General features: G+C 48.5%; 37 protein-coding genes and 1 pseudogene. 33 read left to right on the plus strand and 5 right to left on the minus strand.

All coding sequences use genetic code 11. From position 1 onward, the window contains the following. The first annotated feature begins 120 nt into the window (after window positions 1-120). From VM802_RS26300 to rpiA, 4 genes are all read left to right on the plus strand, one after another. Window positions 121-3,276: a glycoside hydrolase family 2 TIM barrel-domain containing protein gene (locus VM802_RS26300; protein WP_325536332.1), complete on the plus strand. Its 3,156-nt coding sequence runs from the start codon at window positions 121-123 to the stop codon at window positions 3,274-3,276. Beyond that, window positions 3,269-5,215 carry an MGH1-like glycoside hydrolase domain-containing protein gene (locus tag VM802_RS26305; RefSeq protein WP_325536335.1) on the plus strand — a complete coding sequence of 649 codons (1,947 nt, stop codon included), beginning with the start codon at window positions 3,269-3,271 and terminating at the stop codon, window positions 5,213-5,215. The genes VM802_RS26300 and VM802_RS26305 overlap by 8 nt, the downstream gene beginning before the upstream one ends. Window positions 5,216-5,225: 10 nt before the next feature. Then, window positions 5,226-7,529 (plus strand): aminotransferase class III-fold pyridoxal phosphate-dependent enzyme, encoded by a 2,304-nt coding sequence (locus tag VM802_RS26310; RefSeq protein WP_325536337.1) that lies wholly within the window; start codon window positions 5,226-5,228, stop codon window positions 7,527-7,529. A 182-nt stretch (window positions 7,530-7,711) separates the two neighbouring features. Continuing rightward, the gene (gene rpiA, locus VM802_RS26315; RefSeq protein ID WP_325536339.1) at window positions 7,712-8,389 is read left to right on the plus strand and encodes a ribose-5-phosphate isomerase RpiA; all 678 of its coding nucleotides are present in this window, start codon (window positions 7,712-7,714) and stop codon (window positions 8,387-8,389) included. Here the strand turns inward: rpiA and VM802_RS26320 are convergent. Next, window positions 8,353-9,651: an MFS transporter gene (locus VM802_RS26320; protein ID WP_325536341.1), complete on the minus strand. Its 1,299-nt coding sequence runs from the start codon at window positions 9,649-9,651 to the stop codon at window positions 8,353-8,355. The two genes, rpiA and VM802_RS26320, sit on opposite strands and share 37 nt — an antisense overlap. Window positions 9,652-9,912: 261 nt before the next feature. On the opposite strand from VM802_RS26320, the gene VM802_RS26325 reads away from it, so the two are divergent. The 26 genes and pseudogenes from VM802_RS26325 (at window position 9,913) to VM802_RS26450 (ending at window position 41,489) form a co-directional block, all read left to right on the plus strand. After that, window positions 9,913-10,104: a cold-shock protein gene (locus tag VM802_RS26325; RefSeq protein WP_079472790.1), complete on the plus strand. Its 192-nt coding sequence runs from the start codon at window positions 9,913-9,915 to the stop codon at window positions 10,102-10,104. Window positions 10,105-10,324: 220 nt separating this feature from the next. Further along, window positions 10,325-12,550: a helix-turn-helix domain-containing protein gene (locus VM802_RS26330; RefSeq protein ID WP_325536348.1), complete on the plus strand. Its 2,226-nt coding sequence runs from the start codon at window positions 10,325-10,327 to the stop codon at window positions 12,548-12,550. 25 nt (window positions 12,551-12,575) lie between these two features. Beyond that, window positions 12,576-13,577, plus strand: a complete 1,002-nt coding sequence (locus tag VM802_RS26335; protein ID WP_325536350.1) for an LLM class flavin-dependent oxidoreductase — start codon at window positions 12,576-12,578, stop codon at window positions 13,575-13,577. A gap of 219 nt (window positions 13,578-13,796) precedes the next feature. Further along, window positions 13,797-14,537: a (Fe-S)-binding protein gene (locus tag VM802_RS26340; protein ID WP_325536352.1), complete on the plus strand. Its 741-nt coding sequence runs from the start codon at window positions 13,797-13,799 to the stop codon at window positions 14,535-14,537. Next, window positions 14,534-15,922 carry a lactate utilization protein B gene (locus VM802_RS26345; RefSeq protein WP_325536354.1) on the plus strand — a complete coding sequence of 463 codons (1,389 nt, stop codon included), beginning with the start codon at window positions 14,534-14,536 and terminating at the stop codon, window positions 15,920-15,922. Before VM802_RS26340 ends, VM802_RS26345 begins: the two co-directional genes overlap by 4 nt. Beyond that, a complete protein-coding gene (locus tag VM802_RS26350) occupies window positions 15,919-16,491 on the plus strand; it encodes a LutC/YkgG family protein (RefSeq protein WP_325536356.1) in 573 nt (190 codons plus the stop codon). Before VM802_RS26345 ends, VM802_RS26350 begins: the two co-directional genes overlap by 4 nt. Window positions 16,492-17,195: 704 nt before the next feature. Beyond that, window positions 17,196-19,133: a polysaccharide biosynthesis protein gene (locus VM802_RS26355; RefSeq protein ID WP_325536358.1), complete on the plus strand. Its 1,938-nt coding sequence runs from the start codon at window positions 17,196-17,198 to the stop codon at window positions 19,131-19,133. Window positions 19,134-19,214: 81 nt separating this feature from the next. Continuing rightward, on the plus strand, window positions 19,215-20,066 hold the full coding sequence (locus VM802_RS26360) for a polysaccharide biosynthesis/export family protein (RefSeq protein WP_325536360.1): 852 nt from the start codon (window positions 19,215-19,217) through the stop codon (window positions 20,064-20,066). Window positions 20,067-20,083: 17 nt separating this feature from the next. Further along, complete coding sequence (locus VM802_RS26365; RefSeq protein WP_325536362.1) at window positions 20,084-22,474, plus strand: GumC family protein; 2,391 nt, start codon at window positions 20,084-20,086, stop codon at window positions 22,472-22,474. 41 nt (window positions 22,475-22,515) lie between these two features. Next, window positions 22,516-23,805 carry a nucleotide sugar dehydrogenase gene (locus VM802_RS26370; protein WP_325536364.1) on the plus strand — a complete coding sequence of 430 codons (1,290 nt, stop codon included), beginning with the start codon at window positions 22,516-22,518 and terminating at the stop codon, window positions 23,803-23,805. A 31-nt stretch (window positions 23,806-23,836) separates the two neighbouring features. Further along, entirely contained in the window at window positions 23,837-24,823 is a 987-nt protein-coding gene (locus VM802_RS26375; RefSeq protein ID WP_325536366.1) for an SDR family oxidoreductase, read from the plus strand. Between the two features lie 17 nt (window positions 24,824-24,840). Further along, window positions 24,841-26,046, plus strand: a complete 1,206-nt coding sequence (gene wecB, locus VM802_RS26380) for a non-hydrolyzing UDP-N-acetylglucosamine 2-epimerase (RefSeq protein WP_325536368.1) — start codon at window positions 24,841-24,843, stop codon at window positions 26,044-26,046. A gap of 383 nt (window positions 26,047-26,429) precedes the next feature. Then, a pseudogene (locus VM802_RS32440) lies at window positions 26,430-26,585 on the plus strand (DapH/DapD/GlmU-related protein); the annotation flags it as partial. Between the two features lie 132 nt (window positions 26,586-26,717). Then, window positions 26,718-27,968, plus strand: coding sequence for a polysaccharide pyruvyl transferase family protein (locus tag VM802_RS26390; protein ID WP_325536372.1), 1,251 nt, complete (start codon window positions 26,718-26,720; stop codon window positions 27,966-27,968). A 6-nt stretch (window positions 27,969-27,974) separates the two neighbouring features. Then, window positions 27,975-29,132, plus strand: a complete 1,158-nt coding sequence (locus tag VM802_RS26395) for a glycosyltransferase family 4 protein (protein ID WP_325536374.1) — start codon at window positions 27,975-27,977, stop codon at window positions 29,130-29,132. Between the two features lie 2 nt (window positions 29,133-29,134). Then, window positions 29,135-30,427 (plus strand): MATE family efflux transporter, encoded by a 1,293-nt coding sequence (locus tag VM802_RS26400; protein ID WP_325536376.1) that lies wholly within the window; start codon window positions 29,135-29,137, stop codon window positions 30,425-30,427. A 45-nt stretch (window positions 30,428-30,472) separates the two neighbouring features. Beyond that, the gene (locus VM802_RS26405) at window positions 30,473-31,678 is read left to right on the plus strand and encodes a glycosyltransferase family 4 protein (protein ID WP_325536378.1); all 1,206 of its coding nucleotides are present in this window, start codon (window positions 30,473-30,475) and stop codon (window positions 31,676-31,678) included. 52 nt (window positions 31,679-31,730) lie between these two features. Continuing rightward, window positions 31,731-33,047 (plus strand): O-antigen ligase family protein, encoded by a 1,317-nt coding sequence (locus VM802_RS26410; RefSeq protein WP_325536380.1) that lies wholly within the window; start codon window positions 31,731-31,733, stop codon window positions 33,045-33,047. A 25-nt stretch (window positions 33,048-33,072) separates the two neighbouring features. Next, window positions 33,073-34,224 carry a glycosyltransferase family 4 protein gene (locus VM802_RS26415; protein ID WP_325536382.1) on the plus strand — a complete coding sequence of 384 codons (1,152 nt, stop codon included), beginning with the start codon at window positions 33,073-33,075 and terminating at the stop codon, window positions 34,222-34,224. Then, window positions 34,214-34,723: an acyltransferase gene (locus tag VM802_RS26420; protein WP_325536384.1), complete on the plus strand. Its 510-nt coding sequence runs from the start codon at window positions 34,214-34,216 to the stop codon at window positions 34,721-34,723. The genes VM802_RS26415 and VM802_RS26420 overlap by 11 nt, the downstream gene beginning before the upstream one ends. Further along, window positions 34,720-35,946, plus strand: coding sequence for a glycosyltransferase family 4 protein (locus VM802_RS26425; RefSeq protein ID WP_325536386.1), 1,227 nt, complete (start codon window positions 34,720-34,722; stop codon window positions 35,944-35,946). Before VM802_RS26420 ends, VM802_RS26425 begins: the two co-directional genes overlap by 4 nt. Beyond that, a complete protein-coding gene (locus tag VM802_RS26430; protein ID WP_325536388.1) occupies window positions 35,930-36,541 on the plus strand; it encodes a sugar transferase in 612 nt (203 codons plus the stop codon). The genes VM802_RS26425 and VM802_RS26430 overlap by 17 nt, the downstream gene beginning before the upstream one ends. A 22-nt stretch (window positions 36,542-36,563) precedes the next feature. Continuing rightward, entirely contained in the window at window positions 36,564-37,190 is a 627-nt protein-coding gene (locus tag VM802_RS26435; RefSeq protein WP_325536390.1) for an acetyltransferase, read from the plus strand. 12 nt (window positions 37,191-37,202) lie between these two features. Next, a complete protein-coding gene (locus VM802_RS26440) occupies window positions 37,203-38,381 on the plus strand; it encodes a DegT/DnrJ/EryC1/StrS family aminotransferase (protein WP_325536392.1) in 1,179 nt (392 codons plus the stop codon). Next, window positions 38,324-39,520, plus strand: coding sequence for a right-handed parallel beta-helix repeat-containing protein (locus VM802_RS26445; RefSeq protein WP_325536394.1), 1,197 nt, complete (start codon window positions 38,324-38,326; stop codon window positions 39,518-39,520). Before VM802_RS26440 ends, VM802_RS26445 begins: the two co-directional genes overlap by 58 nt. 472 nt (window positions 39,521-39,992) lie before the next feature. Further along, on the plus strand, window positions 39,993-41,489 hold the full coding sequence (locus tag VM802_RS26450) for a T9SS type B sorting domain-containing protein (RefSeq protein ID WP_325536396.1): 1,497 nt from the start codon (window positions 39,993-39,995) through the stop codon (window positions 41,487-41,489). Window position 41,490: 1 nt separating this feature from the next. Here VM802_RS26450 and VM802_RS26455 read toward each other — a convergent pair whose 3' ends face one another. Both VM802_RS26455 and msrC read right to left on the minus strand, forming a co-directional pair. Further along, on the minus strand, window positions 41,491-42,237 hold the full coding sequence (locus tag VM802_RS26455) for a tyrosine-protein phosphatase (protein WP_325536398.1): 747 nt from the start codon (window positions 42,235-42,237) through the stop codon (window positions 41,491-41,493). 74 nt (window positions 42,238-42,311) lie between these two features. Next, window positions 42,312-42,785 (minus strand): free L-methionine (R)-S-oxide reductase MsrC, encoded by a 474-nt coding sequence (gene msrC / locus VM802_RS26460; RefSeq protein ID WP_325536400.1) that lies wholly within the window; start codon window positions 42,783-42,785, stop codon window positions 42,312-42,314. A gap of 181 nt (window positions 42,786-42,966) precedes the next feature. Here msrC and idi point away from each other — a divergent pair, with 181 nt between their 5' ends. Then, window positions 42,967-43,506 (plus strand): isopentenyl-diphosphate Delta-isomerase, encoded by a 540-nt coding sequence (idi, locus tag VM802_RS26465; RefSeq protein WP_325536402.1) that lies wholly within the window; start codon window positions 42,967-42,969, stop codon window positions 43,504-43,506. A gap of 197 nt (window positions 43,507-43,703) precedes the next feature. Next, window positions 43,704-44,678 carry a terpene synthase family protein gene (locus VM802_RS26470; protein ID WP_325536404.1) on the plus strand — a complete coding sequence of 325 codons (975 nt, stop codon included), beginning with the start codon at window positions 43,704-43,706 and terminating at the stop codon, window positions 44,676-44,678. A 139-nt stretch (window positions 44,679-44,817) separates the two neighbouring features. Here VM802_RS26470 and VM802_RS26475 read toward each other — a convergent pair whose 3' ends face one another. Together VM802_RS26475 and VM802_RS26480 are read right to left on the minus strand one after the other, a co-directional pair. After that, entirely contained in the window at window positions 44,818-45,858 is a 1,041-nt protein-coding gene (locus tag VM802_RS26475; RefSeq protein WP_325536406.1) for a hypothetical protein, read from the minus strand. Between the two features lie 69 nt (window positions 45,859-45,927). Then, on the minus strand, window positions 45,928-46,629 hold the full coding sequence (locus VM802_RS26480; RefSeq protein ID WP_325536408.1) for a TMEM175 family protein: 702 nt from the start codon (window positions 46,627-46,629) through the stop codon (window positions 45,928-45,930). Between the two features lie 73 nt (window positions 46,630-46,702). Here VM802_RS26480 and VM802_RS26485 point away from each other — a divergent pair. After that, window positions 46,703-47,179 (plus strand): hypothetical protein (locus VM802_RS26485; protein WP_325536410.1); only part of this gene is annotated, 477 nt, incomplete at its 3' end.

The following is a 47,179-nucleotide window of genomic DNA, read 5'->3' on the forward strand; positions in this document are numbered from 1 at the left end:
TATGCAGGCGGCAGGAAGACAGTTCTCCGCGGATAAAGGCTATTATCCGCTGCCGCTGAAGGAAACACTCAATAACCCGCTCGCCAAATAGTCCTGTTTCGTTTATCATAAACCACACTAATGCCGGTGGCTATAGGCCACCGGCTCTATGTTCCGGTAACCATGAAGAGAAAAGCATTGTTATATCTGTTGTTGCTGCCCGCTGCGCTCCGTGCGCAAATTCGCAACGACTGGGAGAATCCGCAGCTGGTTTCCCTGCATACCCTGCGCCCGCACGCGCATTTCACTCCTTATCCTGATGCGCTGAAAGCGCTGAAAGCGACTGCTTCGTCACTGGTGCTCTCCCTCGATGGTACGTGGCAGTTCCACCTGGCCGCCAACCCGGATTCCCGCCCGGCCGACTTCTTTAAGCCAACCTATAATGTAAGCAAATGGAAAACCATCCAGGTGCCTGCCAACTGGCAGACTGCCGGTTACGCCCCTTATATTTTTACGGATGTGGAGTACCCGTTTCCTCCCAATCCGCCATTTGTGCCAAAAGACAATAACCCTGTAGGCTCCTACAGACGCAACTTTCAATTACCTGCTGCGTGGAAGGGCAAACAGGTGTTGCTGCATCTGGGCGCAGTAAATTCATTCTTCTATGCCTGGGTTAACGGGCATTACCTCGGCTTCAGCAAAGACAGTAAAACGCCTGCTGAGTTTGACGTGACGCCTTTCCTGAAAGCGGGGGACAACACTATTGCTGTGCAGGTTTTCCGCTTCAGCGATGGTTCTTACCTGGAAGGTCAGGATATGTGGAAGCTCACCGGTATTGAACGCAGCGTGTTTCTCACCGCCCGCGAGCCGCTCAGTATCTACGATTTCTTTGCAAAACCACAGCTGGAAAACAACTATAAAGATGGCCGGCTTGATCTCGATCTCTCATTAAATAAATTACCCGCTATAACGGACAAGGCTAAACGTATCCGGGTACAATTACTGGATAAGGAAACTGCCTTGTTCACCGAAAGCCTGCAGATAGGAGCGGACAGCAATTTCCATATGACCCGCCGTTTGCCTGGTATCCGTACCTGGAATGCCGAACATCCTCATCTCTACCGCCTGCAGGTAACCTTGCAGGATCAGCAGGGCAGGGATCTGGAGAGCTTTGTGCAACAGATCGGCTTCCGTAATGTGGAGATCCGTCACGGGCAGCTGCTCGTGAATGGTGTGCCTGTGAAGATTAAGGGCGTGAACCGCCATGAACATGACATGCACACCGCTAAGGTGATCAACAGGGAGGGCATGCTGCGTGATATTCGTGTGATGAAAGAGTATAACATCAATGCGGTGCGTAACAGTCACTATCCTAATCGGGAGGAATGGTATGAGCTGTGCGATCAATATGGTATTTATGTGGTGGATGAAGCTAATATAGAATGTGATGGTATGAGCCTGCACCCGCTGCAAACCTTGTCCGACAAACCGGAATGGAAGGACGCGTACCTGGACCGTACCTGCCGTATGATAGAGCGCGACAAGAACCATTGCAGTATTATTACCTGGTCGCTGGGCAATGAGAGTGCCTTCGGAGACAACTTCATTGCTACTTACCAGTGGGCAAAGATGCGTGATAAAACCAGACCTGTTCAGTATGAGCCGGCCCGCAATACACCGTATACGGATATTGTCTGTCCTATGTACAAATCAATCGGCTACATGCAGGAATATGTACGTGAGTATCGTGACAGGCCCATGATCCAGTGCGAATATGCGCATATGATGGGCAACAGTGGCGGCAACCTGGCGGATGACTGGGCGCTGATGTATAAATACGATCAGTTACAGGGCGGTTTCATCTGGGATTTCTCTGATCAGACTTTCCTGCAACATGATTCCCTGGGAAGGGCTATCTGGGCTTATGGTGCAGATATGGGCACCGTGGGCGCTACCAGTGATACGAGCTTTTGCGCGGATGGTATGCTGGCGGCAGACAGGTCGCCGCATCCGCAGGCATTTGAAGTGAAGAAAGTTTACCAGCCCATACATATTTCCCCTGTTGATATGTCGGCCGATTTAGTGCGGATTGATAACCGTTATGATTTTAGCGATTTGGGTAATGTGGTAATAGGATGGGAGTTAAAGGGAGACGGAAAGACGATTGCAACAGGTGTTTTACCGGATACGAAGGTCCTGCCGCATCAGTCGGAGACTATTCGTGTATCCCTTCCTGCTATAACGCCTCAACCGGGTGTGCATTATTTCCTGCATCTGCATGCCAGGCTCAAAAACGCCGTGGAGCTGCTTGCTGCCGGGCATATACTGGCTACGGAGCAATGGGCGTTGCCTTACTTCCAGCCGGTATCCCCGGCTAGTGTTACCGGACAGCCGCTGAATGTGCAGAAAGGAAAAGATGGTTATCTCATCGCCAATGATCGTTTTACCGTAAAATTCACTGGCGGCTGGCTCAGTCAGTTCTCGTCCAACGGGAGTGACTATATGCAATCTCCCTTACAGCCCAGCTTCTGGCGCGCTGCTACAGACAATGACATCGGCAACAGCCAGCAGCTCCGTTGCGCTGTATGGCAGCATGCAGGAGATCATGCCCGGCTCTTATCGTGTGACGTAACCCAGCGGGATGAGCAGCATGTGGAGGTTGTATCAAGGCATTACCTGCCGGATGTGATGGCACACTATAACACGTATTATACGATACTTTCCAACGGCGACATCCGTGTCACCGCTCAGTTCCTTGCCGGAGATACGGTGATGCCTGAGTTGCCGCGTATGGGCATGCGTATGGAACTGGTTCCTGCATTAAACCAGGTGAGCTGGCTTGGTCGTGGCCCGTTTGATAATTACCAGGACCGTAAGTATGCTGCGGATGTGGATTTGTATGCACTTCCGGCTGACTCGCTGTTTCATCCCTATCCACGGGCGCAGGAGAGCGGCTACCGCTCCGATGTGCATTGGATGGCGCTGCATGATGCCACAGGCAAAGGATGGATGGCCCGCACCGATTCACTGTTCAATACAGGCGTATTGCATTTTGATATGTCGCGCCTGGATTTCAACCGCAAGGAGAACAGGCACGGAGGCTCTATGTACAACGAGCCGCTGATCTGGTGGAATATCGACTACCAGCAGGCCGGCCTCGGCGGCGACAACAGCTGGGGCGCTAAACCACACGCACCCTATACGTTGGTGTATAAAAATTACCAGTACAGTTTTACATTAAGACCACTCCATACCGGCGATAGGGCTACCGAAAAGGCGAAAGAAAGATATGAATAGATTTAAATGGATAGTATGCGCGCTGCTGCTACAGCAGGGCGTGTCGGCCCAGCGGCGGGAACAGTTTCCCGATGTGCTGGACCTGCGTTACACCGTAAAGGATACCGGTAACGTTACCGCTTCCTTCTTTTCAGATAATGGTGCATGGCACGCCTATGCGCTGCCGGAGAACGGACAGGATGCAGGCTTTACCGGGCCGCTGCTGATGGATATGAAAGGAGAGTGGCTGTCTGACCGTATTGCACGGTTAGGCATATACGAACATGATAACCGTATCACCTGGCAGGAAACAACAGCGCATTATTATCCGGGTATGTTGCGGCTCACTTGCAAAGGAGAGGGGCTGGTAATGACACAGGAGCTGATTTTCTCCGGTAACCGGGAGGCGCTGCTGTATACGAAGCTGACCAACACCACCGGGCGTGAACGGAAAATACGCGTACAGTATGATGGTAATATAGCACTGCAAAGAGGAGCACTGACCACCGGAGAGAACAGTATTCGTGTAGCGATAACTGGTACTGAGCAGGTGTTTACCATCCGCTATCTGTCTGCCGAACCGTGGAGTATCAGGACCACGCCTCACCATTACGAAGCGACGCGCAGCATTGTAATATCCGCTAATGATACCTGGAAGGGTACGCAGTTGCAGGCATATCATCTGGAACCGCATACCACTCCGGATACCAGTGATGCTGATTTCGGTGCAGCCATGCGTGCGAATGAAGAGCGCTGGAACGGGTATATGAAAACATTGTTCAGTCGTATGCCCTTCGCCGTTAGCGATAAGATGCGCAGCCGCCTGGCGGTGAAGAGCATGATTACCCTGCTCACCAACTGGCGCAGCGCTGCCCGTAGTATCCATCACGATGGGTTGTTTCCTTCTGCATCCTACCAGGGTTTTTATGGTATCTGGTCGTGGGATAGCTGGAAGCAGGCAGTAGGTCTGACTTATATTGATCCTGCATTAGCTAAGTCGAACATCCAGGCACTATTTGACTGGCAGTTGCCAGATGGCATGATACCGGATTGTATCTACACTGACAGTACTGAGAACAATCTGCGCGATACCAAGCCGCCGCTGGCTGCATGGGCTGTGTGGAAGGTGTTTGAGGCTTCACATGATACTGCGTTTCTGCGTAGCATGGATGAACCATTGCGTCGCTATCATGAATGGTGGTATACCGCGCGGGATCACGACAGGAATGGGTTGTGTGAATATGGCTCTGCTGACGGTACGCGTATCGCGGCTGCGTGGGAAAGCGGAATGGATAACGCCGTACGCTTTGATCATGCTACTATGTTGGATAATGGCAACGGCGCCTGGTCACTGAATCAGGAGTCGGTGGATCTCAATAGTTATCTCTTTAAAGAGAAAAGGATACTCGCACAAATAGCGGAAGTATTGGAGGACAGGGCAAGGGCAAAGTGGCTGCAACAAGAAGCAGATCAGCTGAAAGCGCTGATAAATGCCGCGTTCTATGATAAAGCTTCCGGGTTTTATTATGACCGCCATCTCAGCGGAGCGTTGATCCGCATAAAGGGTGCGGAAGGCTGGATTCCAATGTGGGCTGGTATTACAGGACAGGAGCAGGCGAAGTCCCTGATAAAACACCTGCAGGATACGGCGGTTTTTAATACTTTAGTGCCTTTGCCGGTACTGGACGCAAGCGAGAAAGCGTTTGATCCCAGAAAGGGCTACTGGCGCGGACCGGTGTGGATGGACCAATTTGAATTCGCTATAAGTGGTATGGATAGTTCCGGCTACCATCAGCAGGCAACTGCGCTGACGAAGAAACTGTGGCAGCATGCAGCAGGAATGAATGATAACAAACCGCTGCATGAAAATTATCACCCGCGCAGCGGTCAGGGATTAAACGCACCTAATTTCAGCTGGACAGCCGCTCACGTACTGATGCTGCTGGCTGCCAAACATTAAAAGGTTATTTATGCTATATACTTTCACATCCGCAGGCATTGAGAATCTGATGCAGCGGCACTTCGGCCTTACAGCGACCGTCAAGGAACTGGAAGGTTATGACGAAGCCAATTTCCTGGTACGGGATGCTAACGGTAACGCCTATATCTGCAAGGTAGCCAATGCTTCCCATTCCCCGCTTTTCCTGGATGCCCAGGTAAAGATCCTCGATCATCTGGCGAAAAGCCCGGTGGCCGGACGGCTACAACAGGTGGTGAAGAGCGTGGCTGGCGACGCCATCACGGTAATTTCCCTGCCGGAAGAAGTATATTATCTGCGCCTTTACACCTGGCTGGAAGGACAACCTGCAGCAACGGTAACAAATACACAGGAGCTGAATACTGCCCTGGGCAGGTTCCTCGGAGAGATGGACAGCTCCCTGGCCAACTTTGCGCATGCTGCTATGCACCGCCATATCAGCTGGGATATTGCCAATACGCTGGAAGCGCGCGACCGCCTGCATCATATTACGGATCATGAAAGAAGAAGGCTGGCGGCTTACTTCCTCCTGCAATTTGAGATGGAAGTGCAGCCGCAGTTGCACCGCCTGCGCAAAGCATACATTCATAACGATGCCAACGATTATAATGTACTGGTGAATAATGGCACTATCAGCGGGTTGATAGATTTCGGCGATATGGTACACACGGCGCTGATCAACAATGTGGCGATTGCCTGTACGTATATGATGCTGCTGAGTGAAGAGCCGCTGCAAGCCGCTGCCGCAGTGGTATCCGGCTATCATAGCGCTTATCAGCTCACCAAAGAGGAGACGGACCTGTTGTACTATCTTATTGCCGGACGTCTGTGCATCAGCGTTACCAACTCTGCGGCACATGCTGCAGCGGGCAGCAATAATGAATTCCACTTCATTACGGAGAATGCCGCCTGGAAATTACTGACGCACCTGATCACGGTGAATCCGCTGGCAGCGCAGCAGGCTTTCCGTGAGGCATGCGGGTTTGAAGACATTATTCATAAAGGTGAAGATTATAAAGAACTGCTGGACGAGCGCAAGGATCGCATCGGTCGTAATCTCAGTATCAGTTACAAGCAACCGCTGAAGATTATAAGAGGTGCGTTGCAGTACCTGTATGATGATAAAGGCCGCACATTCATTGACTGTGTGAATAACCCCAGTCATGCCGGTCATTGCCACCCTACTGTGGTGAAAGCTATACAGCGGCAGGCAGCACAGCTGAATACCAATACGCGCTATCTGCATGACCACCTGGTGAATTATGCGGAGATACTGACCGCAACCTTGCCGCCTTCACTGGAAGTATGCTATTTCACCAACTCCGGCAGCGAGGCCAATGACCTGGCTATCCGTATGAGCCGGCATTATACGCAGCAGAAGGATGTGATTGTACTGGATCATGCCTACCACGGTACATCCACTGTAGCGATGGAATTAAGTCCGTATAAATTTGATGGGAAGGGAGGCTTCGGGAAGCCTGCTACCACGCATAAAGCGCTGAATCCGGATATTTACCGCGGTCCTTATCAGGCTAATGATCCGGAGGCTGGGAGCAAGTATGCTGCTGATGTAGCTGGTATTATTGCGAGGCTGCAACAGGAAGGCAAAGGTGTAGCCGCTTTTATCTGCGAAACCCTGCTGGGGGTAGGCGGACAAATACCTTTACCGGATGGTTATTTGCAGGAAGTATATAAAATTGTGAAAGCAGCAGGCGGGGTGTGTATCGCGGATGAGGTACAGGTCGGCTTCGGCAGGGTAGGAGACGCATTCTGGGGATTTGAATTACAACATGTGACACCCGATATTGTGGTGATGGGTAAACCTATTGGCAACGGGCATCCGCTTGCGGCGGTGGTTACCACGCGGGCTATTGCTGATTCATTTAACAACGGAATGGAGTACTTCAATACCTTCGGCGGCAACCCGGTATCAATGGCTACCGGTCTGGCGGTATTGCAGGTAATCCAGGAAGAAGGGTTACAGGAACATGCCCGCGTAACCGGCAACTACTTCATGGACGGATTACGCAAGCTACAACAGAAACATGCGATTATCGGGGATGTGCGCGGCCACGGATTCTTCATCGGCGCCGAGCTGGTGCGCGACCGCGAGACAAAAGAGCCGGCAGTGCCTGAGATTGATGTGATTGTGGAAGCGATGAAGAACAGGGGGTTCCTGCTTAGTACCGATGGACCGTTGCATAACGTGCTCAAGATAAAACCGCCGATGGTTTTCAATAAAGTTAACACGGATGACCTGCTTACCCATCTTGATGAGGTGCTGGCATCGTTATAGTACGCCTTTAACAGGGCTTTAACAGGGCTTTGATACCTGGTTACTCCCTACGATCATCAAAAGACAGGCGAAGGAGAAATGAACGATAGGCAGATTTGATGTTACAAGACAATTTAAGAGCAGGGGACCTGGTACCAGGTTCCCTGCTCTTATATTTTTAAAGATGCCCTTATATTTGCGGCATGCAACAGGATTTAGCCAAGAAAGCCGCCGGCGAAATGGCGGCTACATTTATACAGCCGGGTATGACAGTTGGCCTGGGTACCGGCAGCACTGCCTATTACACCATTATGCGTATAGGGGAGCTGGTTAGAGATGGTTTACAACTGCAGGCCGTCGCTACTTCAGAACAATCGGAGCAGCTGGCCAGAGAGCAGCAGATACCTATCGTGTCTTTCTCCGAAGTAAGCCGCATTGACATCGATATTGACGGCGCCGATGAAGCGGACGAGCAGCTGCGCCTGATCAAGGGTGGCGGTGGCGCTTTGCTTCGTGAGAAGATTATTGCTGCCGCCGCCAGTGAAATGATCGTGGTGATGGATGAGTCCAAGCTGGTAAAACAGCTGGGAAAGTTTCCGTTGCCGGTAGAGGTCGTGCCTTTTGCCTGGGAGCTTACCTTCAAAAAGCTCACTGAGCTGGGCGCAGCACCCGTTATGAGAAAGAAAGATAACAAGGTCTTCATTACCGATAACGGCAATTATATCCTCGATTGCCATTATGAAAAAATCAGTGATCCGGCCGTCCTTCATCAACAATTGAACAGCACGCCTGGTGTAGTAGACAATGGTCTGTTCCTGTCTTATGCCAATAAGCTGATCATTGGCTATGCCGATGGCTCCGTGCGGTCCTTATCCAGGTAAGAAGTGTACTTGGTGTCTTTGGCAGTGATATATACCAGTAAGGAAATAAATATGCATACGGTCACGTACCAGTAATACCATGGTTCGTGGCCGATTTTTTTGAAGTACAGCGCGATTGATTCAGCCGTTCCTCCGAAAAGCGCTACTGTCATGGCATACGGGAACCCTACTCCCAAAGCCCTTATCTCCGCCGGAAACATTTCCGCCTTCACTACCGCATTAATGGAGGTATAACCGCTGACGATCACCAGGGCAACCAGGATCAGCATAAAAGCTGCCGATTCGGTAGTTACGTGGCTTAGTGTGGTCAGGATAGGCACGGTCAGCAATGTGCCGAATATGCCGAAACCTATCAGCAGCGGCTTTCTCCCGTATTTATCTGACAAGAGCCCGAATAATGGTTGTATACCGGCGTAAATGAGCATCAGCAGGAAAGTGAGTACGGTAGAGCGTTCTATGCTGAGGTGCACGGTGTTCACCAGGAATTTCTGCATGTAGGTGGTGTAGGTATAGAAGGCAAGCGTACCGCCCATCGTGAGCCCCACTACGGTGATTACTGCGCGGGGATACTGGCGGAACAGCTCTTTTACAGAGCCTTTTGCGGTTTTGTTTTCTGACTTGCTGAATGATGTGGACTCCTGCATATGTGTACGCAGGTATAGGGCAAAGAACGCCAGCAGTGCGCCGATGATAAACGGAATGCGCCAGCCCCATTCGTGTAGCTGTTGGTCGGTCAGGAATACGTATTGCAGCAGCAGTTGTACGGCCAGTGCGGTAAGTTGCCCGCCTATCAGGGTTACATACTGAAAGCTGGAGTAGAAGCCGCGTCTTTCGGGGGTGGCCACTTCGCTGAGATAGGTGGCAGAAGTGCCATATTCGCCGCCTACGCTCAGCCCCTGGAGGAGTCTGGCTATCAATAGTAAAGCGGGGGCGAGGACGCCGATACTGTTATAAGAGGGAGTGAAGGCGATGAGCATGGAGCCGAAAGACATCATCAGTACGGATAGAGTCATGGAGGCCTTACGGCCGCTGCGGTCTGCAATCCGGCCAAAGAGCCAGCCGCCGATAGGCCGCATCAGGAAGCCAACGGCGAAGATGGCCGCCGTGTTCAGCAGCTGAGCGGTGTAATTCCCTTTCGGAAAGAATACGGGCGCAAAGTACAACGAGAACGTAGCATAAATGTACCAGTCGTACCATTCCACTAAATTCCCTGCGGAGCCGGTCAATATTGCTTTTATCCGCCATGCGTTTGATTGAGTCATATGTGATAAGGATATATGTGTTTGTGGGTTGACAGCTTATAGCTTACAGCTGTCAACGGTTGATAGTGAAGGGTTAAAGGTAAAAAAAATTGGTTATTGTCAGATAAACCCATATCTTCGTTGCGCTTCTTTAGAATATTGTATTGCAATTCTGTTAGTAATCTCCTTTTACATTCAGCTTTTTTTACATTTTTTCTTCAGGTGCTCAGGTTGCCGCCTGTCTAAAAAGGGCAAACAAGTTCACTATTAAATATTAAATAAATGCAAACAGGTGTAGTTAAATTTTTTAATGAAGCTAAAGGTTTTGGGTTCATTAAAATCGAAGGTTCTGGACAAGAAATTTTTGTTCACGTATCTGGTATCAAAGAAAGCATCGGCGAGAACGACCGCGTAGTATTCGACGTGGAAGAAGGTAGAAAAGGCCCGAATGCTGTTAATGTAAGACTGGCATAACTTATTGAATAATAGTTTTGTTATCAACTGCCCCCGCTTAGCGGGGGCAGTTTTATTTTATTTGGTTATTTGATTATTTAGTTATGTTGCTATTTAAAATGCGGCGGAGATCTATAGTTGTTAAAATGACTGCAGATCTCCGTCGCATTTTAAATAGCAACATAACTAAATAATTAAATAACCAAATAAACTTATCTTAGCAAATTCAATTTGAATTATTATGCCCCAACCGGATCATACAAATTACATCTTCCACCTGGCGGCAGATTTCATTAATCACACAAACCGTCATGTTTTCCTGACCGGTAAAGCCGGTACAGGGAAGACTACGTTTCTGAAACATATAAAAGAGCATACGAAAAAGAATACGGTGGTGGTAGCGCCTACAGGTGTGGCTGCTATCAACGCCGGGGGCGTTACCATGCATTCTTTTTTCCAGCTGCCTTTCGGGCCTTTTATCCCGGGATCAAAGAGAGGTTTCGGCATTGATGAGATCAGCAGTACAGATAAGCATTCCCTCTTCCGCAATATTCGTTTTACCAACGATAAGAAAGTGTTGTTGCAGGAGATGGAACTGTTGATCATTGATGAAGTGAGCATGGTGCGTGCGGATATGCTGGATGCAATAGATACGATCCTGCGGCATTTCCGTAATAAGCCGCTGCTGCCTTTCGGGGGGGTACAGGTGCTGTATATCGGCGATCTGTTTCAGTTGCCGCCGGTAGTGCCTGAAGGTGAATGGTATCTGCTGAGGGAATATTATAACAGCTCCTTTTTCTTCGACGCCAAAGTGATTGCACAGGCGCCGCCTTTATACATTGAGCTGAAGAAAATATACCGGCAGAATGAACAGGAATTTATAGACATCCTCAACAGGGTGCGTAATAATGATGTGGAAGAAGACGACCTGATGCTCCTCAACAGCCTGTACAAGCCTGGCTTTCAGGGCGATAACGGGGAATACATTGTGCTTTCCACTCACAACCGCAAGGCGGACGACATCAACGCCCAGCGACTAGCCGCCATGCCCGGAAAAATGTTCCGGCTGGAAGGTAAGATAGAAGGGGACTTCAGTGATAAGGCCCTACCCACGGAACAGGTGCTGCAACTTAAAGTAGGCGCACAGGTAATGTTCCTCAAAAATGACCTCGCACAACCACGCCGTTACTACAACGGTAAGATAGCAACCATCTCCCATATCGATGAAAACGAGATTATGCTGGTGCTTTCCGGCTCTCATGAAGAACTGAAGCTGGAAAAAGAAACCTGGCGCAACATCCGTTACACCTACAATCAGGAAGAAAATACCATTGAAGAAGAGGAAATCGGCAGTTTTACACAGTTCCCTATCAGGCTTGCCTGGGCGATCACTATTCACAAAAGCCAGGGCCTGACCTTTGAGAGAGCCATCATCGATGCCGGATATGCATTTGCCCCGGGGCAGGTATATGTGGCGCTGAGCCGCTGTACATCGCTGGACGGGCTTGTGCTGCATTCGCGTATCGGCTACGGCAGCATTAAAACAGATCAGCAGGTGATCGATTTTGCTGAAAAGGAAAACGAGGCCAATGAGCTGGTCGTGCTACTGGAGGTGGAGCGTAAGAAGTATCAGGCATCCTCGCTGCTGCAGTTGTTCGACTGGTACCGCATGCAGGCCAATGCGCGCAGCTTCGCTGTATGGATACAGGATAAGAAAGTCCCTGATATCGATGCATCGCTGACGCTGAGCAGGCATCTGTCTGCCAGGGTGGAACAACAGCAGGAAGTGGCCGCCAGATTTGGCATTCAGCTGAATCAGTTGCTGGACACGGCTGTACAGACCGGGGAAACAGACCAGTTCGAAGAACGGGTGAGCAAGGCCATCGGATATTTTACGAAGAGTATTTATGAAGACCTGATTACGCCGTTAAGAGAACACATGGTTGAAGTGAAGAAGGGTAAGTCGAAGAAGTACCTGTTACAACTGATGGTGCTGGAATCTGATTTCTGGCACAAGTTAGAGCAGGTATGGGATGCGTCTTATGCTGATCTTAACTTCACGAAGGGGCTGAAGAATTACCTGGAACTGAGAGAAGAGGCTGGCGCTTCAAAGGCCGTCACTCCTCCCACTGCAAAAGGCAAGGTGGAAAAGGGGAGCAGCCGCAGAGGCACGCTGGAGCTTTATCTCGGAGGGAAGTCCATCGCAGACATAGCCGTTGCCAGGCAGCTGGCCGTCAGCACTGTTGAGAGCCATCTGGCCCAGTGTGTGGAGGCTGGTGAAATAGAGCTGTCCCGCTTTGTGCCGGAGGCGACGGTGAAACTGATCATGTCTCATATCCGTGAGCTGGGCGCCACTGCCGCAGGGCCTATCAAAGAGCGTGTAGGGCCGGCTGTGAGCTTTGCCGAAATCCGCGCAGTACAATGGTATTTAAAGAAACAACAGGAAGAACAGATTATGAAAGATTAATTATGAATGATTAAAAGCAAAGGACGTGAAACTAAGTGTACTGGATCAGTCCCCTGTGCGCAGGGGCAGCAACGCTATGGAAGCATTGCAGGAAAGCATACAGCTGGCAAAGCTGGCTGATAAACTGGGATACACACGCTATTGGTTGTCGGAACACCACAACACAAAGACGCTGGCCGGCGCATCGCCGGAGATTCTCATTACGAGGCTTGCCAGCGAAACCAATCATATACGTATCGGATCAGGCGGGGTGATGTTACCCAACCACAGTACGCTCAAGGTAGCGGAGAATTTCCGCCTGCTGGAAGCGCTTTATCCCGGCCGTATAGATCTCGGCATCGGACGTGCACCAGGCGGCGACCGCCTTACCGCACATATCCTCAATCCTTCCAACACCTTCGATCCCAAAGAATTTGTACAGCAATTGGTGGACCTTCAGGCCTGGCTAACTGATACGGTTACGCCGGGTTCAGCACAGGAGAAAGTAAAAGCCATTCCCTTTATTCCATCGGCGCCGGATCTCTGGATACTGACGTCCAGTGGTGAAAGTGGTTTGCTGGCGGCGCATTTCGGGATGGCGTTGTCGTTTGCCCATTTCATCTACCCGATAGGCGGGCCGCAGGCAGTACGTAAATACCGCGAGCAGTTTAAGCCGTCGGCACATCTGGCAGCGCCTAAGGCGAGTGTCGGGATCTTCGTATTCTGTGCAGAAACAGAAGAGAAGGCCGGGCAGATGCAGGCTGTGATGGATCATCGCCTCCTGAGTTTTGAAAAGGGGAGGTACGATGAGCAGGTGGTTTATGAAGAGATCAAAAATATACAATACACGCCTGAAGAACTACAACGCATACACGCTAATCGCGGCCGCATGGTCGCCGGCACGCCGGAGCGTGTGAAAGCCCAGCTGGAGCAGCTTGCCGCAGCATATGAGGTAGATGAACTGGTGATTGCTACCATTGCAGAACAACATGAAGACAGGCTGCGTTCTTATGAACTGCTGGCAGAGGTGTTTGCGTTATCTATGTAGTTATTTTGTTATTTACTTATGTAGTTATTTAAAATGCAGCGGAGATCTGTTACTGTTTTAATAACTACAGGTCTCCGCTGCATTTTAAATAACTACATAAATGAATAACAAAATCAATAAATCTTAAAATTAAGCCAGTAACCGTTAAAAATAAGGAAGTATTCCTCCTGTCACCTCCGTTAAATTTGCAGAGATCATGATCATTAAATCACTGCATCCGTGAAAGTTGGATTATTTATACCATGTTATATAGACCAGTTTTATCCGCAGGTGGGCATTGCTACGCTACAGCTGCTGCAAAAACTGGGATGCGACGTGGAGTACCCGCAGGGTCAGACCTGTTGCGGACAGCCTATGGCTAATTCGGGTTATGAGCATCTCACACATGAGTGCAACAGCCTGTTCACCCGTCTCTTTGCTGAATACGACTACATTGTGGGGCCTTCGGGCAGTTGCGTACTGCATATCAAGGAACATCTTCATGACCCTGCGGCGGAGACGGCAGCTGCCGGGATACGGTCACGCATATATGAATTGACAGAATTCCTCACTGATGTGCTCAAGGTAACGTCGTTGCCTGCACGGTTTCCCTGTAAGGTGGGGTTGCATCAGAGTTGTCATGGTCAGCGGGGGCTGATGCTTGCCCAGGCCAGTGAGCTGGTGGCGGCGCCATTCTCAAAGCCGGAGCAGCTGCTTAAAATGGTAGCCGGTGTAGAGCTGGTGGAGCTGGATCAAAAGGATGAGTGCTGCGGTTTTGGGGGTACTTTTTGTGTGGCGGAAGAAGCGGTATCTGTGAAGATGGGAAAAGACCGTATAGCCGATCACGTTAGGCATGGCGCTACGGTGATTACCGGAACAGATGTGAGCTGCCTGATGCACCTGGAAGGAGTTCTGCGCCGTAACAATGAAGCTGTTAAAGTGATGCATATTGCCGAAATCCTCAATCAGACCATCCCATGAGTAATGACCACGCAACATTATCCCAACGTTTCAACGAGAATGAGCCGCGCGTAGACTGGCACAATGAAACGCTTTGGTGGGTGCGCGCCAAGCGTGACCGCCAGGCATGGAGCATTCCTGAATGGGAGCAGCTCAGGGAGGCCGCTTCAGCGATCAAACGGAATGTGCTGGGGAATCTCGACAGTTACCTCCAGGAGTTTGAAGCGCAGGCCATCAGCAACGGCGCTGTTGTGCACTGGGCTGCCGATGCTGCAGAGCATAATGATATAGTTACTGGTATTCTGAAGAAACATAACGTGCAGCGCATGGTGAAAAGTAAATCCATGCTCACGGAGGAATGCCATCTCAATCCGCACCTGGAGGCCAATGGCATTGAGGTGATTGATACGGATCTGGGCGAGCGCATTGTACAGCTGGCGAAAGAACCGCCCAGCCATATTGTGTTGCCCTGTATACATAAGAAGAAGGGAGAGATCGGAGAATTGTTTCATGAACATCTGGGTACGCCTGCGGGCAACGCAGATCCGCAGTTTCTCACAGAGGCTGCGAGGCAGCATCTCCGGAAGGAGTTCCTGCAATCGCGTGCAGCCATTACCGGTGTGAACTTTGCGGTTGCTGAAACGGGCGAGATGGTGGTATGCACCAACGAAGGCAATGCCGATATGGGCGCCCACCTGGCAGATGTACACATCGCCTGTATGGGTATCGAAAAGATTATTCCGCAGCGGAAGCACCTGGGAGTGTTTTTGCGTTTGCTGGCACGTAGCGCTACCGGGCAGCCGATTACTACTTACTCCAGTCATTTCAGGAAACCGGCAGCGGGGAAGGAGCTGCATATTGTAATTGTAGACAATGGCCGTACGCAGCAGCTGGGCCGTGAGGACTTCCGCAATTCGCTGAAGTGTATACGTTGTGCTGCCTGCATGAATACCTGCCCGGTATACAGGCGTAGTGGGGGGCATAGCTATCATACCGCGGTTGCAGGGCCTATCGGTTCAATACTGGCGCCCAACCTGGATATGAAGCATTACGCAGACCTGCCGTTTGCGTCTACGCTATGCGGCTCCTGTACGAATGTATGCCCGGTGAAGATCGATATACATCAGCAGCTGTATAAATGGAGACAGGTATTGGTGAAAGAGGGATATACTACTGCGTCAAAGACGGCGGGCATGAAGGTGATGAGCGCGGTATTGTCGAAGCCTGGTAATTATAAGCGTGCGGGTAAGATGGGCCGTTGGGTGATGCGCGCATTTCCGGGGATGGTGAACAACCGGTTTAATCCCTGGTATAAACAAAGAGAGATGCCGGTAGCTCCGAAGCAATCATTTTCGGAGTGGTATGCAGAAAATAAAAACGAGGATACAGAAAATAAAGGGTCATGAGTAGCAGGGAAAAGATATTGGCGGCAGTAAAAAAGAACCAGCCGGAGGAAACGGGGTTGCCTTCACTGGATGGGTTGTCAGGCGCTATGCCTGCAACGCTGGAGGCATTCCGTAAGGTGTTGGAGGGGTTGGGAGGAGTGTTGTGCGAGGTCGGGAATAAGTCGGAGGTATTACCATTGCTACGTGAGCGTTATCCTGATCTGAAGCGGGTTATTGTAGCGGAAGATGCGGACCAACAGGACTGGGTACACGAAGATCCGCATGCGCTTGAAGATGTGGATATGGCTGTGGTGAATGGTCAGTGGGGCATAGCAGAGAACGGATCGGTGTGGGTTACGGAGCAGGAAATAAAAATAAGGGTGCTGCCGTTTATCTGCCAGCATCTTGCCATAATTTTGTCGCGCGGGAATATTCTGGCTACTATGCATGAGGCATATGAAAGGATAGGTGCACCACAGTCCGGGTTTGGTGTGTTTATCGCCGGGCCATCGAAGACAGCGGATATCGAACAGTCGTTGGTTTTGGGGGCTCATGGGGCCAGAAGTCTCACCGTATTAATTCTTCCTTAATTGGCACACATAAATCGCGGAGTAATGCGTTTAATTGTCTATATTTGTTCGCAAGTATAAAACTGGTATGGTGTTTGCTCCAAAAGCGTCCGTTGAAAATACTTATTAAATCGGGATTAGAAGAACCATATCGAACTTTAGTTAACCAGCATAAAATTTAGTGCCATGCATCGACTTAGTATTACTTTAGAGACACCATTAAGTAGCAGTCTTTCGGGTCCAGGAAGATTGTTAAAAGAACGTGTATTTCATTCCCGGAAAGTGAATGTTTTCATTAAAACATGTTGCAGCAAGTTTTGTTGTTGAGTTCGCCGTTTGCGTATACTCGTTCCTGTTATAAGCCCGAAAAGAAGAATGGATAAAATACAGAACCAGGGCTATTCAGAGCGGTCAGGTATAGTTAGTGCTCCTTCATTTGCAGATTGTTTATTGAGGTGGTTTTGATATGTTCTTAAATTTTAATGGATTTTTTTTTTAAATGTTTACCTTTTCATAACAGAACTTATCAAAATTTAGTGTTTACTTTGCGTATCTTTAGAAACCAAAAAAAGATATACGTTAAAGTATACCATATAATGCGAACTAGTGAATAAACGATCTGATCAGAGAAGAGAAGCGCAACTATGAAAAACCTGGACACACATGCGCAGCTTTATTGATTAGACGACTGAGTATAAATTAATCATATCTTATTATTGAAACCTATGGTGCATCGATCATCATGGATTACCCCGTCATGGCTTATATTGTTACTTGACCTTGGGTGCTCCGTTCTGGCCATTAATCTGGCGTATCTGCTCAGGTTGAATTTTGATGTGGAGGCTTTGGCTCCATATCCACTATTGCAGATCTCATTGGTTACATTAGGAGTGAATCTTGTATTATCGCTCCTGTTACGTACATACCGTGGTATTGTGAGGCATACCAGCCTTTCAGATATCGGGAATATTGCGTTGCTGAATATTATCAGCTGTTGCGTGTGTATTACTATCGGCTACTCGCATATACTGAGCGCGGATGCGCTTCTCTTTCCATTGTCAGTTATCCTTATTAATTTCTTCATCAGCTCTTTCCTGCTGTTATCTTACCGTCTTGTAGTCAAATGGATTTTTAAATACTATAACAACTTTCGTTCTGTTAACAGGACACGCGCTGCTATCTTTCATACGGGTTCTAGCAGCCTTGCGCTGCGTACGGCGCTCAGCAATGCGCCTGATTCGGAGATACGTGTGGTGGGCTTCCTGGCTGATGCGCGCACGCATGCGGGTAAATCTATTGAAGGGTTGCCAGTGTTTTCTGCGCGCAGAGGGCAGCTCTTTAAAATGGTGAAGCAGGGCAAAATATCTCTTCTGCTCATTCCTGACGATTATATCGATACCAAGCGTTTCAATGAGTTGGTGGAAGAGTGTATCTCCCTCAATATCCGGGTTAAAAAAATAGTACCAGTAAGCCAATGGATAGACGGCATGAATAACAATACCATTCAGTTGAAAGACATCAACATCGAAGACCTGCTGGAAAGATCTGTGATAGATATCAAGAACCAGCAGCTCAGCCAGGAACTCAAAGGCAAAAGTATCCTGGTTACCGGTGCAGCCGGCTCTATCGGTAGTGAAATTGTAAGACAGCTGGTGAAGTATGAACCTTCGGTTATTATTCTCTGTGACAAGGCTGAATCACCGCTGCATGAACTGGAGCTGGAGATGGCTGAAAAAACCACGGACATACCGATCATACCATACATTGGTAACGTGTGCGACAGAATCCGTATGCAGCAACTGTTTGAGGTGTATGCGCCTGTTATAGTATATCATGCCGCTGCTTACAAGCATGTGCCTATGATGGAAAAGAATCCGTCTATCGCAGTGATGAACAATGTAGTGGGTACCAAAATACTTGCTGAGTTGTCAGTAGAGTTTGGGGTAGAGAAATTTGTGATGGTATCTACGGATAAGGCAGTGAATCCTACTAATGTGATGGGCGCCTCCAAACGCATCGCGGAGATTTTCACACAATCATTCAATAACCATATCAACGAACTATATAAAAAGGCGGGTCCTGTTTACAGCGCGCCGCCCACGAGATTTATCACTACCCGGTTCGGTAATGTACTGGGATCTAATGGGTCTGTTATTCCGCGATTCAAGAAACAGTTGGAGAAGGGAGGACCTATTACGGTTACGCATCCTGAGATAACCCGTTATTTCATGACTATTCCTGAAGCTTGTCAGCTGGTACTGGAAGCCGGTGCGATGGGTAAGGGCGGGGAGATATTTGTGTTCGATATGGGTAAGCCCATGAAGGTAGTGGATCTCGCGAGAAAGATGATCCGCATGGCTGGTAAAGAACCCGGAAGAGATGTACAGATTGTGTACTCTGGCTTGCGTCCCGGCGAAAAGCTATATGAAGAATTGCTTAATAATGCTGAAAATACATTGCCCACCTATCACGAAAAAATACTGATAGCTAAAGTGAGAAGCTACAGCTTTTCAGAGGTGAATCTCAAGATCAATGAGCTCATAGAGTCAGCGCAGCAGCATTACCTGACACCCACCGTGGCCCTCATGAAGGGGCTGGTGCCGGAGTTTATCAGCAAGAATTCAGCATACGAGGAACTGGATAGAGATAAAATAAAATTGTAAAAGATTAGTCCTGTATTGTATTTACCATGGCATCTTACATGCCTGGATGGGACCTTCTTATTCAAAATCGTGCATTAAATTATGAAGCTTACCGTGGGGGAGCAGTGCTCCCGTTTAGTCAACTTTTTTAAGAGTCGCCGTGTGGGCCGTCTGGCAATGGCCGCAATTATCAGTGTGTTTTTATTTTCCTGCGCTGGTCCGAAGAATGTTACTTATTTCAAGGACATTCCGGATACCGGCAGGCTTAAAAGCGTAGCTGAAGCGAGTTACAGTACACCGCGCATCCAGGTGGATGATATTCTGCAGATTACGATCCAGACACTGGATGCCGGCGCCACTTCCGTACTAAACCAGCAGAATACGGCTGCATGGCCGACAATCGGTTCATCGACTGCTTCTGCTGCTCCCGGTGGTAATATCAGCGGATACCTGGTAGATAAGGACGGCAATGTAGTGCTGCCGTTGATTGGTAAACTGCTTGTAAAAGATAAAACGACAGAAGAGGTAAGAACAGAGGTGACTGCAAAGGCTGCACAGTATTATAAAGATCCTGTGGTGAATGTCAGATACGCCAACTTTAAAATCACGGTGCTTGGCGAAGTGGCAAGGCCATCCAGCTATGTGATGCCCAATGAAAAAGTTACTCTGCTCGATGCGATAGGGATGGCGGGAGACCTGACTATCTTTGGCAAACGTGAAAACGTACTGCTGATAAGAGAGCGGGACGGTAAAAAAGAGTTTGCGAGATTCAACCTGAACGATAGCCACTTGTTCACCTCGCCCTATTACTATCTGCAACAGGGAGATGTGGTATATGTGGAACCGAACAAATCAAAAGTAGTGGCAACAGATGCTTCACGGTTAAGGAATATTACGATCATAAGTTCTGCTATCACGCTACTGGTGGTAATATTAACAAGAGTTAAGTTCTAATCCTTTAAAGCATTTGCATGTACGAGAATACTAATTCAAAGAACCCATTTTCCGCGAACGGTTCAACACCGCCTGCACAGCAACAGGACAGTGTATTCGATCTGAGAAAAGTACTGGACGGCCTCCGGTCGCACTGGTATATTTATGTACTGAGTATCATCCTTACCGGCGTATGTGCGTGGTTATATCTGCGCTATGCTACGCCCAGTTATAAGATCAATGCCAAGATACTGGTACAGGATGATCAGAAAGGAGGAAACCTTCCCGGAGAGGAGTTACTCAGTGAGCTGGAACTCTTTAACAGTAAAAGCTCGGTGGACAATGAAGTAGAGATACTCAGTTCCCGTTCCATCATGGAAAGCGTGGTGAAGGGCCTGCAGCTGAACGTTATGTATATCGCTGACGGACGTGTGAAGAAAACGGACCAGTACAGCAATCTGCCATTCACTATGGAGTGGGTGACACTGAGCGACAGTCTTCAGAAAATGATTTATACGGTTAGGCCTATCGGGGAGGATAAATTCACCCTGAGCCGTCCGGGTCTCACGAGACAGGCTAACTGGAATGATACGCTTCATTTGAGGGAGGGTATTGTCAGGATGGTGCGCCATCCGAAATTTGTGTTGGTCAACAAAGATTATGATGTAACCGTCATCTCGGTGGATCAGGCGGTGGCGAAATACAGGGGACTTGTTACCATGGAAGTGCCCAATAAGCAGGTAAGCACTGTAGCGCTCACTATCACGGACGCGATCCCTGAAAGGGGGGAAGCGATCCTCAATAAACTGGTAGAGAATTACATGAGGGCCAGTGTGGATGATAAGAACAAGATTGCTGACAGTACCATCGCGTTCATTGATAACAGGCTGGTAGCGGTGACCAGAGAGCTATCTGGTGTAGAGAAAGACATCCAGCAGTTCAAACAGTCTAATGCCGTTGCTGATTTACAGGAGCAGGCCAAGCTATTGGTGGCTGGTACCGGTGATTTCTCGAAGCAGCTGGTGGATCAGCAAGTGCGTCTTAACATCGTGGAGTCAATGCACCGCTATATGCAGGATGAGGGTAATCAGGCCCGTGTGGTGCCTTCTTCATTGGTTGTGCAGGATCCTACTTTCCTGGGTCTTGTGGAACGTTATAATACTTTGCAGCTCGAAAGGGCAAGGCAATTGTTGTCGACCACAGAGAATAACCCGATGATTAAAAATATCGATCAGCAGCTGAGCAATCTGAGGTCGGACCTTATCTCGAACCTTGGTTCACTGAAGAGAGGTATAGAAGTAAGCATTGCTGAGTTGCAGCGCAGCTCCGGCAACCTTAATAAAAAGATCCAGGAAGTGCCTGCGAAAGAGAGGCTGTTTCTCGATATTTCGCGTCAGCAGGCTATCAAACAGGAACTGTACCTGTTCCTGCTGAAGAAGCGTGAAGAGTCGGCCTTGTCCAAGTCTTCCAACCTGGCGGTGGCGAGGATCATCGATCCTGCCAAGAGTGATCCGCTGCCATTCAAACCGAAAAGGCTGCTGATATACCTACTGGCGATTGTGGCCGGTATCGCATTGCCAACCGGCGGACTGTATGTGAAAGGATTGCTCAACATCCGCATCACCAACAAGAAGGATATTACCGGGGCTACACATCTGCCTGTTATAGGTGAGATAGGCCATACTTCTACTAAAGAACTGGTTGTGGTGAAAAAGGATGCTGTAACGCCCATTGCAGAGCAGTTCAGGGCATTGCGTACTAACCTGCAGTTTGTGCTTGCCGGTGCGCAGCACAAAACCATTATGCTGACATCCAGTATGAGCGGTGAGGGTAAATCCTTCGTAGCGGCCAATCTGGCTTCGGTTTTGGCGTTGTCCGGTAAAAAGGTAGTTTTGTTGGAGATGGACCTCCGCAAGCCCAAACTGTCTGAAAAGCTGAAGGTAGACAATCGTATCGGCTTCAGTACTTACGCTATCGGCAAAAGTTCGCTGGAAGCGGTGATCAAACCCTCAGGGATACACGAGAACTGTTTTGTGATCTCGTCAGGCCCTATTCCGCCAAACCCCGCAGAACTGATGCTGCTGGAACAGACGGAAAGGATGTTTAGCGAGCTGCGTGAATTGTTCGATTATATCATTGTGGATACCGCGCCGATCGGACTGGTAACAGATGCACAGCTGCTGGCCCGCTTTGCTGATGCTACGCTTTATCTCGTACGTCAGAGTTTTACCTTCAAGCAGCAGCTGGGAATACCTAATGATCTGTCTGCACAACGGAAGATGCCGAAGATCAACCTGATCGTGAATGATGTGAAGGCCGGCAGGAATTATGGGTATGGTTATGGTTATGGATACGGTTATGGTTATACGCAGGTGACCAAACCCAAAGGGGTGGTGAAGCGTATCCGGCACTTGATAGGAAAGTCTTAATTTATTGATAAATAAAACTCCAAAGAAAACTAATCGTTAATATGAATCAGGAAAAAAGGATTGCAGTAATTGGGTTAGGGTACGTTGGATTACCGTTAGCTGTTGAATTTGCAAAGCAATACAAAACTTTTGGCTTCGATATCAACGAAGCAAGGATCTCTGAACTGATGGCAGGCCGTGACCATACACTTGAGGTGGACACGGAGGAACTTAAAAGTGTGATCACTCCTGACGTGAATGCGGCTACTGGGCTGTATTGTACCAATAAACTGGATTTGATAAAGCCGGCTAACTACTTTATTGTAACGGTGCCTACCCCGGTGGACAGGCATAATCGCCCTGATCTTACACCGCTGCACAGAGCGAGCGAAACGGTAGGTAAGGTGCTGAAGAAAGGAGATATTGTTGTGTATGAATCTACCGTATATCCGGGTGTAACAGAGGACGAGTGTGTACCCATCCTGGAGAAGGTTTCGGGTCTGAAGTTCAATGTAGACTTCTTCGCAGGTTATTCTCCTGAACGTATTAACCCGGGTGATAAGGAACATACCGTTACCAAGATATTAAAAGTGACTTCCGGTTCTACCCCTGAAGTGGCAGAGAAAGTGGATGAGCTGTACCGCTCTGTTATCAAGGCGGGTACGCATAAGGCGGCATCTATCAAAGTGGCGGAAGCGGCTAAGGTGATTGAGAATGCGCAGCGCGACATCAACATCGCTTTTGTGAATGAGCTGGCGAAAATATTCAACCTGCTGGACATTGATACTTCTGATGTACTGGCGGCTGCCGGTACCAAATGGAACTTCCTGAAGTTCAGACCGGGTCTGGTAGGTGGTCACTGTATAGGTGTGGATCCTTACTATCTGGCGCAGAAAGCACAGGAAGTGGGTTACCATCCTGAAATTATACTGGCGGGCCGCCGCGTGAACGATGGTATCGGCGCATATGTGGCGCATGAAGTAGTGCGACTGATGGTGAAGAAGGAAGTGCCTGTGAAAGGTGCGAATGTACTGGTACTTGGTATCACTTTCAAGGAGAACTGCCCGGATGTGCGCAATACTAAAGTAGTGGATATTCTCAATACACTCAAAGGATATGAAATGAACATCTGCATTCATGATCCGTGGGCAGATCCTGCTGAGGTGAAGCATGAATACAGCTGGGACTGCACGACGAGCATACCTGAAGGCGCCCGCTATGATGCAGTACTGCTGGCAGTTGCGCATCACCAGTTCAATGACATCGACCTGAAAGCTGTATGTAAAGACAAGGCCGTGATATACGACGTGAAGGGCGTGCTGCCAAAAGAAGTGGTGGACGCAAGGTTATAAGATCAATTAAAAGACGCTATATATTTTTTGCATGTACGACGTAGCTTTTCATACAGGGGATTTGTCCCGCAGTTCTTTTCTCGTAACAGGTGGCGCCGGCTTTATAGGCTCCAACATAGTGGAGTACCTGCTGAAGTACGGAGCGGCCAGGGTGCGGGTGCTGGATAATTTCTCCACAGGTTCGAAGAATAATCTCAGTGCTTTCACTGATAACCCGGCTTTTGAACTGATAGAAGGGGATATACGCGATGCGGCAGCGTGCAGGCAGGCAGCGGAGGGGATCGATTATGTTACCCATCAGGCTGCGCTTGGCTCTGTACCCCGTTCTATCAATGACCCCATTACAACCAACGAAGTGAACATCTCAGGTTTCCTGAACGTGCTGGTAGCCGCGCGGGATGCACGCGTAAAAAGAATGGTGTATGCTGCCAGCTCCAGCACGTATGGTGATCATCCGGGACTTCCCAAGCAGGAAGACCTGATCGGGAATCCATTGTCGCCTTATGCAGTGACGAAGTATGTCAATGAGCTGTATGCGAATGTGTTTTCAAAAGTATACGATTTCCATACTATCGGATTGCGTTACTTCAATGTGTTTGGTCCGCGGCAGAATCCCAAAGGCGCCTACGCGGCTGTGATCCCGCTGTTCATGGATGCAGCCATCCATAAGAGCACGCCGGTGATCAATGGGGATGGTGAAACCAGCAGGGACTTCACTTTTGTGGAGAATGCGGTGCAGGCCAATATCAAAGCGATGTTCAGGGAAAACATTGACCACTCGGAAGTTGTCAATATCGCCTTCGGTGAAAGAACTACCCTGAATCAGTTGTGGGAGATGATTTGTAAATGTGCGGCGGTAGAAATAAAGCCGGATTACGGTGTTGAAAGGAAAGGAGATGTCAGGCACAGTCTGGCTGATATTTCAAAAGCGAAGCAACTGATCGGATATGATCCGCGTGTAAGCGTGGCTGATGGCCTTGTGCTCACGTATGAATGGTTTGGCGGCAACGGCATTTGATTTAAAAGCAAATTCTTATGACAAAACATATGAACAAAGTATTGCTGGTATTCGGCACGCGTCCGGAAGCTATTAAAATGTGCCCCCTGATAAAGGAACTGGAAAAACATCCGGGCACTTTTGACGTGAAGGTCTGTGTTACAGGCCAACACCGGGAAATGCTGGATCAGGTACTCAATATCTTTGAAGTGAAGCCTGATTATGATCTCAAGATTATGAAACAGGGCCAGGACCTCTATGACGTAACCGTGGGTGTGCTGGCAGGTATGCGCGATGTACTGGAAGATGCGAAGCCGGACGTGGTGCTGGTGCATGGCGATACCACTACTTCTACAGCGGCCGCACTTGCTGCTTTTTACAAGCAGATTCCGGTTGCCCATGTGGAAGCGGGTTTAAGAACTCACAATATATACAGCCCCTGGCCGGAAGAGATGAACCGTAGTATAACAGGGCGTATTGCCACCTATCATTTTGCTCCTACCAGATTATCAAAACAAAATCTGCTCGCCGAAAATGTAAGCGAAGAAAACATCTTTGTTACCGGCAATACCGTGCTGGATGCACTGCATATGGTACTGGGAAAAATGCAGCGCGAAGAGAATATGAAGACAGCTGTGGAAGCACGCCTGGTACAGGAAGGGCTGCCTGCATCATTGCTGGCAGCCTGGGATGGCAACAACCGTGTAAACAGGCGTCTGGTGCTGATTACAGGGCATCGCCGCGAAAACTTCGGCGATGGTTTCCGCAGTATTTGTTATGCTATCAAATCACTCGCAGAAAAATATCCTGAAGTGGATTTCGTATATCCTGTGCACCTCAATCCGAATGTGCGCAAGCCGGTGAACGAAATTCTGCAGCAGGCAGACCTTGCGAATGTCTACATCATCTCTCCGCTGGATTACCTGCCGTTTGTATACCTCATGAGCAAGAGCTGTCTGATACTTACCGACAGTGGCGGCGTGCAGGAGGAAGCACCCGGCTTAGGCAAGCCTGTGCTGGTGATGCGTAATACCACCGAACGTCCGGAAGCCGTAGATGCCGGCACCGTGAAACTGGTAGGTGTAGATGAGGAGAAGATCAAGGAGGAAGTAAGTGCGTTGCTCGACAATGAAGACGTATACAACAGCATGGCACAGGCGGTGAACCCATACGGAGACGGTAAAGCATGTCACCGTATCGCCAGGATGCTCAGCAGAGAGGCTGTTGTGGAACAGTTTATCTGATCACAGATCATTATTGAAAAATCTTTATAGCAATATCATTATTGAGAACCGTTTATTGATAAACCGTGGGCATACTTACAAAGAAATTAAAAGCACTTGTAAAAAAAGTCTACCACTGGGCTAATGATACGCCCCTGGCTTCTTTTAAGCTGGGCGAAAATGTTGTGATCGCGCAGGGTATTAAAGCCACTTTCCCTCAGCATATCCAATTCGGTAATCATATCTACATTGGACCCTATGCTTTTTTATCGAGTGAAGGGGGGTTGCATATAGCATCCGGCGTGATCATGGGCCCACATGTAAGTATTTATACGGCTAACCACCGTTACGAAGGCGCCACCGCTATTCCTTATGATGGCGCTACTGTATTGAGACCGGTACGCATCAGTGAAAATGTATGGATCGGTGGCAGTGTAATCATTGTTCCCGGTATCACAATAGGCGAGGGGGCTATTATCGGTGCGGGTGCGGTGGTGACTAAAGATGTGCCGCCTATGGCAGTAGTAGGCGGCAACCCGGCTAAGGTAATCAAGTTCAGAAATGAAGCGGAATACCAGGAATTGAAACAACAGGACTCGATCTATATGGCCCTGAAGCGCAGCAAAAAGATAGAGCATTTCTCTGTCAAAGGATAACCATATCGTGCTGCGCTGTGGACAAGAAAAACAGACATGGCAACAAAGAACACAACATTTTCCGGCAGCATCTTTCTGACCGGCTTTTTCGGCGCGGCAAACGTTGGCGATGAAGCTGTATCCCTGGCCGTTTACGAAGGCGTAAGAACACAACTGCCCGGTGCGGTGTGTAATATCGTTACACGCAGCCCGGCATATACGAGGGACTTTACCGGCATTACGGATGCGGTAGCGCTGAAGGGTTTCTATCCTTCGCAGGACTTCTGGTCTAATTTTCTGCTGCATTACAGGAGCGCCAGAAAAAGTGACCTGATCGTCATTGGCGGCGGCGGCATTCTTCAGGATGTGCATAGCTGGACCACTATTCCGGCACACCTGCTGCCTGCCTGCATCGGCATCCTGTTCAACCGCAGGGTAATGACTGTGGGGATAGGCGTGGGGCCTATTAAAAGTCCATGGCTGAAGCGGCTCACTGCTTTTACGTGCAACCGCATGGTGAAGGTGCAGGTCAGGGATGAAGAAAGTAAACGCGTACTGAAAGAATGCGGCGTTGATGCCGATAAGATAACGGTAACGGCTGATGTGGTGCCTTCACTGGAACTGCAGCAGCATGTTACGAAGCGGCCGGCGGCCCATAAAGTACCGGTGGTGGCCCTTGCTTTCCGCAAATGGCCCGACCTTGATGAAGCTGGACTAGTGGGCATTTGCAGCCGTCTGATTGATAATGGTGTGCATATCAGGATGCTGGGGTATGAGTCTGCACATGACAAAAAATTCTATGAGCAGCTCATTGACCGTTTTGATGAGCGCTACAGGGATAAGATCAGTATTCATGTGCCGGCAGACCTGGATGATGCATTACAGGAGGTCAGGCATGCTGATTTTCTGTTGTCGATGAGATTGCACGGATGTGTATTTGCAGCTGCGATGGGTATAAGCTTCGTAGCGGTGCCGTATGATCATAAAGTGAGTGAGTTCATGCGCCGTCTTTCACTGGAAGACCGTATAGTGCCGATGGATAAACTCTCTCCGGCATATGCCGACAGGATACTGGAATGCCTGCAGCAGCCGGATTTTAAGGCTCCCTGGAAAGAAGCGTTTGATAAACAGCAGCAGCTTTCCCGGAGCAATTTTACTTGTATACCGGAATTGTTGGAAACGAATGTTTCTTTTTCTGATAACGAAAGGCGGGAGGCAAAACGATGGATCAGAACATTGTTGTGGAGAGGAATGAAAGTGCAGATGAAGCGCCCGGTCGGATTTTTTTTACGAAAAATGTCAAAATAGGTTACAATGAAGGTGTTAATCACAACACAGCAGCGTATACCCCACTCAGGCGGCCTGAGTACGCATGTTGAAATACTGATAGCCGAACTCAAAGCAAATGGTCATGAAGTACGCCTGATACAGGGTGGTATGGCGCAGTCTCCGAAATGGGCCAAGGCACTGCGTTTGCTGCTGACGCTGGGAGATAAGAACCGCTTCGTCAGCCAAAACTTCAAAGCAGTGCTCCACCGTATTACACAGCTGGTGACTGCGGAGATCAGCCATTTCAAACCCGATGTGATTCATACGCATGATGTATATGCTTCCTATGCTGTGTTGCAGTGCCGTAATCTCAACGGAACACCCGTTATCCAGACCGTGCACGGGCCTGCTTTATACGAAGCGCAAATGGGCGGCGCAGATAAATTGCCTGCCTATAAACAGCTGATCATTGATTGTGAAACGCTTTCATTTCAGCGTGTGCAGCATTTCATTGCAGTAGACAGTGGTCAGGCAGCCATCCTGAAAGAAGACTATGGTGTAGACCCTACGAAAATAGATGTGATGTTCAACTGCGTCAATGTAGGCGAAGTAAGAAGCATGGCTAAGGAGACGGTGGACCTGCCGGTGAAGCAACCTTACTTCCTGGTGCCGCGCCGTCTTGTGGAGAAGACCGGTGTACGCTATGCGATTGAAGCGCTGGCGCTGGTGAAAGATCAGGAATGCCAGCTGGCAATAGCCGGACAGGGGCCGTTGCGTAAAGACCTGGAAGATCTTGCTGCCAATCTCAACATGACATCCCGGGTGGTGTTTCTGGGGCCGGTGCCCCGGAACAGGCTTCTGCCGTTGTTTGCAAAAGCCAAAGGGGTGATTGTACCTTCTGTGCCTGCGAGTGGTGTGATTGAAGCCACTTCCCTTGCCGTAACAGAGGCAATGGCTGCCGGCACAGTGCCTGTTGCCTCCGCCATCGGAGGATTGGCAGAACTGATAGAACACAATAATACCGGCCTCCTGGTGAAGCCTGCCAACGCACAGGATCTTGCCAATGCAATGGATACACTGCTGCATAACGCCGGCCGCCGCGACGAACTGATAAAGAATGCCACCAGTAAGGTAGAAGGTGATTATTCATCGCTTAACTGGATGAATAAGATCGTGAAGATTTATAAGAAATACGCAAAGTAGTTATGAGCTTTTTACGAAAAAGTATATTCGTTACCGCTGGTCAGATGAGTGGCATTATGCTGAACATGCTGGCCGGTGTGATTTACTCCAGGGCTTTGGGGCCCGGGGGCATGGGACAGTATGAGCTATTCCGTTCCGCCCAGATGGTGGTGGTAACCTTTGTTTCATTAGGGATGGGTACCGCAAGTATCTATTTCCTCAACAATCTTAAATACGATCCGAAAGATATTGTATCCAATACCGCCAAAATTTCGCTATTGCTCGGCGCCTTGCTGGTAATAGGTTTTACGGCGGCGGTGATGTTCAATCCATCTTACTTCGGCACCATACGATTTATTACGGCAACGCTCTTTTCTTTCGGATCTGCTGCGCTGCTGAATACGGCGACGCTACGGCCTGTGCTGGTAGCGCAGCTGGCCTCCAAACGGATGGTGATCATCGATATGCTGCCCCGTATCATTGTGCTGCTGGGCGGCCTGCTGATGTTGCTACTGAGTCAGCGCAGTTCCAGCTTTGCCATCACGGCATTGGGAGTTGGCAATACGCTGGCATGTCTCACCCTGTTTTATTTTCTGCGTGAGCATGTGCAGTTAAGCATGCCGCTCAACTGGAAGCTGCTCGGTTCTTTACTGAAATACAGTGTTAAATTGTCGGCGTCTAACTTCCTGTATGTGCTTACCGCCAATGTAACGGTAATGCTACTACGTTATTCGCAGCAGCAGAATTTCAGCCAGGTGGGTTTATACACCAGGGCGGTGGCTATCAGCGGTATGATTACTATGATCCCTTCCATTGTTGGCTCTATGCTGTATGCCAAATGGGCCGGGCTGAAAGGAGAAATGCTTACCAAGCAGGCACAATTCGCGATGCGCGTCAGTTCTACGGTGAGTTTCTGTATATCGGCCGTGGTCTTCATCTTCAGCAAGTATATTATTCACCTGCTGTATGGTTCTGCTTTTTACGGGGCTAACACGGCATTGCGCATACTTGCATCATCGCTTGTTTTCATCACTATCTCCAGTATCTGCAACAACCTGCTGGCAGGAGACGGTAAAGCGATGACCACCATGTATATCCTGCTCTGCACCTTTACTATTGTGGGTACAGTTACCTGGCTCACCGTTGGTAAGATGGGTATAGAAGGTGCTGCTATTGCGGTGATGTGCGGGAATGTGTTTTCCTGTATTACCTGCCTCACTATCTGTAAAAGACATTATAACCTGGATATAACGAAGTGTTTGGTGATGAGAAAGTCTGATGTGCAGACATTGATGAAATCACTGAAACCGAGATAGACATTTTCCTCCGGAGAATCATAAATACTGATGATGATGAAAGAGATGAATCAAGATGGAAAAATAAGGGTAGGCTTCTTTTTCGACGGAGGAGAAGGAGGCGGTGTTGTGGAATACGTTCGTCTTCTGCTGCAAAATATAGACAGGGATGCTTTTTATGTAGTGGGCTTTTTTCTGGGGGACGGACCAAGTCATGATACACTGAAGCGTTATTTCGACAAGACGGTGATACTCACTGGCGGGCGACTGGTGAATTATGGCAGTGGCCGCGGCAAACTGCAAAAGATAAGGCTGAACACAAAGAAGATGTTCATTGCTTTCAAAGGCGCGGTGTTGCTGGCTCGTGGTATGAGAAAGCATAAGATACAGGTGCTGGACGTGAATTATTTCCCGCATCATATCCTGGCAGGTATAGCCTGCCGGCTTACTTCGACCCCGTGCGTATGGCATTGGCATGGCGCTACGGTGTCTTCCGGGATGCGTGGAAAAGCGGTGGCTTTTGGCACACGTTTCTTCTGTGATGTGATTGTGCCGATCAGCCTTTTTGTGGAGAAGAGTCTTCCGGCGGTTGCCAGGAAGAAATCGAAGGTGGTATATAACGGCGTGGATGTGAACAGGGTGGTGAATGCTGCTGCCAACGGGCATTTACGGCACCTTGCGGGTGTACAGGAGCATATGCCGCTGATAGCGATCCTTGGCACCATATCACCGCTTAAAGGGCATGCATATTTTGTGAAGGCGGCTGACCTGGTATTGAAGGAACTGCCGGATGCGCGCTTTGTCATTATTGGCAGAGAATCTGCAGCGCAGAAGAAGAGAATCGGTTTTGAGGAACAGCTGAAAGCGGATGTGCAGCAGCTCAACAGACAACATGAAATACTTTTCCTGGGACAGGTGCCCAATGCGGCGCAGTATCTGTCTGAATGCACCGTGGTATGTACGCCGAGTATTCCCTACAGGAATTTTCTTGGCGAGGGCTTCGGGTTAGCGGCTGCAGAAGCAATGGCAGCGGGCGTTCCTGTGATAGCTACCGACATCGGTTCATTCCCGGAAATTATAGAAAATGACAAGAACGGCGTGCTGGCCGAGCCTGAAGATGCGCAGGCGTTGGCGCACGCCATCCTGTCGCTGTTACGCGATGAGCCACGGAGGCGCCGGATAGGGCTTGCAGCGCAGCATCATATTGTGCAACACTTTGATGTGAAGTTCACCACAACGAAGATGGAGCGTATTTATCAGCGTTTACTATAAGTATTTATAAAGGTATAGAATGGCGATTGTAGTTGTTTTGTTTTTTCTGTTCATGATGTACAGAACTGCAGTGAAACCAATGACAGGATTGGTGTTCATGTGGTTTGCCATTTGGCTGTATCCCAACTCGCTGTTGTATGGTACGCTGCCAATGAATATACGCTTTGACGATATCTTCGTCTTTTACACTTTCATGGTATGCGTGGTCAAAAAGCCGAATGGCGTGAAAGTATGGAGCCTGGCTACTTTCAGGCTCGCGTTGGTATGGTGGCTCATTCACCTGCTGGGAAATTTCAACGGCCTGTTATATGGCGGTATGAGTGCTGCGCAGGAGGTGGTGAAATTTCTGCTGAAGGCGGCTTACGTACCGATGACGATTGCTATTGCCGGTTGCCTGCTGCAGAGCTATGCTGATGTGAAACACTTCATTAAGTGGTTGCTCATTGCAGGTGTGGCTACCGCCTTGCTGGGAGCCGGTACGGTTATCTCGCCGCGACTCTTTGGTATGTTCCTCATCCCGAATACAGATCTCTCTGCCAATGAAGTGCTGGAGAATATGGAAGGCGCAGCAGAGCTGGCCCGCCGTGCACGCGGATCTGTGGGCACCGTGGCAACTTCTGTGATCTGTTTGTTCCTGGCGGTACTTTCATTGTATATACTTACACTCAAGAAGTTTGTATTCCTCAACAGAAAATTCATCATTTTCTCTTTTGTGGCTATCCTCATGGGGCTGGCTTATACCCAGAGCCGCGGACCGCTGCTGGCTTTTGCTTTCACTGCAGGTATCATCCTTTTCCGTTCTGAGAACAAAGGTATCCTGGTTGCGGCGGCATTGGTGTTCGGCGTCATATTGCTGACAGATAACCCCGTGCGGGAACTGATCATGGCCAGGTTTACCGGTGAAACTGGCAGTACTGCGGAGGGCGGACTGGCAAAGCGTTCTGACGTATGGAATATGTTCATCGACAAGTTTGATCCTGTACTGGTATTTAATGGTATCGGTATGGTGATGGCCAAATATATCTATCACGCTACGGCACATAATACGTATCTCGGCTCACTTATCTATAATGGTTTGTGGGGTATTGGTATGCTGTTGACGGTGGTATTCAGGTCCGTGAAATATTGTATTACCCTCACGCGCCGCAGCGATGATGTGCTGTCGAACATCTTTGGTCATTATATCGGGTTGGCCATATTGTTCATGCTGGTCATCGGTGTCAGCGTGGAAGACTTCCAGAATACCATCTGCATGCAGTTATTCTTCACGTTTATGCTGATCTGCGAAAAGCTGATCGCCGCGCATAAATCTGTGGAAGAAGCCACTGTAAAGCCTTTGGAAGTGTTGGAAGAAGCACAGCTCAACTAGTATCTCATTATAACTATCAGCTATTATGGCAAAAATATTAATGCAGGCATGGACGATCACAAAGAAAGGGAACGAATATTTCCTGCCTTATACCCATTGGGTGTACCTCAACGAAATTGTCAGGTATTATGAAGAAGTGTGTTTATTATCCCCTGTGAAGATCAGCAACGGAGAAGCGGACACCGGACTGGTGTCTATTGCCGGTTTCGGTAACGTGGTTGTGTATGAATTGCCTTATTCAGATAGTTATAAATCGGCTGTAAAGCACTACGGCGCGTATAAAAATGCTTACCGCCAGCTGACCCGCTACGATGTGGTGTACCTGCGTTACCCTACGCCGCTGGGATGGCTGAGCAAGCGTTTTCTGAAGAATAAGAAGCGCATAGTACATTTCGTGGGTGATCCCATCGATGCAGCCTGGGTGAATCCCAACTTCGGCACACTTAAAAAACTGACGCTTATTTCCTTCTTCATGCCGGAGCATATTGCCTATATGTGGGCGTGCAAGGGGGCGAAAGTGTTTACCAATGGTCATCATATCAAGAAGAAATTAAGCAGGTGGAATATCAATGCCAACGCTGTGATCTCCACTACGCTGAATGAAAAGGATTTTCATTTTGACGCATCGAGGCAATTGAAGCCGCAGGGACTGAAACTATTATACGTGGGTTATCTGCGCAAAGCGAAAGGTGTAGAAGTAGTGATAAAGGCTTTTGCCCGTGTGAAGAAAACCTACCCGGATGCAACGCTCACCATTGCCGGTTCCGGCGAGTTTGAGCGTGAGCTGAAGGCGCTGGTTCAGCATGAAGGATTGGATGGCAGTGTTGATTTCCTGGGACATGTAGATAACCGTGACCGTCTGAACGAATTGTTCCGCACGCATCACATCTTCTGTTTTGCCAGTCTCTCCGAAGGATCGCCCAGGGTGGTGCTGGAAGGAATGGCTAATGGTATCAATATTCTCAGTACGCCGGTCGGTTCGCTGCCGAATGTATTCAGCGATGGTAAGGAAATTACTTATGCCGGATTCAACGATGATGAAGCGTTTTATAACAAGATCAGCTACCTGGTACAGCATCCGGAAGAGGCGAATGCCATCCGGAGGAATGCGCATGAAAAGGTGAAGGGGTTTACGATCCAGCATTTTATTAAAAATATTTTCTCGAATGAAAACTAGGCTATCTATACTTTACTCGTGGCTGGTGAGAACGCTGACGTTACTGTTACCCAATGTACCGGTATGTATGCGTTTCAGGGGTTTCCTGTATTCGCTGATGATGAAACGTTGCGGCAGGGATTTTCAGGTAACGTCTACGGCTATACTGAATTCCCTTTCTGGTTTGTCTGTAGGTGATCACGTTTATATCGCACATAACTGTGTATTGATAGGTGTGGATATAGAGATAGGAGATAAGGTGCTGATAGGTCCTAACTGTATTATTTCTTCCGGTAACCATACTTACCTGGATGACGCTTACCGCTTTGGCAAATCGGAAGTAAGGCCAGCCAGGATAGGTAATGGCAGCTGGATTGCAGGCAACTGTTCCATCGTGGGCGGAGCGGGGTTGCCCCCTAAATCGGTACTAGGCGCCGGATCTGTACTGAACAAAGCATTCACGGAGGAGCGCGGGCTGTATGCGGGCGCACCTGCGGGCTTCATAAAAAAACTGCAATGAGGATACTTTATATACATCAGTATTTCACCTTACCTGCCGCCGCCGGTGGCACCAGGTCGTACGACCTGTCGAAACGCTTTACAGAAGCAGGCCACAAGGTGACGGTTATTACGAGCAGCTCTTTCCTGAAAAACCTGCAGCCATTTGCCAAGGGATGGACCATACTGGATCACGAAGGTGTGGAGCTGCATGTGCTGAATGTGGAGTACAGCAACAAGATGAGCTTTACGAAGCGTATCGGCGCGTTTCTGAAATTTTTGTTTCATGCGTCTTTCCGGACATTCAAAATAAAGACAGATGTGATCCTCGCTACTTCCACACCGATCACGGTTGCCGTGCCGGCGTTGACGGCACGCATCTTCAAGCGCGTGCCTTTCGTTTTCGAGGTGCGGGATGTGTGGCCGGAAGTGCCGGTGGCAATGGGTATCATCAAAAACAAACTGGTGATCCGCCTGCTGGAGCGCTTCGAAAAATATATCTATCGTAAGTCATCACATATTGTTGCCTTATCAGATGATATGAAGCAATCTATTATCAGCCGCACCGGGGTGCCTGAAAGCAAACTGTCTGTCATCACCAATATCTCCGAAACGGATCGTTTCTCCAGGTATGAACAGCCGGGTACATTGCTTTCCTCTCTGCTCGGTTATCAGCCGCGTAAGGTAGTGTTGTATGCAGGGACGCTGGGGATGGTGAATGGGCTGAAATATATGACGGATCTGGCTATTCACGCCTATAAGATTGATCCATCGGTTAAGTTCATTGTATTTGGCGATGGTATGGAGAAAGAGCAGTTGATGAAATATGCGGCGGATAATAATATCCTCCACAACAATCTCTACTTCTTTGATCCTGTGCCTAAGTCGAAGTTGTCGCAGTTGTATTATGAATGTACCGTAGCTTCTTCTTTTGTGATACCGATACCAGAGTTGTGGGCAAACTCAGCAAACAAATTTTTTGATTGCCTGGCAGCCTCCAGACCGGTGGTGATCAACCATCGCGGATGGCAGGCTGCTGTTATTGAAAAGGAGAATGTGGGGTTTGTGCTGGATTACAATACTGATAATATTCCTGCAGAGGCGAAGCGCTTCTGTGATTACATTAATAACGATGCCTTGCTGGAAACGCAGCGGGAGAATGCCGGCCGTCTGGCGCGCCGGAAATATTCGCTCGACATTGCAGCAACGCATTATCCGAAAATACTGCATGATGTTGTATCGTAATTGTTTCAAGCCGCTGATTGATTTTGTGGCGGCCCTCCTGGCGTTTATTCTGCTGCTGCCGGTTTTCCTGGTGGTAACCATTATGTTGGGTATCTCCAATGGCGGCAAGCCTTTCTTTACGCAGCTGCGTCCCGGCAGGCACGGGCGTATATTCAGGCTGATTAAGTTCAAGACGATGAACGATAAGAGAGATGCGAATGGCAACCTGTTGCCTGATGAATACCGGATGACGAAGCTGGGGATACTGGTGCGGAAAACATCTCTTGATGAAATACCGCAGCTGCTTAATGTGATAAAAGGAGATATGAGCCTGGTGGGGCCAAGGCCTTTGCTGGTAGACTATCTCGCGTTGTACAATGCGGAGCAGCAGCGCCGTCATGAAGTGAGGCCAGGCATTACGGGCTGGGCGCAGGTGAATGGCAGGAATGCTATCAGCTGGGAAAGGAAATTCGAATATGACGTTTGGTACGTAGACCATCAAAATTTACAGCTCGATATAAAAATCCTATGGATGACCGTAGCTAAAGTGTTCAGGTCTGAGGGTATCAGCCAGAGTGGCCATGTGACTTCAGAACGATTCAATGGAACGGCGTAAAACCAAACCTTAAAGTAACCATATGGAAAAACCTGAAATATACCTCTACGGCGCCAGTGGGCACGGAAGGGTAATAATCGAGATTATTGAAAAAAATGGAGCTAAGGTAGCGGGTATCTTCGATGATAACAATGATCTGACAGAGATGATGAAATACCCCGTAATAGGAAGTTTTGACCCGGAGAAATTTGATGGGGATGCCAGCATGCTCATCTCCATAGGAGACAATGCCGCAAGAAAAAGAATAGCTGCCTACCTGGATGTTTCTTTCGCCAGTGTAACCCATCCGGCGGCCAATATTTCCGCCAGGGCGGTGATTGGCCAGGGAACAGTGATGATGGCTGGCGTAACGGTAAATAGTTATGTCGAGATAGGAGAACACTGCATACTAAATACTAACTGCTCAGTAGATCATGACTGTGTGATAGCAGATTATGTACATATATCACCCAATGCTGCACTGGCAGGTAATGTGAAAGCCGGGGAGGGTTCACATATCGGTATAGGTTCCTGCGTGCTGCAGGGAGTCAGTATTGGCAAATGGGTTACAGTAGGGGCAGGAGCAGTGGTGATACGGGATGTGCCCGACTATGCAGTGGTGGTGGGGAATCCTGCCAGAATCATAAAATATAATCCGGTAACGCAATAAAAAATTAAGATTATGAATGAGAAAATATGGTTGTCGTCTCCACATATGGGTGGAGAAGAACTGAAATATGTTCATGAGGCATTTCAGTCTAACTGGATTGCTCCGCTGGGTCCTAACGTGGACAAGCTGGAGCAGGATCTTGCGCGCTACACCGGTTCGCTGAATGTGGCTGCTTTGTCGTCGGGCACTGCCGCCATACATCTGGCGCTTGTTTTGCTGGATGTTAAGCAGGGTGACGAAGTGATATGCCAGAGTATGACATTTTCTGCATCTGCCAATCCAATCACCTATGTTGGTGCAACGCCTGTGTTTATTGACAGTGAGGAAGATACCTGGAACATGGATCCGGCGTTGCTTGAGCAGGCTATTAAAGAAAGAACTGAGAAGGGAAATAAACCTAAGGCAATTATTCCCGTCCATTTATATGGCATGCCTGCCAAGATGAAAGAGATTATGGAAATTGCCGCACGCTACCATATACCGGTAATTGAAGATGCTGCGGAAGCGCTTGGCTCCGTATACAAAGGCAAGGCCTGCGGTACATTCGGAGAACTAGGCATACTGAGTTTCAACGGCAATAAGATTATTACTACCAGCGGCGGCGGCGCGCTTCTCAGCAATGATGCTGCAGTGATTAAGAAGGCCCGCTTCCTGGCCACACAGGCCCGTGACCCCGCACCGCATTATGAGCACACACATATTGGTTATAATTACAGGATGAGCAACATAAGTGCAGGTATCGGCTGCGGTCAGATGGAAGTGCTGGATAAACGTGTTGCGGAAAGACGCAGGAATTTCTTATTTTATGTTGATCAGCTGGAAGGCTTGCCAGGCATCAGTTTCCTCAAAGAACCGGAAGGTAGTTTCAGTAACAGGTGGTTAACAACAATATTGGTCAATGAAAAGGAGAGTGGTGGTATTACCCGTGAAACCATCAGGCTTGCCCTCGAAAAAGAAAATATTGAATCCAGACCACTCTGGAAGCCCATGCATAAACAGCCTGTTTTCTCCGGCGCCCCGGCTTATACAAACGGGGTCTCCGAAAAGCTTTTCGAAAGCGGGTTATGTCTGCCAAGTGGTTCCAATCTCACGGAGCAACAACTGGAAAGCGTTGTTGCGCATATCAGGAAATTATGGAAAAAACAGGTACCCGATCAACACGCTGCGAGTCTGCGGGAAGTTCATTCCTGATTCTGCTGTCGTTATGTGCGTTCAGCTGTTTCTCTTCGGAGGCGCAGCAGGCTCCTACGTTTAACTACAGGCAGGGCATTGCAGACAAGTACATCTCAAAAGATGTGGCTGCCGCCAAATCCCAGATGGCTGTCAGTACTTTCGATCTGACAACTGTGCTGCCGAAAGGCTATGTGCAGGATGGAAGTGTGGATTACACTTCCTATCTGCAGAATGGTCTCGACAAGCACAAGGATGTGACGTTTCCGGCATTTCCGGTGTTGGTGAACGACAAAGGCCTCAGTGTGGGCAGCAACAGCAACATCTATTTCAAGCCGGGCTCCAGGCTGCAGCTGCAGGCGTCTGACAAGGAAAACTATGAGATCCTGCGTGTGCATAATGTGCAGAATGTAAACATCTATTCGCCGGTGATTGAAGGTGACCGTAAGGAGCATAAAGGTAGCACGGGGCAGTGGGGCATGGGGCTTTCCATCCGTGCGTCGAAGAATGTGAATGTGTATGCCCCGCGTATTTCAGGATGCTGGGGCGATGGTATTTACATTGGCGCCCTTAATGATGTTACCAGCAGCAATGTGAATATTTACAATGCCTACCTGGATTTCAACAGGCGTAATGGTATGTCGATTGTTTCTGTGGATGGACTGAAGCTCATTAAGCCTGTGGTGGCCAATACTTTCGGGCAGTCGCCGATGAGTGGCATTGATATTGAGCCGAACAACAACCGGGATGTGATTAATAATATTGTGATGGATGGACCGGTAACACTCAACAATGCGAAACATGGTATTGTTATATCATTGTCGAAACTGATAGGTGTCAACCCGCAGGATGTGAACATATCTATCCGTAATCACCAGGATGATGGATCTTCAGTGGCTTTTTCTATGGGCGGTATGAAGCAACATTACGACGTGCCTCCGATGAAAGGCAATATTGAAGTAATTAATCCGGTGTGGAAGAATAACGTGGAGCGTCCGTTCAGAAGTTACAAGCCTAACGGTTATGCGCCTACGTTGAAATTCACCGGTGTTAATGTCCTGAAAACGGACAATAACGGAAGAGATAAACCTGATGCGGAAAAGTTTATGCTGATGCAGAAGACTATTTCTGCTGAAAGCAAGATGATACTGCAGCAATGAGGATTTAGTTATTTTTTTATGTTGCTATTTGATTATTTGGAATGCCGTGGAGATCAACAATTGTTTAAAAATATACTGGTCTTCGCCGCATTCTAAATAATCAAATAGCAACATAAAAAAATAACTAAATCCAGACTATGGAAACGCTATTTTTACCTCCCGCCCTATAACTCACTACAGAACAGAAAGACCATATTGTGTAATTGAATAACCATTTATTTGTGTTTTTAACCGGTTGTCATCCTATTTGTTTTAAATATTTTATATATTTGTAAATATTTAATATTATTTATTTGTGAAGATGTGCTATTGTGAACAATAATAGCGGAGACCAGTTGTTATAAAAAATGACCGTTACAATTATCTTATGAAGAAACTGCTATGCGTGTGTCATAGCCCGAATGTCCGTAGAGAGTGTAGTTATAGATGTTTACTGACTAAACCATATCTTATTGCGAAAGCCGTATTCATTATGATGATTTCATGGAATGCAGCGGTGAATGCGCAGGATATACCTCTTAAAAATCCGTCATTGGAAGGGGTTCCGGGTCAGAATAAAGTGCCGTCCTCATGGATCGTCGGTTCTAAGACACCAGATACACAACCAGGAATTTTTGAAGTTACGCTGCCCGCATCGGATGGCAGCACTTATATTGGATTGCATAGCGGGCCCGACTGGCTGGAAGCAATAGCGCAGGAAGTGTTTATGAAGGGGGGGCGGAGCTATGCGCTTTCATTTGATCTGGCTTTTACTCCTGAATATGCGTACAAGGCCTGTTATGGCAATATGGCTATCTACGGAGGAGATCTTCCCGGCGATACCGCTGAATTATTGTGGGTATCCGGTCGTTACGAGCATACCAGCTGGAGGCGATATAATGCTGTTATCAGACCTAAAAAAGATTACCGGTACATTTCTTTCTGGGCAGACTACTCGCTTACCTGTACGAAAAGTGCGCATGGCTCTGTAGTACTGATTGATAATATTTCATCCAGCCTGCGCCAGTATCCGCAGCTGGAGACGGCCAGTACTACTACCTGTGCGGGTATCAATACTGGTACTGCCAGTGTGAAGGTGCTCAGTGGTTCGGGACCTTATACTTACCTCTGGCTTCCGGGCGGGCAAACAACGGATCACATCAGCCGTGTGGCGGCAGGCGACTATAAGGTGAGTGTTACAGCGTTCAGCGGCCTTGTTACCACGATGCAGGTAACTGTAAAGGAAACAGACCTGAAGAGTGAGGTGAAGGTGGTGCCATCACGTTGCAACGGCGACAATCAAAACCAGATTGTGTTGCAGACTACGGGGGGGCTACCTCCTTATCGTTACTACTTTAATGGCAATGGGCATCCTTCCTATGAAGGTGTGTTTAAAGAGCTGCATCCGGGCGCCTATGCAGTACTGATAAAGGACGAGCAGGAATGCGCGGACAGCAAGCCCCGCATCAAGGTGGAAGAGCCGGCGCCACTGCAGATTGCAGCTGTCAATAAGAAGGATCTCAGCTGCAGCGATACCCGGGACGGAAAGATCCTGCTTACGGTAAACGGAGGCATTACGCCTTACCAGTATACATTAGAGCCAGGCAGCTGGCAGTCTGATGCTGCCTGGCAGAAGCTTGATGCCGGCAGGTATTATTTCCGTGTGAAGGATAATAACAACTGCGAGACCAGCGGCAATGCTGAGATCCTCCGGAATGAGCGCGCCTGTGCTGTGTATGTGCCAACAGCATTCAGTCCCAACGGCGATGGTCTGAACGACATCTTCCGTGCGAAGGTGAATGATGATGTAAGTGATTATCGTATGGTGGTGTACAGTCGCTGGGGCCAACTTGTTTTCCAGACCTCTGATCCTGCATCGGGTTGGGATGGTTCGCAACTGCCGGTAGATAATTACGTTTGGGTGTTAACCTATACAGACAGCAAGCAACAGGCGCGTAAACAGACGGGTACGCTCATGCTGCTCAGGTGATCTACTGCGCATGGGTAAGTTCCCTGTTTCTGAAAGGATATTGATCCAGTCGTTTCATCAGTTTTCTGTTTCTGGTGATTGCTTTAATGGCTGCCATATGTTTTTCATGGTGCAGATCTGTACCGATGAAGTCGATCATATTCAGCTCGAGTAGCTTTTCTGCGGTCTGCTGTATGTGTCTGCCGTAGTAGCCGGATAGCGAGAGCAGGTTTACCTGAAGCAGGCAGCCCCAATCTTTGAACTGGTGATAGCCTTTGAAATTATTGTGGAAATAATTGTACCGTTCGGGGTGGGCCATCACGGGCTGGTATCCTTGTGCTTCCAACTCAAACAGCCATCGGTGCAGCTGTGGCGGTGCAGACATGAAAGAGATTTCTACCAGTACGAGATTATTGCCGAGTGTAAGCAGCGGCTGCTGCATCAGTGTTTCGATCTCTTCATCGAGATAATACTCTGCAGCAAAGCGGAACGGTATATTTACCTTACCACTGGCAAGCACTTCCTGATAGGGAGGATCGATGGTGGTGCGGCTGTTGGGGTAGCGGTCCATCATGATGTGGGGGGTGGTGACAATCTTCTGTATACCCAGATCCTGCAACTGTTGTATAAAGGAGATGCTGGTCTCCACATCCGGCACGCCATCATCGATGCCTGGCACCAGGTGCGAGTGAATATCAGTTTCAATACCAGATAAAAACTGAGTCAGGACTTTTTCTTCGGCGCTTCGCCGACTAAAGAATGAAAACATAAAGCGATTGTCCGTTTTAAAGTTGGCAATTGTTGATTCTTATTTTACAAATTTTCTGCCAACAACATCTTTGCTTATATCGTTATCAATCTTACAATTTCCTCCAGATATTGTTGGTCAGTGCTATCAAAATGGTTCAGCGATTCGCTATCCACATCCAGTACACCGGCCACGGTGCCGTCTTTTATCAACGGAACAACTATTTCAGATTTTGACAGGCTGCTGCAGGCGATGTGACCTGGAAACGCTTCTACATCCGGCACAATCAGCGTCCGGGCTTCAGCCCAGCTGCTGCCACACACTCCTCTTCCCTTACTGATACGCGTACACGCTATTGGTCCCTGGAAGGGGCCAAGTACCAGCTGGTCTCCTTTCACCAGATAGAATCCGACCCATAGCCAGCCGAACTGTTCTTTCAGTGCTGCTGTTATGTTGGCGAGATTGGCGATCAAGTCAGGTTCACCCTCCAGCAATCCTTTGATTTGCGAAATTATAGATAAGTACTGCGTTGTCTTATCTCCCGTTATAATATGTAAGTCTTCTGCCATTATACAAAAGTAAATTATTCAATTTTCACGGTTCGCAATTATTTTGTATATTTATTTGGTAGCCACTAATGAGAACCAATATGCCCGCACCATTGATTTGACATTGAATAGCAGAGCGGTTTTCACCATTTATCCTGTTTTTTGCTGATTGATGGATGAAATAAAATATTTTTGTTACGCTATGAATTTACCTGAAGTAATACTTGTGACCGAATCAGACGAGCCTATCGGAACGATGGAAAAAATGGAAGCGCATCGCAAAGGATTGTTGCACCGGGCTTTCTCCGTATTTATTATCAATGATGCCGGCGAAATATTACTCCAGCAGAGGGCCTTGGGTAAATACCATTCTCCGGGTCTCTGGGCAAATGCCTGCTGTAGTCATCCATTCCCCGGGGAGTCCACGTTAGATGCGGCGCATCGTCGTCTGCAAGAGGAGTTGGGATTTAATTGTCATCTCGAAGAAATTTTTTCATTCACCTATAAAACCCCATTTGATAACGGCCTTACTGAGCATGAATTTGACCACGTATTTCTTGGCACTTACAATGGAGCAATCTATCCTGACAACGATGAAGTAAATGATTACAGGTATTTGTCTGCCAGCCAGATACTTTCATTAATGAAAGAAACGCCTTCACATTTTGCCAGCTGGTTCCAAATTGCATTGCCTAAAGTATTGCAGTATCTCCAACTGCCTGTAGTCACACCAGGCGGCTGATAAGACCCCCTTTACGTCCATATATTGTTGATGTCACTTTTACACCATTAACCGGAATACATTTTTTATTTGACATTCTGCTGTGCTGCTGACCACAGCCTTACGCGCTTTACCCGGTAAAAGCCGCACGGCAGCAGTATGCACGCAGGATACCTATGCATTTAAACCCTTTCACTTAACCATTAAAGTACCATCACATGACAACTATCCAGTTACCCCGGATTAGCTATCCGTTTCCTTCACGTATTAATCAATTTGCAGCGGAAGCCCAGCAACATGTAACCGACTGGGCACAACACTATGGACTTGTCCGCTCAGAGAGAGCTATCGCACGATTCAACAGGGGCCGTTTTGCCTCGCTTGCCGCGAGGGCCTTTCCGGATGCCCCTTTTTTTGAGCTTTGTGTGATCGCAGACTTCAACACCTGGTTGTTTATGCTGGATGACCAGTGCGATGAGGCGGACGCCGGAAAGACAACAGATTATCTCAGGAGTATTACGTCCGGTTTTATGGACATACTCCGTTTCAATCAGTATGTAACATCTGCTACGGCCGCGCCGCTGGCGGCTTCGCTGGGGAACATATGGGAGCGCATGCGCAGTATCAGTACGCCGGGATGGCGTCTGCGTTTTATCCGCAGTATGGAAGATTATTTTTCTTCCTGTATATGGGAAGCGGAGAACCGCGAGAGAGGGATTGTTCCTGCCGTAGCAGATTATATCAAGATGCGGCCTTATACGGGCGGATTGTATGCGGATATTGTGGCGATTGACATTATTGAGAAGATATACCTGCCGGACGATCTGCTGCAACACGCCTTACTGAAACGATTGATGCTGGCGTGCAATAACATTGTATGCTGGTCTAACGATCTCTTTTCCTGTGACAAGGAACTGAAACAGGGGGATGTGCATAACCTGGTTGTTACGTTACAGCATGCTAATCATCTCACCTTGCAGGAGGCCGTGGATGAAGCTGCGCGGATGCACAATGAAGAAGTGGCGATTTTTGCTGCACTTGAAAAGTTGGTGCCGCTTTCAGGTACGGAAAAAGACTATGAGTTACTGCGTTATGTATCGGTGCTTCGTTCCTGGATCACAGGGAACCTGGAGTGGAGTATATACGACACCGGTAGATACGGCCTTGCTGTAAACGAGGCGGCGGTAGTATAGATTCAGGTATTTTTTTATTTAGGTATTTAGATATTTTAAATGCAGCGGAGATTATTATTTATGACCTTCAGATATAACAATACACAATCTCCGCTGCATTTAAAATATCTAAATACCTAAATAAAAAAATACCTGAATATCATCTCTTCCTGCTTCTGTATTTCTCAATTTGTTTGCCTGTCCACCAGAACGACAGTGCCAGTATAGCGAAGAAGATTCCTTTGTTGGTGCGGTCCCACAGGTATTCGAAGTACCGGGTGTAGAGGTCCAGGAGCAGGAAGATAACAGCGAGGTCACGCAGCAGGTTGTCTTTGCTGCGGAGGCCCAGTAATAGTGTCAGTACGCACTGGGCAGTGTATACAAATACCCATTGCAGCAGATGTATCTGCCGCAGTTCTTCCCATTGCTGCCAGGTGCCGCAGTTGCCGAATATAGAAATGAGCCAGCCGGAGAGCAGGAACAGCAGCCAGCTGCCTGTCCAGGTAAGACTTTTCACTGGTTGAAAGACCGGGGCCTTTCGTGCGAGCCAGGCCAGCAGGATCATAGCAGCCGCCAGCAGCGCCATGCGGCAGGGGAGGTTCATGCCCAGGAAATAGGCGTTATTGTCTGTTATGTAATAGGTGAGTTTTATGTAAGCCGGTATCAGGCATAGCAGGGTGGCAGCCCAGAGCAGGCGTGATTGCAGGGACAGCGAGAGCAGGGCATAGATTATTGTGGCCAGCAGCCAGAAGAGGCCGTAGTTGCCGCCGAGATAATTCAGGCTTTTTCCAAGGTATACAACGGTAACGCCTGTACTGAGAATGGGAAGTAACCAGAACAGTTCCTGGTTCAGTGAAAATCCTGGATGCTGCTTACGCCGCTTCCACCCATGTAAACAGAGAAAAGCTGTGAGGCCGGTGGACAGTAAAGCGATCACGCCATCAGTCAGGGAGAATTTTTTCCGGATGATTTCTATCCACTTTTCATCCAGCACCAGCGAACCGAATGCCATGAGTGCGCAGGAGATGGCAGCAATGAAGATGTACAATGCGATTGTCTGCCAGTCGGTTCCTTTCTCTTCCTGCACGGTATAGCTCTTTTGCAGGGCATCAGCCTGCTCCGTACTGATCAGGTCCTGCCGTTGCCATTCCTGTATAGCCGTCTGTAACAGATGCGCGTCTCTTTTGTCTACCTGCAACATGATTTTCGGTTGATGGGTTTTCCAGAAAACGTATAGCCGTCAGGTCTGGTACATATAGCCGGCCTGACCTTATTCCTGTCCGGCTATATGTACCAGCCGGAGCGTATTGCGTTTTTTTATCCTGATCCTGAAATAGTTAATGAGCGCCAGTACCGGCAGCAGCAGGTAGCTGATACGCTGCATCATCGCGTTTTCGGGAAAGATGAAATATGCCATGGTGATACAGGTGAAACCGGTGGCCATGGTGAAGAAATTGTATTTATAGCGCTGATAAAGCAATTCCTTGTCTGTAGGGAATCCTGTAATTGCCAGGTGGGGATTGCGCTGAAAAACATAATAGCTGACCCAGAACAGCGCAGCCAGGCAACCTGTCATGTTACACATATATATAAAGAGCGGCAGCATGAAGTGGGGAGTCAGATGTAACATGGCGGAAGTGGAAAAAGGAAAGGTCACCACAAAAAACAGGAAGAAAAGATTCCTATGTATCAATCCTTCGTTGTAATTTTGAATGAACCTGTAAAGATGCAGGTGCCTTATCCACATATTTCCGATAAAACCGAAACTCACCGCAAACGCAAAGAATTCGAAGTACAGGGGTTTCATTAACTCAATATAGCCGCCGGCCGGCAGTTTGTCCGGTATGTGCGGGAGCTTGATCTCGATGATCAGGAGGGTGATAGCGATAGCAAAGACTGCATCACTGAATAATATGAGCCGTTCCATTTCAAACTCGCGGTGCACGGGTTTAGGCTCCTTGATTACAGACATAGACATAAGTAAAACGAATAGCTTTTCAGCAAGATACGAAATAGGATTTAGCTTTAAACCGTTAGTATATTGTGTGAATGCCCTGAAGCTGAGTCCTGAAGATAATCCTGTTTCTCCCAACCTTTTTAGTATTTCATTGTTAAGTACTTATCAATCATCAGATTTCAAAGGAATAAGTATGCGTTGTATCCTCTCCTTGTTTACAATTCTCTTATTGTTGAAAATACCTGTCGCTTATGGGCAGCTGGATACGATCCGCCCCGGCAACTATGCCTTCAACCTTTCTGATTGCATAAAGTATGGCCTGACGCACCATCATGACATGGTAAATGCACACCTGGACGTGAACTTCTCCCGTGAACAGGTGAAGGAAGCTACCGGTAAGCTGCTGCCGCATGCAGATATCAACGCCGGGTTCAACGACAACCTGAAATTAGCCACGTCATTGATCCCGGACATTGCCAGCGGTAACTATGACCGTAAGGTGCCTGTGCAATTTGGTACCCGTTTCTCATCCAGTGTAACGGGACAGGTGAATCAGACGGTGTTT

Source organism: Chitinophaga sp., from assembly GCF_035538455.1.
In the GTDB taxonomy this organism is placed as follows: domain Bacteria; phylum Bacteroidota; class Bacteroidia; order Chitinophagales; family Chitinophagaceae; genus Chitinophaga.

Excerpts from the sequence above, each read along its gene's own strand:
- VM802_RS26300 (WP_325536332.1), top strand. The coding sequence starts at position 121 with ATGCCGGTGGCTATAGGCCACCGGCTCTATGTTCCGGTAACCATGAAG.
- VM802_RS26305 (WP_325536335.1), top strand. The coding sequence starts at position 3,269 with ATGAATAGATTTAAATGGATAGTATGCGCGCTGCTGCTACAGCAGGGC.
- VM802_RS26310 (WP_325536337.1), top strand. The coding sequence starts at position 5,226 with ATGCTATATACTTTCACATCCGCAGGCATTGAGAATCTGATGCAGCGG.
- rpiA (WP_325536339.1), top strand. The coding sequence starts at position 7,712 with ATGCAACAGGATTTAGCCAAGAAAGCCGCCGGCGAAATGGCGGCTACA.
- VM802_RS26320 (WP_325536341.1), bottom strand. The coding sequence starts at position 9,651 with ATGACTCAATCAAACGCATGGCGGATAAAAGCAATATTGACCGGCTCC.
- VM802_RS26325 (WP_079472790.1), top strand. The coding sequence starts at position 9,913 with ATGCAAACAGGTGTAGTTAAATTTTTTAATGAAGCTAAAGGTTTTGGG.
- VM802_RS26330 (WP_325536348.1), top strand. The coding sequence starts at position 10,325 with ATGCCCCAACCGGATCATACAAATTACATCTTCCACCTGGCGGCAGAT.
- VM802_RS26345 (WP_325536354.1), top strand. The coding sequence starts at position 14,534 with ATGAGTAATGACCACGCAACATTATCCCAACGTTTCAACGAGAATGAG.
- VM802_RS26350 (WP_325536356.1), top strand. The coding sequence starts at position 15,919 with ATGAGTAGCAGGGAAAAGATATTGGCGGCAGTAAAAAAGAACCAGCCG.
- VM802_RS26355 (WP_325536358.1), top strand. The coding sequence starts at position 17,196 with ATGGTGCATCGATCATCATGGATTACCCCGTCATGGCTTATATTGTTA.
- VM802_RS26360 (WP_325536360.1), top strand. The coding sequence starts at position 19,215 with ATGAAGCTTACCGTGGGGGAGCAGTGCTCCCGTTTAGTCAACTTTTTT.
- VM802_RS26365 (WP_325536362.1), top strand. The coding sequence starts at position 20,084 with ATGTACGAGAATACTAATTCAAAGAACCCATTTTCCGCGAACGGTTCA.
- VM802_RS26370 (WP_325536364.1), top strand. The coding sequence starts at position 22,516 with ATGAATCAGGAAAAAAGGATTGCAGTAATTGGGTTAGGGTACGTTGGA.
- VM802_RS26375 (WP_325536366.1), top strand. The coding sequence starts at position 23,837 with ATGTACGACGTAGCTTTTCATACAGGGGATTTGTCCCGCAGTTCTTTT.
- wecB (WP_325536368.1), top strand. The coding sequence starts at position 24,841 with ATGACAAAACATATGAACAAAGTATTGCTGGTATTCGGCACGCGTCCG.
- VM802_RS26390 (WP_325536372.1), top strand. The coding sequence starts at position 26,718 with ATGGCAACAAAGAACACAACATTTTCCGGCAGCATCTTTCTGACCGGC.
- VM802_RS26395 (WP_325536374.1), top strand. The coding sequence starts at position 27,975 with ATGAAGGTGTTAATCACAACACAGCAGCGTATACCCCACTCAGGCGGC.
- VM802_RS26400 (WP_325536376.1), top strand. The coding sequence starts at position 29,135 with ATGAGCTTTTTACGAAAAAGTATATTCGTTACCGCTGGTCAGATGAGT.
- VM802_RS26405 (WP_325536378.1), top strand. The coding sequence starts at position 30,473 with ATGAATCAAGATGGAAAAATAAGGGTAGGCTTCTTTTTCGACGGAGGA.
- VM802_RS26410 (WP_325536380.1), top strand. The coding sequence starts at position 31,731 with ATGATGTACAGAACTGCAGTGAAACCAATGACAGGATTGGTGTTCATG.
- VM802_RS26415 (WP_325536382.1), top strand. The coding sequence starts at position 33,073 with ATGGCAAAAATATTAATGCAGGCATGGACGATCACAAAGAAAGGGAAC.
- VM802_RS26420 (WP_325536384.1), top strand. The coding sequence starts at position 34,214 with ATGAAAACTAGGCTATCTATACTTTACTCGTGGCTGGTGAGAACGCTG.
- VM802_RS26425 (WP_325536386.1), top strand. The coding sequence starts at position 34,720 with ATGAGGATACTTTATATACATCAGTATTTCACCTTACCTGCCGCCGCC.
- VM802_RS26430 (WP_325536388.1), top strand. The coding sequence starts at position 35,930 with ATGATGTTGTATCGTAATTGTTTCAAGCCGCTGATTGATTTTGTGGCG.
- VM802_RS26435 (WP_325536390.1), top strand. The coding sequence starts at position 36,564 with ATGGAAAAACCTGAAATATACCTCTACGGCGCCAGTGGGCACGGAAGG.
- VM802_RS26440 (WP_325536392.1), top strand. The coding sequence starts at position 37,203 with ATGAATGAGAAAATATGGTTGTCGTCTCCACATATGGGTGGAGAAGAA.
- VM802_RS26445 (WP_325536394.1), top strand. The coding sequence starts at position 38,324 with ATGGAAAAAACAGGTACCCGATCAACACGCTGCGAGTCTGCGGGAAGT.
- VM802_RS26450 (WP_325536396.1), top strand. The coding sequence starts at position 39,993 with ATGATGATTTCATGGAATGCAGCGGTGAATGCGCAGGATATACCTCTT.
- VM802_RS26455 (WP_325536398.1), bottom strand. The coding sequence starts at position 42,237 with ATGTTTTCATTCTTTAGTCGGCGAAGCGCCGAAGAAAAAGTCCTGACT.
- msrC (WP_325536400.1), bottom strand. The coding sequence starts at position 42,785 with ATGGCAGAAGACTTACATATTATAACGGGAGATAAGACAACGCAGTAC.
- idi (WP_325536402.1), top strand. The coding sequence starts at position 42,967 with ATGAATTTACCTGAAGTAATACTTGTGACCGAATCAGACGAGCCTATC.
- VM802_RS26470 (WP_325536404.1), top strand. The coding sequence starts at position 43,704 with ATGACAACTATCCAGTTACCCCGGATTAGCTATCCGTTTCCTTCACGT.
- VM802_RS26475 (WP_325536406.1), bottom strand. The coding sequence starts at position 45,858 with ATGTTGCAGGTAGACAAAAGAGACGCGCATCTGTTACAGACGGCTATA.
- VM802_RS26480 (WP_325536408.1), bottom strand. The coding sequence starts at position 46,629 with ATGTCTGTAATCAAGGAGCCTAAACCCGTGCACCGCGAGTTTGAAATG.